We start from the raw sequence: 57,671 nt of genomic DNA, 5'->3' as shown, positions 1-57,671 counted from the left end.
AGTTTTTTTATTGTTGGTAAATTGAGTTATTTGGACTTTTGGGCACGTTATGAATAATGCAGAGCAAAATTGGACTGGGAATATACATTTAGGCGCGAAAGTCGATATTGATATCGTGCTAAGACAATTGGTCAATGCATTTAATGAATCGCCATTTTTTCAACACAATGGCATGAGCATGCGTGTGGTAGATGGTCAAATTGAAGCATATATTGAGATGCGACCGTATATGATAGGCAATGTGGCATTTCAAATTTTACATGGTGGCGTTGCTGCAACCATTTTGGATAGTGTGGGTGGTATTGTGGCGATGGGTGAGTTATATAAAAGTAGTAAACCTGATAATTTGCCCGACACCATAAAAAAAGTCACCCGTTTGGCTACAGTAGATATGCGGGTGGATTATTTAGCGCCGGGACGTGGCAAGTATTTTATTGCCCGTGCGGAAACTTTACGTTTAGGGCGTAAAGGTTGCACTATGCGTATGACGATGGTGAATGATGAAGATAAACCCATTGCAACGGCAATAGCGTCTTATGCCTATTAAAATCTAAGCTAGGGCGCAAACCATTGTATTTTAGCTAGGTGTTTATTCCCAGATTTAAATGCTGCCAGATAAGTCTATTCCATACGGTTCACTTGCTCAAAATACCTTTCTGTAAATGTCTTCACGCGGTTGATGGTCAAGGCACGCCAGTTGATTGAGAAGTTTTATACTGGTTTTAATTAAATAATACACTTCAAAATGTGACTTTATTTCTGAAAATTATTGCTGAAAAAGCTTTTACAAATAGGTACGTGCAACAAAGCCCTTTTAAACTCAATTATTTTCAGGAAGGTTAGCCTTTCGACTTAACCTTCTTTTAGATCAATCAGGACTTCATTTAATCTTGGCATTTTTTGGGAAATACTACCTAAATTTAAAGGTTGCCCGTAATACCGCTTGCCGAGATTCACCTTGAGACACCGCTAAATTATTTACACTGGCTGTGTAGTAGGTTTTGTCTGATCCTAGACAAAATAATGGACAGCACGTCCCTCTAAAGATAACGTAACTTTAATCTTTGGAGATTCAAGAAATGGCTAAACGTTTTAGTCCCGAATTTAAACAGCAAGCGATTGATTATGCACTTTCAAACTCACACGAGTCTGTAGCTGCAATCGCCCAGAAATTAGGTGTGGGTTATTCAACATTAGATAAATGGATTCGTGAAACCAATCCGGCAGGTTCAAGTAAACGTCAACTTTCACCAGAACAACAGCGGATCGTGGAATTAGAGAAAGAAGTCAAACAGCTCAANTGATCCTAGACAAAATAATGGACAGCACGTCCCTCTAAAGATAACGTAACTTTAATCTTTGGAGATTCAAGAAATGGCTAAACGTTTTAGTCCCGAATTTAAACAGCAAGCGATTGATTATGCACTTTCAAACTCACACGAGTCTGTAGCTGCAATCGCCCAGAAATTAGGTGTGGGTTATTCAACATTAGATAAATGGATTCGTGAAACCAATCCGGCAGGTTCAAGTAAACGTCAACTTTCACCAGAACAACAGCGGATCGTGGAATTAGAGAAAGAAGTCAAACAGCTCAAGGAAGCCAATGACATCTTAAAAAAAGCGCATGTGTACTTTCTAACAGATCATGCCAAGAAAAGTACACGGTAATTCAAGATCTAGATATGAATGAAGTCACCGTATCTTCTGCCTGTAAATACCTAGGTGTCAGCACTTCAGGCTATTATGCCTGGCGAAAACGTCAAGCCAATACGGCACAGAAATATAATGACTTAAAAGCCGTATATTGGCAGCATCATGCACGATTGGGTGCACCTTCATTAGTACATGACATGCATGATTTAGGTTACAACATGAGCGAACGTACTATTGGAAGGATGCTAAAAAAGCTTGGTTTACGTAGCAGGATTGCACGTAAATACAAGCATACGACTGATTCAACCCATCGTTTGCCTACAGCACCCAACTTGTTGGATCGCCAATTTACAGTTACTCAGCCTAATAAAGTCTGGACAACAGACATTACCTATATCCGCACTAAAGAAGGTTGGTTGTATTTATGTGTGATGCTAGATTTATTTAGCCGTCGTATCGTGGGGTGGCAAACCAGCCATCGAATAGACCGCCAGTTGGTGTGTGATACGTTTAACTATGCAATGGCTCGTCAGGGTTATCCAACTGGTGTTATGGTTCATTCGGACCAAGGCTCACAGTACTGTAGTCGTGATTTTAGAGCGCTGTTACTGAAAAATGATTGTACTCAGAGTATGTCTAGACGTGGAAACTGTTGGGATAATGCAGTGACTGAAAGCTTCTTTCATACATTAAAAGGTCATGTGGTACATGGCAGTGTGTTTTCGACTCGAAAAGAAGCGAATGCTGTCTTGTTTGACTATATTGAAATTTATTACAATCGAGTCAGAAGACATTCTGCAAACGGCTGGTTAAGTCCAGAAGCCTTTGAACAGAAATATATTAAAAGTTTAGAGGGGCTGGTTGTCCACGATACTGTCTAGGATCAAAGTAGGATATTTAATCAGTGCTAATTGGTTAGATTACTCGTTATTAGGACATACTGAGGTCAAGAGAATCTTAAGTCAGGAGTTTCATTATCGAAAAATAAAAATCAGCAAAAAAGTTGAGAAATTCCTTGAGGAAATCCTGTTCGAATTACTTATAAATATTATTTTTGAATTAAGCAATAAAATTAAAGAGGTACAGAAGTTCCAAGGAAGAAAGATAGATCTCCATGAAATATTTGCATCTAACATCTATCTAAAATTAGAAGATGATAAATGCATACTCGTAAATACTGTAGGATTGTCTACATCTGATAGAGTTACAAAATTAGTTAATTTTCAGTAACAAGTTTAATTAAATGAACGAAACCGGACATTTCTATTTTGGAGTTACACAAAAATTGCGTATAATCTATATTATGTTAAATAAATAACACCTGTCATTTTGTTCATTATTTCTGATGTGGCTTTGATGGCTTAAGTCGTAAAATTGAAATTAGATGTTTTTGTATAGATCCAAGTGTTAAGTCATCATTACGGTTTTTACGTACCACACCATTGGCACGTGAAAAAGTTGAAAGCTTATATTTGTATGTCTTCAAAAAGCCAAACAAAAATCGTAGCTATCAAAACTCAGCATAATATTTTCTACCAAACAGAAAACTAAACTTAGTGAATAGCCAATGATTTTGTAGATACCTTTCAATTAGTTAGTGGTAGACTGCCACCACTCTCCTGGCAAAATTTAGTCTATATCCCTATGGTTTATTTAAAAACTTATTTTCTATCTTTAAGGCTCTATGATCAAAATCATACTGGCACTCAACACTGTAAATTTGAGAATGAATCTGTACGTACAGACTCATTCTCTATCTATAAAGATATTAGAAATAGCTACATAGAGTTTATTTCTAGTTTATTCAAATTAGGCGTTACTACGGATGAACAATAATTTTTACAGCAGACTCATTATTATGAATCAATGTTTCAAAGCCTTTAGAAACAAGATCATCTAATGCAATCCGTTGGGTAATAAAAGGTTCTAGATTAATCTTACCTTGCTCAACCAAACGGATAGTTTCCTGATGATCATTTACATAAGCAATCGTGCCACGAATATCTAGCTCTTTCATCACCACACTATGCACATTAATTGTGGCAGGATGGCTCCAAATAGAAACGATAACGACTACACCAGTTGGTTTCATTGCTGCAACGAGTGTATCCATGACTTTATTGACACTACTACATTCAAAAGCGACATCTACACCGCGGTCTTCTGTAATTTTCATTACCTCAGCAACTACATCAACCTTAGATGGGTCTAGTACATAATCGGCAACACCCGCTTCTATCGCTTTTTCTTTACGTTTTGCACTCAGTTCAGTAATGATGACCGTGAGACCTTTAGCCTTTAAAATAGCAGATAAAAGTAAGCCTATTGGGCCTGCTCCACCAACCAGTGCGATATCGCCAGCTTTTGCGCCACTTCTGACATAGGCATGATGACCGACAGATAAAGGTTCTATCAATGCTGCTTGGTCTAAAGGAATATCATTTGAAATAGGATGCACCCAACGCCGCTGAACTGCAATTTTTTCAGAAAGACCACCACCGCGTCCGCCTAAACCAATAAAGTTCATATTTTTTGATAAATGATACTTATCATTGGGGCCAGTCGGGACATCATCCGCAATAATATAGGGTTCAACTACGACATGTTGCCCAATTTGGATATCGTCTACACCCTCACCAACTGCATAAACTACGCCTGAAAATTCATGTCCCATTGTTACAGGTGCAGATTCTCCCGAAATTGGATGTGGATGACCACAAGGTGGAATAAAAATAGGGCCTTCCATGAATTCATGTAAATCTGTACCGCAAATACCGCACCATGCAACTTGAATTCCAACTGTGCCTGGAAGTACTTTCGGTTCAGGGATATCTTCAATTCGAATATCCCCTCGGTCATAAAAACGAGCTGCTTTCATTGTGTATTCCTTATGTTGATATTAACGGTAAACCATTCCACCATCTGTCAAAATAGACTGACCTGTAATATAGTTTGCATCCTCGCTGGCTAAAAATGCAACTAATGCAGCCACGTCATCTGGTGTTTCAGCACGTCCTAAAGCAATACCATCTACATATTTTTTATACGTTTGACCAATTGGTGCACCTGTAATTTCAGAGAACCGCTGATCTATTTCGACCCACATGTCTGTACCAACAACACCCGGACAATAGCTGTTTACCGTAATTTTAGCACTGGCATATTCTTTAGCCGCAGCTTGCGTCAATGCACGAACTGCAAATTTAGTTGCCGAATAAACACCGAGTAAAGCAAAACCTTCATGACCTGCTATTGAGCATGCATTAATAATTTTTCCAGCCTGTTGGCGTTGTTTAAATTTATTTGCTGCGGCTTGAATCCCCCAAAGTACACCACCGACATTGATGTTCATAATTTGGGTAAATTCACTCGGCGTTACTTCTGCCAAAGCTTTGACTTGTGCAATACCTGCATTATTAATCATGATATCAAAACCATTAAGTGTCGATTCTGCATGATTAATAGCGTCACTGATTTGTATTGGATCTGAAATATCCGCAATAAATGTGGTGGCTTTTACGCCAAAGGCTTCAACCTCTTGTTGAACAGTATTTAACTTTTCTTGGGGAAGATCGACCAATCCAATATGAACACCTTCTTGTGCTAAACGTAAGGCAATACCGCGTCCAATACCTTGTGCCGCACCCGTAATTAATGCAACTTTATTGTTTAAACCTCTAGGCATGTTGCGACTCCTTAGATATGAATTGCACGTTGCATCGCAGACAAGACCGACTCATGCATCGCCTCAGATAAAGTAGGATGAGGGAAAATGACCTGTGCTAAGCTTTCATTGGTTGCTTCTAGATATTTTGCGATCGCAAAACCTTGGATGTGTTCGGTGACTTCATGCCCAACCATGTGAGCACCCAACAATTCACCTGTTTCCTGACTAAAAATGGTTTTAACAAATCCTGCGCTATCGCCCAAAGCCAATGCCTTACCATTGGCTTGCAAAGGAAACTTACCCACATTGATATTCAAGCCCGCAGCTTTCGCTTTCTGTTCTGTCAAACCAATACTGGCCACTTGCGGATGGGTAAAGATACAGCCCGGAATTTGTGAACGATCTAAAGCATGTACATGACTTAGGCCTGCAATTTTCTCCACACAAAGAATGGCTTCGTGACTGGCTTTGTGTGCCAAACACGGTGCGCCTGCGACATCACCAATTGCATAAATGCCCACTACATTGGTTTTACACCATGAGTCGACTTTAATAAAACCATTCTCAAATTCAATTCCCAAAGCTTCTAGGCCAAGATTTTCAGCATTTGGTTTCACGCCAATAGCTGAAAGCACCTTTTCAACAGTAATGATTTGTACACCTGTGGCAGTTTCAATATGACAATGTACTTGAGCCTGATCAGTTTCTATTTTTTTTACAGTCGCTTCGGTTAAAACCTGCATACCCTGCTGTTCAAATTGCTTTTGTACATACTTCGCAACTTCAATGTCTTCGCTAGGGAGAATCTGCTTTGCAATATCAACCAAGGTAACTTGGCAGCCTAAGTCTTGGTATAGGCTTGCAAACTCACTGCCTATAGCCCCCGAACCAATGACCAGTAAAGATTTTGGTAATTGTTCCGGAACTAAAGCCTCTTTATAACTCCAGACCTGATGGCCATCTACAGGAATATGAGGCAAATTGGCCGCACGTGCACCTGTTGCGACAATAATATGCGGTGCAGAAATCTGCTGTTTTTGACCATTCGCATCTGTAAGCTCTAATTGCTCTTTGGCAATAAACTGGGCAGCTGCGTTAAAAACAGTGATTTGATTTTTTTTCAATAATTGACCGATACCTTGCACGAGTTGCTCAGAAACCTGTCTGCTATGATGGACCAGTTTTTGAATGTCAAAATCAATCGCGTTAAGCGTAAAGCCAAACTGCCCTGCATGTTTGAACTGCTGTGCAAGCGCAGCCCCGCTCAATAATGCCTTGGTTGGAATGCATCCCCAATTAAGACACACTCCGCCTAAGTGTTGTTTTTCAACGATTGCAGTTTTTAATCCCAGTTGCGCTGCGCGAATCGCAGCGACATATCCTCCAGGACCAGCACCAATAACCACAAGATCAAATTGTGTATCTGACATGGCTATTCCTCCTACACCAAAATTAATGCAGGATTTTCGACAAACTGCTTCAATGCCGATAAGAATTGAGCACCCAACGCACCATCAATGACACGATGATCACAAGACAATGTTGCGGTCACCATTTCACGAACAACAATCTCATCATTTTCAACGACAGCACGTTTCTCTGCTGCACCTAAGGCTAGAATTGCACCTTGAGGCGGGTTAATAATGGCATCAAACTGTGGAATACCAAGCATGCCCAAATTGGAAATACTGAAACTGCCCCCTTGAAACTCATCAGGTGCCAATTTTCCAGTTTTGGCACGTGTCGCCAGATCACGCATATCATTGGAAATTTGCGCCAAAGATTTACGGTTCGCTGCTTTAATAATTGGCGTGATCAGTCCATTTTCGATGGCTACAGCAACCGAAATATCAGCCTGTTCAAACTGTAAAATCTGCTGATTCTCTTCATCAAACTGAACATTAACTTGTGGAACTTTAATCAGTGCAGCAGCAGCAGCTTTAATCAGCATATCGTTAATGGACAGTTTGACTTGCGGTACAGTACTGTTAATTTGCTGACGCAAAGCCTGAACAGACTCAACATTTAAGTCTATCGTTAAGCGAAAATGTGGTGCATTGCGTTTTGACGCTTGTAGCCGTGCAKCGATTGCTTTACGCATACCATTCATAGCTACGGTGGTGAATTTTGCAGACTCTGTTGGATGCGTATACTCAGTATGTTGAGCTTGTACAGGATTTTCCCGTTGATATACAGCTTCAACATCTTCCTTACAGACTCGTCCACGTGAACCTGATGCGCGACAATCATGCAAATTAATGCCCCATTGTTTTGCCAAACGGCGGGCAACAGGTGTCGCTAGAACATAACTGTCATCTGCTTTAGATTTCGCGGCTTTCGTGCTGGCTTGATGACGTACATCTGGCCAAGAACCACCAGCAGCTTGAACTGCGGCCTGAATATCTTGAACACTGATACGGCCTTCACGTCCAGAACCCGTAATCTGAGCCAAGTTTACATTATGCTTTTCAGCCAATTTCAAGGCATGTGGCGTTGCAAAAATATCATCGCTTTGTTGGTAGCCTTGTAACTCATCAGGAATAGAATATCCGCCCTGAGTCACCGCTTTTGATCCATTACCAACACTGTTCTGTTTAGGAGCAGCTTGTACTTTGGTTTCAACTTGAGCCACATCGACTTTTTCAGGAACCGCTGCTACCGCTTTATTTTCAGTTATAGCAGGTGTTCCACCTAAAGACTGTGCAAATGCTTCAACTTCTGCATCGGAAACTTGAGCGTCTGCACAAATTGCAATGATTCCACCTACGACCAGTGTGTCACCATCGTTAGCAATAATTTTTCGTAGCAGGCCATCAAAAGGTGCCTCCAATACATTGACGATTTTTGTGGTTTCAATTTCACAAATTTCCTGTCCTTTACTAAATTGGGTACCTTCCTGAATCAGCCATTGGGCAATCGTACCCTCTTCCATGGACAAACCCCATTTTGGGATTTCTAAAGTTTTAATTTCGCTCATCCTAAGCCTCCAACGTCTTGCGTACAGCCTGTGCGATGCGTTCTACACTAGGTAGCCATTCTTTTTCTAATACTGGTGAAAATGGTACGGGTGAGTGTGGTGGAGTGACTAATTCGATTGGTGCTTTAAGATAATGAAAGCCCTTCTGTGCAATGAGGGCAGCCACATCATGTCCGAAACCACAACGCGCTGCTGATTCATCCACAATAACTACGCGACCTGTTGAAGCCACTGACTCTAAAATGCCATCTTCGTCTAATGGAGAAATGGTTCGAGGGTCAACCACCTCAACCGAAATGCCTTCTTTTGCGAGCTTGTCAGCAACTTCATTGGCACGATGCACCATCAAACTTAAGGCTATAATGGTGATATCTGTGCCTTCACGGGTGTAATTTGCGACACCAAAGGGAATAGTGTAGGACTCATCTGGCACTTCGCCCTTAATGTCGTACAACAACTTGTGTTCACAAAAGACTACTGGGTCGTCATCTCGAATGGCTTGAATCAACAACCCTTTTACATCATAGGCACTTGAAGGCACCACCACTTTTAAACCAGGCACTGAGGCAAACACGTTATATGGCGACTGAGAATGTTGCGCTGCTGCGGAAAAACCTGCACCGATCATGCCTCGTACAACGAGTGGCGCTTTGGCTTTGCCACCAAACATATAGCGGAATTTAGCCGCTTGGTTATACAGCATGTCATAACACACGCCGTAAAAATCCATAAACATTAAATCTGCCACAGGTCTTAAACCCGTTGCAGCAGCACCTGCCGCCATACCAATAATCGCTGATTCTGTAATTGGCGTATCAATGACTCGTTCAGAACCAAATTCAGTCCATAAGCCTTTGGTTACACCAAGTACACCGCCAAAACCTTCCAGTTTATTGTCATCGGTATTTTTACCACCATGTCCACCACGAACATCTTCACCGACCACAATGACACTTGGGTCTCGGCGCATTTCTAATTCAATTGCTTCTTTAATCGCGTTTCGATAACTTTTATTTGGCATTTTTCTACTATTCCTTTAGTAAGAGACGTATACATCGGTAAGTAACTGAGAGGCTTCTGGGTACTTAGCTGCACGTGCCTTTGCAACGGCATCGTCTACATTGGCTTTAGACTGAGCGTCAATCGCATCGAGCTTGGCTTCGTCAATTTTGTCTTTGACTTTTTCGCGGAATATTTTCAATGGATCTTTATGTTCTTTGACATAATCCAGTTCTTCTTTAGAACGGATAAGCCCTGGATCACCTTCAAAATGTCCATAAAATCGGTTGGTTACCGTTTCAATCACACTCGGGCCTTCACCACGGCGGGCACGTTCAATGGCTTTTTGTGCAACTTCATACACAGCAAAAAAGTCTGTTCCATCTACTTTTTCAGCGGGTAAGCCAAAACCTGCTGCTCGGCCTGCAATGTCTTTACTGCCTACGGCATAATCATGTGCAGTACCTTCACCAAAACCGTTATTTTCAAAAACAAAAATCACAGGGAGCTTTAACACCACAGCCATATTCATTGCTTCAAAAGTTAAGCCCTGATTTGAACCACCATCACCGGTAAAAGATAGACCAATCCCACCATTTTTGAGTGTTTTAGCACTTAAAGCTGCCCCAATAGCCAAAGGTGGACCACCACCTACAATACCGTTTGCACCGAGCATGCCTTTATCTAAATCCGCAATGTGCATTGAGCCGCCTTTACCACGACACAAACCATCATCTTTGCCAAAAATTTCTAGCATCATGGCGTGAATGTCACAGCCCTTAGCAATACAATGTCCATGCCCACGGTGTGTTGATGTAATGAAGTCCTTATCTGTTAAATTTTCACAAATCCCTACTGCAACAGCTTCCTCACCGCTATAGAGATGGATGAAACCAGGAATATCACCTGTATTGTTTTCATCGTGAAGTCGATCCTCAAATTCACGAATGTCGCGCATTCTTTTGTATGCTGCTAGCAATTGCTCTTCCGTTAATTGCATATCTTTGTTCCTTATTCACTACGCTTAAAAGAAAATCCAAAATTGAATAATTGGATTTTTAAATCGTATATTTATATAAGAATATTTTTACTTAATTTCATATTAGACTAAAAAAATATAATGCATGAAAAGATGAGATAAATATTAAAAACAGAAGGTTATGAAATTAAAAATTTTTGTAAAATTTTACAATAGTTCAATTACATACAAAAACAAACCTTTAACCAACCTTTGTTTTATATGATAAGTTTTTTGCCCTGTTTTAATATTATCAATGCAGTTAAAGCAGCTTATTTAATATCAGGGTCTATATTAATTATTTTAAACGACGGAGTGTTTGAAATGGATTTAAATAACACAGTATTAACAGGAAAGAAGTTACGTGGCGCTGAAAAAATGGCGCGTATTCCAATTAAATTTGTTCCAACGGAAACGACATCGAAAAAGCCAGAATGGATTCGGACTAAAATTAGTCAACCTGAGGAAGTTCAAATCATTAAGGATTTATTACGACAACAGAAACTACATACCGTTTGTGAAGAAGCGGCCTGCCCTAATTTGCCTCAATGCTTTAGCGGTGGAACTGCAACGTTTATGATCATGGGAGATATTTGTACCCGACGCTGTCCATTCTGTGATGTCGCACATGGTCGTCCTAATATCCTAGATCCTAATGAGCCAAAGCATCTGGCTGAAACAGTCAAGAATCTAAACTTAAAGTATGTTGTGATTACTTCAGTTGACCGAGATGATTTAAAAGATGGCGGTGCACAGCATTTTGCAGATTGCATTCGAGAAATTCGTCAAACTAGTCCAGACACTTTGATTGAAGTTTTGGTTCCTGATTTTCGTGGTCGCGCAGATATTGCACTTAAAATTTTGAGCAAAAATCCACCTGATGTCTTTAATCACAATATTGAAACCGTGCCACGCCTGTATAAAGCCATGCGACCAGGCGCTGACTATCAGCATTCATTGAATTTACTTAAGAAATTTAAACACTACTGCCCTGATATCCCAACGAAATGTGGTTTGATGGTGGGTTTAGGAGAGATTGAAGCTGAGGTTATTGCGTTATTAAATGATTTGAAAGATTATCAAGTAGACTATGTCACAATTGGTCAATACTTACAGCCATCTAAGTCTCATGCGCCAATTCATCGTTTTGTTACGTTGCAAGAGTTTAATCATTATCAAACACATGGAGAGCGCTTAGCGTTTAAAAATATTTGGAGTGCGCCATTAGTGAGATCAAGTTATTTTGCTGACCGTCAGTATTATGGTGAGTCTGTACCTGCCCCATATATACGTGAATGACTTTTCATTATTTACATGCTTCATTGATAAATATGACAGTTACGTTTATTAACATTTCAGATGGAAATAGTCATTTTCAGCCCATAAGAACACTTTTAAAGTATTCTAAAGGTACAGAAAGTTAAATTGATATGGTTTAATAAACCAAAGAAAAACAATTTTAAGCCTGAGCAAGAAAATGGCATGAATGACTATCATCTGAAAACTGATTTATAACGTTTAAAAATATTACAGTCTCATCATAAAGGAATATGATATGAACCTGTTCAATACACCACCTGCAAAAAAGCTGCAAACAACCCATTTAATTAATCAAACTACTGTGCATGCTGCCCCTGTTTTAGCATTGCCTCAAGAAGATAAAACGTCTTTATTCCGCCGCTCTATTCAGCATAATTATGCAGATTTACTCAAAATAGCAAATGATTCAGATATGGCGATTGGTCTTACAGATCATCACGGGACTCTGTTATGGACATGGAGTAGTTCAGCGATGCTTTCTTCTGCTGAACAAGTTCATTTTATTGAGGGCGGACATTGGTCTACACAGGCAGTTGGAACCAATGCGATTGGTATGGCGTTAAACAGCCAAATATCAAGTTGCGTCTATTCTCATGAAAACCAAATGGACAGTGTTAGAGATTGGGTTTGTTATGCCGCACCGATTTGGGACCCAACATCGGGACAATTTCACGGCATTATTAACCTTTCTACAAAATATAAAAAACATACGCCTTTAGGGTTGCTCGCAGTTGAACGCTGTGCAGATTTAATACAGCGTGCCATAAAATTTGAGCAGCAAAATTTTTTGTACATTAAAGCGCTAGGTTCGCCTTGGGTTCAATTTAATGGGCAAACTTTAAACTTGAGTCACCGTCAAATTGAAATACTTTGCATTTTAGCTTTGCATCCCCATGGAATTGGCTTAGAAGAGTTACACTATGCCCTTTATGGTGAGCGTAGTGTCAGCCTAAAAACCCTAAAGGCTGAGCTTTCACAACTTCGTAGCCTATTACCTCATTCAATTGAGGCTCGCATTTATAGGCTTAGTTGTGAAGTCCAATGTGATTTTTTATGTGCTGAACAATCATTAAATGCAAATCTTATTTCCAGTACATTCTCACTATATAAAGGTAGCTTTCTCTCTAAATCAGAAAGCCCTTTACTCAGCACTTGGAGACATTGTTTTGATGCCCGTTTGAGCCAGTTGATCTATCAAATAAAGGATATCGATCAATTATTAAGAATTATTGGACAAACACATGACCGAATTGATGCGGTACAGCGTTTATTAGAGTTATTACCACAGGACAGTATCCACCGTAATTATTTTTCAAATATGATTTAGATTTGATCTGTTGCTTCAACTCTAAAGTTTTATTGTGAAACAGATTGAAAAGGAAGCTTGATTTTCATACTCCTTTAATGAGAATGTACGATCAAGTCTGAACTAATACAGAATATCGCTTATAAATAAGCTTTTAGTTGTTCAAACAAGTGAGACAACCTCTTTTTGAGTAAACTTTTCTTTATCAATTTTCAGCACGTAGCGAGTATTACGCCCACCACCTTCCAGTTTATACAGCACATCGTTTTCCAAAAGCTCGGTTAGGTGACGTGTTGCTGTAGCCTTACTTACTCCAGTGAGCTTTTGATACTGTGAAGCATTAATTCCTAGAGGGAAATCATTCTCTTCGCCATTGAGTAAGCGATTTAAAACTTTATTCTGGGCTTCATTGAATTCGATATGAGAATAAGTGCTCCAAAATTTCGCTTTAGTGATCGTTCGATCAAGTCGTAGTAAAGACCTATCGATACTTTTTTCTAAGGTGTTCAAAAACCAGACCAACCACTCATTAATTGTATAAGTATCATTCTGGCATTTCTCAAGAACCTCATAATAACTACTACGATTTTCATGAATGGCCACGGACATAGCATATAAACGGATACTTTGGTGATCCATTTGAGCTAATGCTAAATCTGTAATAACACGCGTAATACGACCATTACCATCTTCAAATGGATGTAATGTCACAAACCAAAAATGAGCAAGTGCAGCTCGCAATAACGGATCAAGCATTACATCTTCTCTAGAACTATTGAACCATTCTATAAATTCATTCATTAGTCCCTGTAAATGCTCTCCACCCTCAGGTGCTTCAAAGTAAACCTTGGTAGTAGTGCTATAAAGAGAACCACCAACAACCTGCATTGGTGCCTCGTTATCACGAATTTCTCCTACTTTGATTTTTTGCGCAGCATAATCAAAGCGTTCTATAGTTTGAAAAAGCCAGTTATGCCATTGTAATAAGCGCTCCATTGTTAATGGCGCATTATGATTGCTCACTGCATCCATCATGATATTGGCTAAACCTTCATTTTTATCTTGAATGGGTGCAGGATTTTCTTCTGTTATCCCTAAACGCCGAGCTAATGAGGATTTGAGTGAACGAACATTCAACTTCTCATCTTCAATGAGTGAGGATGCGACTAGATTTGTGAGCAGTGTATCTAATGGTAATGCCTCAGCTTCTGGTGATACTTTGCTCTCTCCGACTAATTGACCTATCTTCTTATGAATTAAACGTAATTTTACTGTGACAAGTGCTTCATCCCATTTAAATTTAGTCCAGTTTGCTTTTTGCCATACCCATTTTTTCATAAGCATTCCCCCTACTGCATGAGCCGATTGTAACACCTATTCGGCTCACTTAGTGAGCTATTAATTTAGTTATTCAGCTCATTTATGACGATTGACCTAATAAAACCTAGATTGTGAGCCGAATAATTGGCTTAAACAGCTCATATAGTGAGCCAAATATACAGGTTATTCGGCTCATTTACTTCTTTTAGCTATTAGGTTGGTTCTGTTAATTTTTTAATGCGATCAGGCTTTGTTGCACAAACCTATGTGTAAAGGCTTTTTCAGCGATATAATTTTCAAATGAAGAAGCCTACACCTAAAATCTATCGTACAACCAATTGGTCCTCGTATAACCAAGCTTTAATCAAGCGAGGAAATATTTCAATCTGGTTTGATCCTAAGACGCAATGGTATGCACAACCACAAGGCAAGCAAGGACGAAATCAAACTTATTCCGATACAGCGATTCAATGCTGTTTAATGATCAAATCTCTATTCCGTCTTTCTTTACGTATGGTTACTGGCTTTGTTCAAAGCCTGATTAAACTCTGTGGCTTGAATTGGACAGCGCCAGATTACTCCACCCTTTGTAGACGACAAAAGCATATTGATATTGCGATAAGCTATCAGAAAAGTCGTGATGGGTTACACCTACTCGTCGACTCTGCGGGTTTAAAATTTTTAGGTGAAGGCGAATGGAAGCGTAAAAAACATCAGCCTGAATACCGTCGGCAATGGCGTAAACTGCATATTGGTATAGATGTTGAAACACTGCAAATACGTGCCGTCAGCTTACGACAAATAATGTCAGTGATTCACAAGTACTAGGTGATTCACTGGATCAAATTCCACTAGATGAGCGAATAGATTCTGTCTATACCGATGGCGCGTACGACACGAAGTGCTGCAGACAAGTGATTTCAGATCGTCAAACACATGCAGTAATTCCACCCAGAAAGAATGCCAAGCCCTGGAAAGATTCTAAAATAAGTTCAATAGAACGAAATGAGTTACTTCAAACGGTTAAACATTTAGGCAGAACCCTATGGAAAAAATGGTCGGGTTATCACCGTCGTAGTTTGGTGGAAACCAAGATGCATTGCATCAAATTATTAGGAGATAAGCTGACGGCAAGACATTTTCAAAGTCAGGTCAATGAAATTCATGCGCGTGTGGCAGTTCTGAATAGATTTACGGAATTAGGTAGACCTCACACCCAAGTTATCTCTTGAATTTGAATGGATTGGGGAAAACTCAGCTTTTGAATGTTTATGCAACAAAGCCCAGTCAATCTCATAGTCTAGTTTGAATAAAAACTTATCTATGTACCTTCAATTTTAAGCATGGTTTGATTCTCTCTTTTCAAATAAATGGCCATGCAATACTCAGTAAAAATAATAGCCCTAATACGGTGCAACTAATTTGCCAAAAACGCAAAGGATCTCGTTCAATGATTGCTGGTGGTTTAGAGTTTAATAATTCTTTGGAAGGATGCATTAGATTATGAATGAGTTCAGATAAGGCCTCAAAACGATGTGTCGGTTCAATGCTCAGCGCTTGGCCTAAAATTTTATCTAACCATATAGGTAAATCAGGCCGATATTTCCTGATGGAATAGTATTGAACTTTTTTAAGCTGCTTTAAACTGTTACAGCGAGCTAAATCTGTCCCATAAGGTAATTGTTTGGTCAGTAAATAATAGGCCATTACCGCCAAAGAAAATTGGTCTGAATGTACAGATGGCGAATGATCAATAAAATACTCCGGTGCCATAAATGCTAAGGTTCCGAGTGGTCGATTCGCATTTTTAGGATTAATTTCGACCAGGCCTCTTACTGCTGTTGAACCATAATCAATCAGTTTAATTTTCATGGCACTTTCTGTATTTAAAACAATGATGTTTTTTGGCCGTATATCCTGATGCAGCATCTCCAGCCGGTGCATTGCATTTAAAGCCAAAGCTGTTTGTTGCAAAATTGGTAAAATCTCATCGAGATTTAAAGGCTTTTCCTGGCGATGCAGCCATTGAGCCAAAGTTTCACCCTGTAAATATTCATAACATTGGAATAAATATTTTTTCTCAGTGTTATGTGGATAACACTGCATCAGGTTGTCATGCTTCAGACGTTTTGATACCCAATCTTCGAGTTGAAATTGCTCTACGGCATACTTATCTTGCTGTAAATCTACCCCCAAAGTTTTTATAACTAAAGGCTGCTGCTGAGTATCGTGTGCCAAATACAGGCAACTGCGATGATTTTGGTGCAAAATCTGATCAATCACATAGCCTTCAAAAACTTCACCTTTACTGAGCTGTTGTGGAAATACATAATCCTGCTGAATATGAAACTGATTCAGTTCAGGCAACTGTTCTACACGGATCACCTGGAAACTTAAGTTATCATCACTGCCCTGTTCTAAAGCTTTTTCAACTAATCCTTTGGCAAGTTGATTTAAATCTGCATCTATTAAAGTTAAATCTAATAATTGTTGATCTGTGACAAATTCATAGACCCCATCGGTCATTAGTAAAAAAATATCTTTTTCTTTGAGTTCAATATTTCGATAATCAATTTCAATACGATAATCCGCACCTAAGGCTCGACTAAGATAATGCTCTTTGGAAGACAACCAGACACGATGATCATGGGTTAGTAATTCAATTTCATGATCGCGAATGCGGTAAATACGACTATCACCAACATGAAAAACATGGGCTTGTTGCTGTTTTAAAATCAGTGCAGATAAGGTACAGACATACCCTCGGTCTTTATCAAAACGTCCTTGACTTTGTTGAGTCTGTGCATAAAGCCATGAATTGGTCGCGCGGATCACTCGTTCTGCTGAAGTCTGTGTACTCCAGGCATCTGAAGTAGAATAATAGTCAGATAAAAAACTGCTGACTGCAGTTTCTGCTGCAATATGGCTGACATTGCTGCTACCGATTCCATCCGCTATAACACATGCAATACCTTTCTGTTTCAGCACATGTCCTTCGGGCAGATATACTCCATGGAAATCCTGGTTCTGTTGTTTAACTCCGGCAGTAGAATATTGCCCAATACTGACTTTTAATGTTTTTTTCATGCTGAAAGCTCAAAAAGGGATCTATATGATCCCTTTATAAAATGATGAATGTTAAAATTCTTTTTTAACACCAGTACGGACATGGGTGGTATAAAGTGCCAGACCTGTTAATGCCAAACCGCCCACCAGATTACCTAAAGCAACCGGCAGTTCATTCCATAGGAAGTAGTCAGCAATCGAGAAGTCACCGCCCATCATCATGGCAAATGGGAACAGGAACATGTTCACGACAGAGTGCTCAAAGCCCATGGCAAAGAACAGCATAATTGGCATCCACATGGCAATAAATTTGCCACTCACCGTAGTAGACATCATCGCGCCAATGACACCTAATGACACCATCCAGTTACACAGCATGCCACGGATAAAAATAGTCATCCAGCCGGCGAATCCGTATTCGGCATAACCTAATGTCCGCTCCTCGCCAATATGCGCAATTTTTACGCCGACAGGGTTTGGATCCGCTGCAAAACCCATGGTATAAACCGCTGCCATGAGCACCGCAACGACTAAACAGCCTGTAAAGTTCCCTACAAACACCAAGCCCCAGTTTTTTAGAATACGTCCCCATGTCACCCCTGGGCGTTTATCTAGCCATGCCAGCGGCGTAAGTACAAACACCCCAGTTAATAGGTCATAGCCCAATAAATACAACATACAAAAACCAACTGGAAACAGGAGCGCACCAATCAATGGTGATCCTGTTTGCACGGCTATGGTAATGGCAAATACCGCTGCCAAGGCCAGAATGGCCCCTGCCATAAAGGCACGAATCAATACATCACGGGTTGCCATATGCAATTTGGATTCACCCGCATCTACTACTTTTTTTGCAAACTCCGCAGGAGCAAGATATGCCATGTTGTCGTCCTCTTTTTCAATATACGGACCTGTTTTTCGAAAAAAAGACGCCTAAGATCATTGAAGACCTTAGGCGCCGTTGCCTTGAATATTAGAACAGGTAATGGTGAATGGCGTCGTTGCCATGTATATCGAAATATAAGCAAAAGCTATGCCACAAATAATTAACAATCACTTAAATATTCATTTTCTATTTAGCATGAACTCTAGAATGCTGTTGGCATGATATCTGCATTATGCGTTCTGCATACATTCATTTGAGAATAATTTGGAGAGGATTATGATTACCCATCGTCAACAAGTAACTGACATGATCATTTCAGCGAAAGTTTTAAAGTCAATTAAGTGGTCAGATGTTGCCAAAGAGATTGGTCTTTCTAAAGAATGGGTAACCGCTGCATGTTTAGGTCAGATGGCGTTTAATAAAGAGCAAGCAGAAAAGATTGGTCAGATTTTTGGCTTAAGTGATGAAGCCGTTGCATGGCTACAGATCGTGCCATATAAAGGTTCCCTGCCAACTAGCGTGCCGACAGATCCGCTGATTTATCGCTGGTATGAGGTTGTCAGCGTCTATGGCATGACTATTAAAGAACTGATCCATGAAGAATTTGGTGATGGAATTATGAGTGCAATTGATTTCAATATGGATATTCAACGTGAGAGTAATCCAAACGGAGATCGGGTGAATGTCGTATTATCCGGAAAGTTTTTACCTTATAAAACTTATTAATCCTCCACCATAAGCATAAAAGCCATTATTAAAATGGCTTTTATTTTATCTACACTTATTAAATTCATTTATTTTTTTAAAAATCATTATTAAAATATATATAATTTTTTCATCTCAAATTAAACATATAAACTATAAATGATTTTACTTTTATTCGATAAATTCAACCATTCTGTACTTTTTAAATAATATTTTCCTATCCTGAATATATAGCTCATCATTTTATTATTGCGTTAGCAAAAACAACAAAAAGGATATTGCTATCCTTTTTGTCAATTCATTTTATATCAGGGCGTGTTGTGTTATTGCTGTACTTCCGCCAGATGACGTTCAGTCACGGCCTGTTCATATAAACGCTGTTCTTTTTCTTTATGCTCGACAGAGAAACGGATCATCAACACACAACTTGCAGCAATCACCACCAAGCCACCCAGTACCATCAAAGTGGTTTGAATATCCAGCATGCCTTTTAACAGGAAACCCGCAGCCACCGCGCCGACATTGCCACCTGCTCCAATAATACCGGCCACACCGCCCAAGGCATCACGGTCGATAAAAGGCACCAGTGCATAGGTAGCGCCACATGCCATATGGGTAAACAAGGCAAAGATGGTCATAGCCATAATAGCCAAGGTCGCGCTGTTCATTTGCGAAAACAGAATAAGAAACAGACCTTCCAGCATGATCAAGGCAAACAGGACTTTGGTTCGACCATCCAGACCTTTTTGAATCGCAACTTTGTCTGAAACAATGCCACCCAAGGCACGGGCAAACAATGCCAGTAAACCAAAAATCCCGGCAGCCATGCCTGCTTCTTTTAGGCCAAACTGGAAGTTGTCGACAAAGTACAAAGCAATAATGTTATGGATGAAAATTTCAATACCAAAACAGGCTGCATAAGCGCCAAACAAAATCCACACACGGTAGTTACGTGCGGCATGCATTAAGATGGCAAGGCCGCCTTTTTTATCGCTACCAACAGAAATACCTTCAGCACGGAGTTCTTTAAAATTGCCTTGTGGACAGTCTTGGGTGAATTTCCAGTACAGTACACCGACAATGATCATCAGAATACCCGGAACCAGAAGTGCAATTCTCCATCCCATTGCCTGTTCTACACCGAACATCACCAAAGCAGCCAGCATTAAAGGCATCAGGGCTTGAGTCGCACCGCCACCGGCATTCCCCCAACCTGCTGTAGTTGCATTTGCCGTTCCCACCACATTTGGCGCAAACATGATACTGGTATGATATTGAGTAATCACGAAGCTGGCACCGATGGCGCCAATCAATAAACGGAAAAACAAGAAAGATTCATAACTGTTGGCCGACGCCACACCAAACACCGGAATACTGCCAATAATCAGTAAGGCGGTATAGGTTTTACGCGGACCGTATTTATCACACAACGGCCCCACGATCAGACGCACCAGAATTGTAATGGCGACTGCGGCAATATTGATATTGGCGATCTGCTCTTTGGTCAGGCTGAATTCACCGGCAATCACTGGCATTAACGGTGCACAGGCAAACCACGCAAAGAAACAGACAAAAAAAGCGAGCCAACTCATATGGAAGGCCCGCATCGCTGAACTACTGAAGTTAAATAGACTTATTTTTGTTGCTTTATTGAGACTTGTATTTGAAGACATAGCCATTTCCTTACCAGAACTGAACGTATTTAAGTCACTGTGATGCACCAGGCATGTCAGTAACGATCAGAACGGACGTCATTGGCCGTCATACAAATGTAGAGTCTTCTTTGACTTTAATCAGGTATATGCACAGGTCATGCCAGATTATTTTTAAAATAGAATAAGATATTGTTTTATATAAACTAATTTATATTCAGGATTTTAACTTAGATGTTTCTTTTTTAAAAATAGAGAGAAAGATAGATATCTTCTGAGGCATTGTTAGAAAAACAGCGAGAGGATGACCTGCTCGGAGTCATTGCTGGTTTAAATCGGTGCAGGGCTGGATCAAATAATTTTTCCCTTTTCAAAATGCAGCACCTGCGCCTGTAAATACGCCACTTCATCTACATGATGGGTCACATAAATCATGGGTAAATCTGTTTGATGAATCACAATTTTCAGAAAGGGTAAAATCTGGTTTTTCAGCTTTTGATCCAGCCCATTTAAAGGTTCATCCAAAAGTAATAGATCGGGAGAAGATAAAAGTGCACGACCGATAGAAACGCGCTGTGCCTGTCCACCAGAAAGCTGATGCGCCCGATGCCGAAGCAGTGGCTTTAATTCAAGTAGCTCAACGATATCTTCGAAAAGAAATTTTTGCTGACCTTTATTTTTTATGTTTAGCTGTTCTGCATATTTTAAATTCTGCATGACATTCAGATGCGGAAACAGTAGGGCTTGCTGAAAAATCAGGGCAATTTTTCTCTGATGAACAGGAATATTCAGTTTCTGCTGATGATCAAATAATATTTTTTGCTGAAAATGAATAAAGCCTTGTGATGGTTTTAATAGCCCTGCAATGTTTTTTAAAAAAGTGCTTTTTCCACTTCCCGAGGCTCCCACAATACCAATCAATTGTGTCTGCATATCCAGATTGGCCTGTAGCTGGAAATTTGCGTAATTAAACTGAAAATCACACTTCAGCATCTTAAGCCTCCAATTTACGTTGATACTTCTGCATGATCCAGTAATTTGCAATCAAGGCTGAAAAAGCCAGAATCAGAGATAAAATGACCAGACGCATGGCCATGCTTTCTCCATCAGGCTGTTGTAACAGGCTATAAATGGCGATGGGAATGGTACGGGTTTCTTCTGGAATATTGCCAACGAAGGTAATCGTGGCACCAAATTCTCCCAGACTGCGGCTGAAACATAAAATGCTGCCGATTAAAATTCCAGGCAAAGCCAGAGGCAGGCTAATGCTACAGAATACTCGCCATGGTGTGGCGCCCAAAGATCCTGCCACCTGTTCTAACTGCCGGTTGATCATTTGAAAAGACAAGCGAATTGGTTGAACCATTAAAGGAAATGCCACAATCATTGCTGCCAGTACCGCACCTTTCCAGTTAAATATCAGCTGAATTCCCCATTTATGTAGATATTGCCCCAGCATACCCTGATGACCAAATAGCAGGAGCAGAAGATAGCCCAATACTACCGGCGGTAGCACCATAGGCATCTGCAATATTGCCTCTACGAGAAATTTGGCCCTGAATTCATAACGCGCCAGTAACCATGCTACGGCGATAGCAAATGGCAGACACACCGCTGTGGCAAAGCCCGCTACTTTGGCTGAAAGCATCAAGGCACTCAGTTCTTCTGGTGTAAGCATGAGCAGTTAGCCTACCTTAAGCTTAAAACCATATTTCTGGAAAATCTGCCTGGCCCTTGGACTCGTCTGGATAAATTTAGAAAATTGGACTGCTGCCTGATTTTTCTGGCCCTGCTGGGTTAAAGCAATCGGATACACAATCGGACGATGTGTTCTGGCTGGAAACACCCCCGAAATTTTAACTTTTTTACTCATCAAGGCATCAGTTCTATACACAATACCGACCTGACATTCGCCACGTTCTACAAATGCGAGAGTTGAACGGACGCTATCCGTACCGACAATTCTGCCTCGAAGCTGATTCAACCAGCCCAGCCCGGTTAAGCTTTGTTTGGCATATTTTCCAGCAGGCACCGATTCCATTTGTCCGGTACATAAATAACCCTGAAAGGCTTTAGCAAAATTAAAGTCAGCTGACATTTTATAATGATTTTTTTGCTGAATAGAACTAATCAATACGAGTTCATTCAAAAGCATAGGTCGAATCTGACCGATCTGAATTTTTTGTTTCTTGATCAGATCATTCATCCAGTCCAGGTCTGCAGAGAAAAATAGATCACTGCTCGCTCCCGCCGCAATTTGTTTCGCCAATACCGAAGACGCAGCAAAAACCGGAACGATTTGGATATCCCGATGCTGTTGCTCATACAGCTTGGAAATATCAGTAATCGCATTGGTGAGGCTGGCTGCGGCATAGATTTTAACTGTCTCGGCATGCAGCATGGGGCTAGTCAACAGCATGCCAGTGAGTAGAACTTTGATTAAATCCATCTTTCTTATTCTATGTGGTTCGAATATTAACAATTGATACAGGCATTTCAAATCAGCAAACCCTGTACCACATGCCCAGCCTGGATTTCTGTTCCGGCCGGAATACGTACCAGACAATTGGCCTGCATCAGATTACTCAACATATGCGACTGTTGTTTTGCCAGGCTCTTGAGTTGTAAGTTGCCCTGACCAAATTCGGCAGCCATTCTTAAAAATCGCTCGCGTGCATCCGCTTTCAAATCATGCGTCATTACCGCACTAAGCCATGCAGGTGACTCCTTTTGTCCTTGTAAGGCATTCAGTAAAGTTGCCGTATAGATTTGCATCCCGACATACACGGCAGCCGGATTTCCCGGTAAACCCAGAAGGTAACAGCAATTTTTATCGCCTCGTTGATACTTGGCAAATAACATCGGTTTTCCGGGCTTCTGCTTCACTTTCCAGAAAATCTGCTCAAAACCTTGATCTAGGGCAACCGGGCGAATAAAATCATAATCGCCCACTGACACTCCGCCGGTGGTCAAGATGACATCGTATTGGTTTTTAAGACGATGCATTAATGCTTGCAACTCAGACTCATGATCTGAAACATGCAGAATATCTACGTTTTGACCCTGTGATTGAAACCAGGCCTGAATCAGTGGAGCATTGGCGTCAAAGATTTTTCCGGAATTCAGGTCTTCAATGCTCGAAGCGACTTCATCTCCAGTAATCACAACAGCAATTTTAGGATAACGATAGACTGAAACCTGCTTTACGCCTGCCATGCTCAAAGCTGCAATTGCACCTACATGCAGTTTTTGACCTGCATCTGCCAGACGCTGCCCTTGTGCGATTTCCTCGCCTGCATCACGTATATCCGTATGAGGCTTTAGGTCTGTTGTAATAATGATTTGATTGGCATGGCATTTGACAATTTCCTGACGGGCGACCGTTGTAGTTCCTGCTGGAATCCTGGCACCGGTAAAAATCCGGACCGCCTGACCTGGCCGCAGTTCAATTTCAGTACTTTGCCCTGCCCGAATCTCTCCAATGAGTTCAAAAGTGCTGTGTGCACTAATATTTTCTGGACTGCAGAGCGCATAGCCATCTACAGCACTTTGTGAAAACAGCGGCAATGGAATGGCCGAATCAATCGCTTCTGCCAGATAATGATTCAGAGCCTGAGCAAGCGGCAGGCTTTCAGTTGCCAAGACATTCGTCTGCTCAAGTATCATCTGTAGTGCCTGATCAACAGAAATCAGTCCCGGCTCAGCACCGCAGGCTGAATGCGATATTGCCTGATTCATTGATAGCCCCCCGCATGTGGGATATTTTTTTGCACATCAAACAAGTGCACCAAAGCCGGAAGTACCGCGATCAGAGATTCTTTCGCACCCTGACGACTTCCCGGTAGGGTCATCACCAGACTGTTCTCAATATAGCCAGCCACGCCACGACTTAATGCTGCATAAGGGGTACGTTTTTGCCCAAAACTACGTGAAGCTTCCATTAAACCGGGAATTTCCCTTTGCAGCAAAGGTTGTAGGGTTTCGACGGTCAGGTCTTTAGGACCTAAGCCAGTACCGCCCACAGTTAGAATCAGCGGATACTGATTTTTCTGCTGTTCAATCAGGGTCAAGAGCTGTTCTGGGCTATCGGGAATAACCTGATAACTAATAGAATCAAAATTGGCTTCTTTTAAAATTTCCATTACGTTTTGTCCGGCAGTGTCCGGCTTTTTGCCTGCTGCAACCGTATCGGACAGCACAATAACCGAAGCGGACAGACTCTCTTTAAGTACGCGGGTAAAATGTGATTTTCCGCCTTTTTTCTGCTGCAACCTGCATTGATCCAGCGACAAATCTTCCGGTTCACAATGCGGCTTCAGCATGTCATACAAGGTCAGACCTGCCAGACTGACCGCTGTCAAAGCTTCCATTTCCACACCAGTTGGTCCAATGGTTTCAACGGTAGCAATAATTTCGACATGTGCATCACACAGTTCATATTCCACATCGGCACGATAAATCGGTAATGGATGGCACAATGGAATCAGCTCATCGGTCCGTTTGGCACCTAGAATGCCGGCAATGCGTGCTGTTTTCAGGGCATCACCTTTTTCAGTATTGCCATTACGTAGCAGCTCAATGCAATGTGGCGGTGCATGCAGGATTCCAGTGGCAATTGCTGTACGGTAACTTTCTGCTTTCATCCCTACATTTTTCATGATTCATCCCAGGCTAATTTTTAAAATCTGTTTTAAAGTGATTCATCTTATGCATCCTCATTGGACGCATTTAATTAGATGGTGATTGGCAAGCGTGTTCTGCTACATGGTGATGGTGACAATGCGCTTCTTCTGCATGATGAGAGTGATTAGTTTCAGGTCCATGATCTTTTCGAATACAACAGCCTTCCACATACTGGCTGCTACCATCCAGATAAAACTCTTCTTTCCAGACCGGAACCTCATGCTTCACCCGTTCCACAGCTTCCTCACAGGCAGCGAAGGCCTCACGACGATGGGCCGCATAAGCCATAGCAATAATGGCTGTTTCCCCAACCTCCAGCTCACCAATACGGTGCACTACCCGCACATAAGACACCTGGTATTTGATCTGGATCTGCTGTTCAATTTCACGAATCATTTTTTCAGCCACAGGCGCATAGGCGGTATATTTCAGGGCACGCACAGCTTTCCCCTGATGATGGTTACGTACTGTTCCGACAAAGATGCCGATTCCACCACATTCCGGAAAATKCTGGATACCATCAAAATCCTCCAGACTAAAAGCAGTCTGCTGGATTCGGGCAAATTGTTTTAGTGACTTGAGTTGCATCTCAGCCTCCTGCTACCGGCGATAACAGCACCAGCGTACTGTCACGATTTAAAACATTCTGTCTGGAAATAATGTCTTCACCGATTGCACAGGCGCAGCGTTCCAGCATGGTCTGTATATCAGGATAAATGGATAGCAACTGGTTCAGGACTTCAGAAACCTGAATTTCAGACTCGCATTGCAAACTCAAATCTGCAGGAATTTGTCGTTCAATCGCACCGAAGGCTTCTATTTTGATATGAATTAATTTTTGCTGAGTGAGTGACATATTTATCCTCCAATGCTGTGCATACTGATTTTTCGGATCGGCTTTTGTATTGGTGATTGCTGGATCGCATGGAAGCCGGCTTCTTTATGCCAGATATAAGCGTGAAGCTTGTGCTGGAATGTCTGTGTGGCGAAATGATCCAGCGCCAGTTGTTCGATATCTGCCTTAAGGTTCAGGCCTTGTCTGGCAAATAAACAGTTATAAAATTCGCCTTGGGCATTGAGGCGTAGACGATCACAATCACCGCAAAATGAATGGGTAATGGTGGAAATAATCCCCAAAGGCTGCCCATTGACCAGATAACAGCGTGCCGGATTAGCACCTTGACCTTGAGATACCCGGACATCAAATTCGGTTTTCAGTTGATCCAAAATATCTTGCTCACTGATGACATCAGACGGATTCCATTTCTGATCGCCATCGAGGGGCATAAACTCAATAAAACGCAGTTCTACAGCCTGATGCTGTGCCCATTTCACCAAAGGAATAATCTGATTGTCATTGATGCCTTTGATCAGCACACTATTGATCTTGACGGACAACCCTGCCTGCTGCGCAGCAGAAATTCCTTGAAGTACAGGCTGTAACTGTTTTTGGGTCAGTTGCTGAAACTGCTTTGGATCAAGACTGTCCAGACTGATATTCAGGTCGTCCAGTCCTGCCTGTTTAAGCGCCTGAGCATAATCTTTTAAATAATGGCCATTGCTGGTCATGGAAATACGTTTCAGGCCAAAGGCTTWCAATGTCTGTAAGCGGGCAATAAAATGAACRATGCCTTGACGCATCAACGGTTCGCCACCCGTCACCCGGATCTGCTCAATCCCGTGTCGCACCATAAACTCGCAAAAAGCATACAGGGCTTCAAAACTGAGCAAATCTTTTTTATTCATCCATTCCGGATGTTCAGGCATGCAATAGCTGCATTTGAAATTACAACGGTCAGTCACCGAGATCCGCAACTTACGTTTCTGGCGTCCAAACTGATCCTGAAAGATACTGCGAGGTGCTAAAGCTGTCATGCTGTTCATTGCTGCGGTCCATGATGAGATCTGCACGGTTATTTAACAGTCTTGATTTACTACCCTATTTCTTCACAATGAATGAGCAATAAGTGTTCCAACTTTGCACAAATTTATGTTTAATGAATATTAATGGGTAATATTTGTTCTTTTTTAGTCCAAAAGTTCGCTCGAAAAATAAAAAAAGCAATATTTTGGTGAACCAGAATATGATAATTCGACTTTTAGCATTTTAAACGCTAGAGAAAGTTAAGCTGTTGATGCTGCTGTAGCTCGTCAAATGAATTAATACTGTGAAAAAACAGGGCACGATTTTTAAAACTTGCCCGCTGCATGTGCATGTCAGCAAAACAGAGTTTTAAACTGTGCTGATCATTTTCAAGGTGTTGGATAAGCGTGGGGAAGCTGCTGCGTTTCATCAGGCAGAATGGAAACAATGCYTTTTCATTGATTTCAACTACCGCCACTTCAGATAAAGGATGTCGTTGCAAGGCCTGATGTAAACGTGAAATGACCTTTTTGGGGATATAGGTCACGTCACAAGGCACGAACAGCACATAATCAGATTCCACATGTGACCAGGCACTCTTCATGCCCATCAATGGTCCCTGAAAGCCGGGTTCATCGTCCTGATAAAAATCAATCGAAGGAATCATCCGTTTATAAATAGAGTGATCCCGATGGCTATTGACCCAGACTTTGCTTGCCCGGGACTTCAGTTGCTGATGGATTTTAATCAGCTGGATTTCATCATCAAATTTGTGCAGCAATTTATTGATGCCATTCATGCGCCGCGCTAAACCTCCGGCCAGAATCACCACGTCGGTTTCCGGATAAGACACCGTCTTCATCACTCTTCTTTTCATTCTATGCACTCCGTCTGGCAGGCCTTAATCAGGCCTCTAATTTCTGGCAAACACGAACCGCAATTTCCTCCGGCTTTTAGACATGCAGTCACCTGTTTTTCATGCGTGATATTTTTATCTTTAATGGTTTGAATAATTCGATTCTTGCCGACCTTAAAACAGCTACAGACCAATGCTCCTTCACTATTTCCCATCGACATGGCCTGACCTGCCAGCAATGCTTTACGATGTAATGCACTCAGACGTTCACGTCTAAACAGGCCAGCCACCCAGTCACGATCTGGCAATAATGCCGCCGGTGCGATATAAAAACTGGCAATTAACTGGCCATCCTGAAGCACCACACTATGACTGATATGCGCCGTTTGATCTTCGAGATTCAGCCATTCAAAGCTTTCATCATCAAAGGCTAACAGGCTCTTGATCTGCCCGGTGATGTCAGAAAAACGGCGACGGTCTGCCAATTCATAACGGATGGCCTGAGTGGTTTGAATTTTGCTCCACCACACCGTATTTTCAATCATGGTCTGAATCTGCTGTTCAAAGCCTTCCCGTACATACAACACGCCCTGCCACTGGGTATAAAACGGCTGGATCATCACCGGAGTATGCTTAAATTCTGGCTCGCCAGAAATCGGGTCAACCACCGGATTCACCACTTTTCCAATCCGCGCATCGGACGCAAACTGGTCGTTCCAGTGAATCGGTGCAAAAATCTGGCCACGTCGCATATTTTGTGAAAATTGCACACGGAGTACACAACTTCCCCAAGCGGATTTCACCTCGACCAGCTCGGCATCTTTCAGGCCATACTTCAGCGCATCTTGCGGATGCAGCTCACAATAAGGCTCGGCACGATGCTGGGACAAACTGGCAGATAATCCGGTACGGCTCATGGTGTGCCATTGATCGCGAATGCGTCCGGTATTCAGGATCAGCGGATATTCAGTAGAAATAGCATGTACCGGATCGGCTGCAACTGTTGGCACCAATCTGGCTTTGCCATCTGCATGGCTAAACTGGCCTTGACTAAATAGTTGACCAACCTGATGAACTTCTTGCTTATCCCAGACTGGCCACTGGATCGGTGCCAGATTATGATATTCTGCAAAACTGAGATGAGTTAAACCTTGCAGGTTGAAATAGCGGAAATTTGGCGCATCTGCGCGTTGCGAAAGTGAACCATTCTGATAGGCAGATAAACGGGCATGTTCCAGAAAAATGTCATGGCTATTGTTAAAGTCAAAACCGCGAAAACCTAAAGCTTTAGCCACCCGGGAAATGGCCCACCAGTCTGCTTTGGCTTCACCCGGAGCCGGCAAAAAGGCCTTTTGCCGTGAAATACGGCGCTCCGAATTGGTGACTGTGCCATCTTTTTCGCCCCAACCCAGTGCCGGTAACAGTACATCGGCATATTGCGTGGTATCAGTGTCGAGACAAATATCGGAAACCACCACAAATTCACATTTCTCCAGAGCGCGTTTAACCTGATCTGCATCGGGCAAACTCACGATCGGATTGGTGGCCATAATCCAGATGGCTTTGATTTTCCCGCTTTCCACTGCTTGAAATAAATCTACTGCTTTTAATCCGGGCTGCCGCGCGATAACCGGGCTTTGCCAGAAATCCTGCACCAGTTGCTGATGCTGCGGATTATCCAAATCCAGATGGCTGGCCAGCATATTGGCCAGCCCCCCGACTTCCCGTCCACCCATGGCATTCGGCTGTCCGGTCATGGAAAAAGGTGCTGAACCGGGTTGGCCTATTTTTCCTGTCAATAAATGACAGTTGATAATGCTATTGGCCTTGTCTACCCCTTGAGAGGATTGGTTTACGCCCATGGAAAACAGGCTCATAATTTTATCAGTCTGGGCAAATTTCTGAAAAAATAAGGTTAATTTTTCAATAGTAATCCCGGTTCGTTGAACCACGCTTTCAATCGATGACTCTGTCGAGCTGCTGGCAAGCGCCTGCTCCAGACCTTGAGTATGTTGGGTAACAAAATCCAGATCGGCATGACCATTTTGCTGAAGATACTGCAACAAACCATTAAACAGCGCGACATCCTGACCCGGTAAAATCGGCAAGTGTAAGTCTGCCGCTTCACAGGTTGCAGTAAAGCGCGGGTCAATCACCACCACAAATAAATCCCGCTCTTCTTTGGCTTTCATGATGCGCTGATAAAGTACCGGATGGCACCAGGCGGTATTGGAACCCACCAAGACCACCATTTCTGTCTGCTCAAAATCTGTGTAGCTGGCCGGTACCAAGTCTTCGCCGAAAGCCCGTTTATGTGCCGCCACAGCAGAAGACATACACAGTCTTGAATTGGTATCAATATTGGCAGTACCCAGATAGCCTTTTACAAACTTGTTCACCACATAATAGTCTTCAGTCAAAAGCTGGCCGGAGACATAAAAGGCGATGCTGTCACGTCCATACTGATCAATACATTGCTGAAATTTATTGGCAATACTTGAAATGGCATGATCCCAAGTGCTTATTTGCCGCTGCTCTTTTCGACCTGTCATCGGATGCAGAAGCCGGGTTTTTAAGCCAAGTGTATCGGCAAGATGACTGCCTTTAATACACAACTTGCCTAAGTTCGCAGGATGCTGAACATCGCCTTCAATCTGAACCTTTTCACCCATCGAGGTTTGGCTTACGTGCGCGATGACACCACAGCCTACTCCACAATAAGGACAGGTCGTCTGAGTGGTTTTTATTTGGGATTCAGTAGAGCTATGTAGTTCCATAACCGGAATACTATTCATTGCTGCTGCGCTCCTTAATCATCCAAATTCACTTGTTTCACCAAATCTCTGATATCTAGCTTTTACAGGTTTGATTTAAATTTTTTCTATGTCTCAAAAGTTTTAATCCTCACCAACCCTCCTTTAATAAAGGAGAGAGGTTCCCCTCTTGTTTAAAGAGGGGTTGGGAGATTGATCCGATTACCCTGCCTTTTTTAATGCAAAATCCCGACCAAAAAGCAGTTTGCTGCGGATATTACTAATCGGTGTCTGATCTGCAATCAGTTCTGCATACCAAGCTCCATCTTCGGTATCGCCAAATAGCACCGCACCAATGACCTTGTCCTGCTGGATAATGATCCGTTTATAGATTTGACGTTTTTCATCATTCAGCACGATATCTTCAAAATCATCCTGAGGTTCAAAATTTCCGGCTGAGAAGACATCACATCCGCTAACCTTGAGTTGGGTCGGAACAGTCGGTGCCTTAAAGGTCAGTCGGCCATGTTCAGCCAGATGCGTCGCGCAGATAAAGGCCTGTCCCCATAATGGCTCAACCAGTCCAAAGGTCTGGCCACGATGCTCAATGCATTCACCCACTGCATAAATACTCGGGTCATAGGTTTGCATGGTGTCATTCACCAGCACCCCACGATTGCAGCGCAGACCAGCCTGTTCAGCCAGGGTTTTATTTGGTCGAATCCCGACGGCGAAGACCACCAAATCGGCATCCAGCATTGTCCCGTCTTTTAGTCGCAGTTGAGTCACGTGACCATCAATACCGAGCAGCTCTTCGGTGTTGGCTTCAGTGATGATTCGGATGCCTTTATCTTCAATTGATTTTTTCAGCATTTGACTGGCTTTCATATCCAGTTGACGATCCATAATACGGTCCATCAGATGCAGCACAGTCACATTCATACCTTGCTGTTTCAGGCCATACGCCGCTTCAAGCCCGAGCAGACCTCCACCAATGACGACGGCATTTTGCTTGGTTTTGCAGTAGTCCAGCATATTGTTCACGTCATAAATATCGCGGAAACTTAATACGCCTTTTAAATCACTGCCCGGAATTGGTGGAACAAAGGGTTTAGAACCGGTTGCCAGAATCAGACGGTCATAACTGACGACTTCACCCTTTTCGGTATAGACATGCTTACGAGGACGGTCGATACGAACAGCCGGATCACCGGCAATCAAACGAATCCCTTTATCGGCATACCAGGCATGCGGATGCAGCATGATGTCATCAATGGTTTTCTCACCCGATAAGACTGGTGACAACATGATACGGTTGTAGTTGCCCCATGGTTCTTCACCAATCACGGTAATGTCATAACGTTCTGGTGCCATATCCAGCAGGTCTTCCAGACAGCGCATACCTGCCAGTCCATTCCCCACCAGTACCAGTTTTAAACGTTCAGTATTTAGACCATTACTGGAAATATAAGTCTTTTGTGCAGTTGGGCTGACATAGACTGTGCCATCTTCAATACGCGTTGGAAATACCAATAGTTTCTGGTCTTGTTCTTCCAGACAACGTCCAGTCACCAGACTGAAATGCTGTTTGTAAATGGGTGATGCTACGACGCGCTCACCTTGCAGATCACCCAGAATGCCACGTGCCATGACATTGGCCAGACTAAATGGATCTTGATTGCTGAGTGCATACACCCGCTGTTCCTGACCCACGCGAAAAATTGCAATCTGCTGATCTTCAATCAGGGCTGCCACACCGGTATTCGGAGTGATCTCATCCAGATTGCAGACTTCGTACCAGTTCAGTTCGTTCATGTCTTTTAAAATTGTCATTTTCATTCTCCCTGACTGTGGTATTTAGGCTTCAACCACTGGAATACGGTTTAAATCACGTTCAGCTTCTGTCTTTGGACGAATCTGGCCACGTACAGGCGTAAACTGAATATTCGGGTCATTCTGCTCAGCTGCTTTGGCATTGATAAAAGTCTTAAAGCGTTTGCGTACTTCAGGATCTTCAATCGCGGTGCGCCATTCATCCTGATACGTACCGATCACGTGTTGCATACGGCGTTCCAGCTCAGCTGCAATACCGAGTGAATCATGCACAATGACATCTTTCAGATAGTCTAGACCGCCTTCCATATTGTCACGCCATACGCTGGTGCGCTGCAGACGGTCCGCCGTCTGGATATAGAACATAAAGAAACGGTCGATGTATTTGATGAGCGTTCCCGTATCCAGATCTGAGGCCAGCAGTTCTGCATGGCGTGGTTTCATGCCACCATTACCGCAGACATATAAGTTCCAGCCTTTTTCAGTAGCAATCACACCGACATCTTTACTTTGTGCTTCGGCACATTCACGGGTACAACCTGAGACCGCCATTTTGGTTTTATGCGGTGAGCGTAATCCCTTGTAACGGTTTTCCAGGAAAATCGCCAAGCCCACCGAATCATCGACGCCATAACGGCACCATGTGCTACCCACACAAGATTTCACGGTACGTAAGGATTTACCGTAAGCATGCCCCGATTCAAAACCGGCATTGATCAGTTTTTCCCAGATTTCAGGCAATTGATGCACTTGTGCACCAAACATATCGACACGCTGACCACCGGTCAGTTTGGTATACAAGCCATATTCTTTGGCAATCTGACCAATCGCAATCAGGCCATCTGGTGTAACTTCACCTCCTGCCATACGCGGTACAATCGAATAAGAACCATCTTTCTGGATATTGCCGAGATAGTAGTCGTTGCTATCCTGCAAACCGGCATGGCTAGGTTTTAGGACAAAGTCATTCCAACAGGATGCCAGAATATTGGCTACAGTCGGTTTGCAGATATCACAGCCCATGCCGTGCCCATGTTGCTGAATCAGGTCAAAGAATGTCTTGATCTCATGCACGCGTACCAGGTGATACATTTCCTGACGTGAATAGGCAAAGTGTTCACACAGATGGTTATTCACTGTGACACCCTGACGCTGTAATTCAGATTTTAAAACCTGAGTGACCAGCGGTGCACACCCCCCACAGGCAGTTGCAGCTTGTGTGCATTTTTTCAGTGCACCCAATGAAGTTGCACCACCTTCAATCGCAGAACAGATATCTGCTTTAGACACGTTATTGCATGAACAGATGGTTGCGCTGTCAGGCAACAGATCGACACCACTGCCACCTGATTTGGAAGTTGCCTGATCAAAGCCCGGCATGATCAGGCTTTCCGGTTGCTCCGGTACCGTCAGACCATTCAGCATCATCTGTAGAAGATCGCTATATTCTTTGGCACAGCCCACCAGCACCGCGCCCAGCAGCTTGGTCTTGTCTGCTGACACCACGATTTTTTTATAAACCTGCGCGGCTTCATCAGCATAGAAATAGCTCAAGGCACCTGGGGACATGGCGTGTGCATCACCAATAGAGGCAACATCCACCCCCATCAGTTTAAGTTTGGTGCTCATGTCTGCACCAGCGAATTCATGACTTTCTTGTCCTAGTACGTGTTTCGCCGCGATACGGGCCATGTCATAGCCCGGTGCAACCAGACCATAAATTTTATTATCCCAAAGTGCACATTCACCAATGGCATAAATGTCCGGATGTGAGGTCTGACAATAATCATTAATGATGATGCCGCCACGCTCACCAATCAGCAAGCCGCTCTGGCGCGCCAGTTCATCACGCGGACGAATCCCAGCCGAGAACAGGATGATATCGGTTTCAAGTACCGAACCATCTCCGAACTTCATTACATGCTGAGTGCTGTCACCATCTTCAATACTCGACGTGGCCTTTTGAGTATGCACCTTGACACCCAGGTCTTCAATTTTAGAGCACAGTACCCGGCCGCCCAGATCATCAATCTGAACCGCCATCAGACGCGGAGCAAATTCTACGACATGGGTTTCCAGATTCAGATCTCGCAGTGCTTTTGCTGCTTCCAGCCCTAGCAAGCCGCCACCAATCACCACGCCTGTTTTTGCATTCAGGCTGGCCGCACGAATGGCATCCAGGTCTTCAATGGTGCGGTAAACAAAACAGTTCTGACGGTCGTTGCCCGGAATCGGTGGAACAAAAGCATAAGAACCGGTAGCGAGAATCAGCTTGTCAAAACTCAGTACATCGCCGTGGTTGGTTGTGACCGTTTTATTCAGCTGATCCAGCTCAATTGCGCGGGTATTCAAACGTAAGTCAATGCCATAAGCATCGGCAAAATCACTACGACAAAGACTGAGGTCTTTAACCGTCTTGCCGCTAAAGTATTCAGTTAAATGTACCCGGTCATAAGCCAAATGCGGCTCTTCCGCCAAAATGGTCAACTCGACGTCATCACCGGCCTGTTCAAGTACAGATTCGATGAATTTATGCCCCACCATGCCATGCCCAATCATGAGAATTTTCATATCTGCACTCCAATTACTGTTTTTTTAAAGATGATAAAAAGCCACATATCACGTCTAGGCATTGATATGTCTGCTGATTGAATATGTTGTAAAGACCGCGTCCTGGCTGCTTGTCTTGCTGGACGAAAGATTGTAACGCTGATGCGTTTTGTATTGCTGAACAACTGACCATGTCATTTATCCTGTGCTGAACGAAACTTCAATCACACTCCTTGAGAGTGCGATTACGATCAGAACGGACATCGTTGGCCGTTGTTAGTATTGAAAGTCATCTTTGACGATTTAATAAAAGCATAAATCGTGCCAACTTTTATTAAAGTAGAAACGCCTAATTAACGACAAATCATCCAGCCAGATGCTTCATTTTGAGCACTTGACGGCTGTTGCACCTTAAGTTGTGCACTAAATTGAATACATCAGCGGACTTTTATGCACCAAATTAATGGCATGTTTTTTGCTTGATTGGTGCTTGAATATTCCTTAGGCCTTACTTGAAAATATTCCATGTCCAAATTACGAATAGCTCTTATTGATGATGATCTGGAGCGCGCTCAATTTATCCAGGAATCCCTGCTTTTACATGATTTTCAGGTGGTGGCCTGCTTAATCCTGAATGACCTGAATATGGTGCATGTCAAAGGCATTCATGCAGATGTGATCCTGTTGAATATGGATCATCCGCATCGGGATATTATTGAAAGTTGTGTCAGCCAATATGAACTCCCGACCGTGCTGTTTACCCAGAACTCCAATAAAGACACCATCAAGAGTGCGATTGATGCCGGAATCACGGCTTATATTGTCGATGGTATTGATCCCACCAAACTAGAAAGCATTCTGGAAATTTCAATTGAACAGTTTCGCAAGCATAAAAAGCTGCTGAATGATTTAAAAGAAACCCAGGACAAACTGATTGACCGTAAAGATATCGATAAAGCCAAAGCGTTGCTCATCCAGCTGCATGCATTAACGGAAGAGCAAGCTTTTGCTTTATTGCGTAAAAATGCCATGAGTCACCGGATTACCATTGGTGAAATGGCCAGACGCTTACTGGATGCACAGAAGCTGTTATTGGGCCAATAAGGAAAAGCATATGTCCACATTAGAAAAAACTGAACTCAATATTGGCTATATTCCTTTACTTGATTGTGTTGCCATTCTCTGGGCCGAAAAACAGGGGTATTTTGCTGAGCAAGGATTAACCATCAATTTAATCCGTGAAGCCTCCTGGTCTAGTTTGCGTGACCGTCTGGCCTATGGCTTTCTGGATGCTGCACATTGCTTGTCTGCCATGCTGCCCGCTGCTGCCCTGGGTACAGACCAGTTACAGGTGGCTTTGCAAACCCCTCTAGTACTGAGCGTGAATCAGGCTTTTATTAGCCTGCGCCAGGATTTGTGCTATGAACTCGGCATCCAGCCTGGGGATGATGAACAGAATACCTCAAAGAAACTGGTACAGGCTTTACAACAGAATCATTCCATCAATCTGGCCTATGTTTATAAATATTCGATTCACCATTACTGTTTAAAAGAATGGCTGGCGCTGACTGATCCACAACTGGCCAAGAATATCCAGCTGATGACCTCTCCACCGCCTTCCATGGTAAAAGGAATCGCAGAACAGGTATTTGATGGCTTTTGCGTGGGAGAACCCTGGAATATTCAGGCCAAACTTGAAGGCTATAGTTTTATCGTCGCGGCAAGCCAGAATGTCATTCCAAAAGTTGCCGATAAAGTCTTGGCCATGACCCAGGAATGGGCAGAACAGCATCCATTTACTGTAGAGGCAGTGGTCAAGGCAGTACAAAAAGCGCAGGATGATTTAAAGCAGCGCAGTGATTTATCAGAAGTATGGGACATGCTGGTAGACTATCAGATTATTCAGTTTGAATGTTCCGCCCAGCGGCATGTCTATGACTTTTACAAGATCAAGAATATCATCCGGAATTTTGTTGGGGAAAGTGCCGAACCGAAAGTCGATGATTTTATCTGGCTCCTGCAGCAGATGGATAAATGGGAAAATATTGAAATGACCGCAGCCAAAAAAAAACAGATTGCGCAATCCTGTATTTATCAGCAAGAAGTGACCGTTGTTTAAAATATTATCTATTCTCATAAAAAAAGACCCAGAAAAATTTTGGGTCTTTTAGATTTAACGTTTTATTTAGCTGAATGCCTGTTGTAAATCCAGTTGAACCGTACCGGGTTTGTCGGAGAGTCAATATTCTGAGAGACTATCCGACAAACCCAGTACGGTTCAGTTAGCATTAACACGTAGGTTGTCAGTGAATTGATGTTGTGTAATAGCCCCCAATTAAAACGGACACTTCTCAATTAAGACCTAGTCAATTGTGCTTGAACTGTGTAATCGCTTGAGATGAAGAATGACGTTCATCCTGCTTTTCAGCAGTTATAGTGATGATTGGCAGTTGAAATATTTCTAAATGTACTCCTGTTCCAGCAGCAGAGCTATGTTGTACATTCAAACCATAAATTAAATTGATCGACAATCGCATCTGCAGTAATAACAGAAATAGAGGCAGGCGCTTTTTGTAAACAATCTGTACGCAAACCCTCAGTCTTTACTGTAAAACTAAAATACGGCGTGGTTTCATTGGCTGTGATGACAATCGTATCAAATTATTGAATACCATTTTCTGCATCAACCTAAGGTACCCAACACAGCGGTGACAGAATGAAGATTTTTAAAGGCGTGGTGAGTATATTCTGTTAGAATTTACAATTGTACATACAAAATCTTGCATAAAAAAAGTAGTGATGCTTGAGGCATTTAGCTGTGCAGATTATGACAATTCGCGTTGAAGTAATCGAGTAAAAGTCTGGGTAAATTGCTGTCCTTGCTCTGTAAAAAACCAATTTACATGTCCAACAATCCAATCATAATAAGCAGCATCGGCATGTTTCAGGTTTTGGGTAATCCCGACAAAATATTCAAGTTCTGAAAATGCGAAATCCAAATGCACAATTTTTAGCAGTTCTGGCAAAATACTAAAGTCTTGTTGTGGGTATATTTCTGCAAAATACGCTTGTAAAAACGCGCTTAAACCCGCTTCATCAACACTAATTTGTGACGTATGTTCTAAAGCCAGCCAATCTATAAAGTTACGCTCAATCGTTATCGCAAGGTCGTATAGCGCTGAATTTCGATCCGATAAGCCAAAATCAATCACCGCTGTAATATTGGCATCGGCACTTTGCGTAGACCAAAACAAATTGGAAGCATGCAAATCATTATGCGTCCAAATTTTAGTCACTTGCTGCAATACATGCTTAATTTTACGATGCGTCTGAAATATGCGCTCTAAAAAAACGGCATCTAAGTTTTTATCGGCAAAATAACGACTCAATTCAGGGCTATTATCAATACGTTGCTGAATAGCCATTACAATATTTTCACTTTCTAAAAGCTGCTGATTCGAGACCAAATAACGAGCCGATCTGCCGTGTAACTCAGGAAAATCCTGCATGGCGGTATGCAGTTTAGCAAGTAAACTACCCACTTTAGCGGCATGTTCCGTATAGAAAAAAGGCGTCCACGATTGCTGATCGACATATAGATCAAAGCCAGCTGCTTTTTCATAAACCTCATAAGTCCAATCACCCAGTTCTAAAGCGGTTTGTCCGCAATTAGAGCTAATTAATGTCGCAACAGGAATGTTTTTACTGGCTAAATGTTGTAAAACAGCATGCTCTTGTAAAATATCTTGGGCGCGACGAAATGAACGATGGCTACGCTTAATAAAATATGAGTGAAAATTTGTTTGGCCTGTACTGGCTAAAGCCTGCATGACTTCAACCAACACTGCCGAAGAAAATGGGCGTGGACTACACCACAGAATCTGAACACTCCCTTGCAAACATGGATAATAAGGTTGCAGGTGGTGTAATTCTGGAACTGTAATATGAACCCAATCTTTATTTTCCCAGTCATTGCCCATGCCATGACCTAAATTAGGTGTGATTGTGGTCATTTGCAATATTCCTTAACCTAATCAGCATTGTGTAGTCGTATATTCCCCGTCATCCACGTCCAACAATCATTTTTAGATGGATGCAGAGCTATTTAATTAACGGTAGACCAGACCTGATGTTTAATGAAATCCTGCATCAAAAACTCAGGTTCAAATTCTGAATTGATTAATCCCAACAGCAAAGATTCAACTTCTTCATTCGTTAAATAAATGTCTTCAACAATATGCACGCCAATCTCTAAATATGCTGCTGTGATAGAAAAATCCTAATGGAAAGGCTTGTGTTTGTATAGCTATGCAATCGTAGAGCCTTATCTATATCTAACAATCAACCATACAGGTAGATTGAATCTTAATCACATTTTCAGCTATGCTATCAACAGATCAAATTTCACTTCAAACACGCCTCGTTGCGTAGGAGTAATCTCATGTCTAAGAAGTTACCTATTTACTTCTCTGATGGTGCTTGGGCGTCATTACAAAAAATCATGGGTATGGATGGTAAGCCTAGCCCAACCTTGAATGCCATTCTAGAACAGATAGAATTGCTGAAAGAATATGACTTTCAGCCTGTTTGCAAACGTACCGTTTTACCGCTTCCAGTTGCTGTCGAATCCATTCCTGCAGGTTTTCCTTCACCTGCTCAAGACTATATTGATAAAAATATTGATTTGAATGACTATCTCATTTCCAATGAAAATGCGACCTTTTTAAATGTGGTACGCACTACCTCTATGGTGAATGCAGGGCTTGAATACGGCGATATTGTATTGGTAGATCGTAGCAAAGAAGCCAAACACCGCAGCATTGTGGTTGCATTAATCGACCAAAAAGACCTGACTATTAAACGCCTGATGATTACAGCCAAAATGTCCAAAAGTGAATTGGCTGAACATTTTGGTGAAGACTACGACCCTGCCACTTTGCCTGAAGCTTGGCTCAAAGCAGAAAGCCCCGACTATGACAGCATTTACATGAAAGATGGGCAAACGTTTGAAGTCTTTGCGGTGGTGACGTGGAACTTAAAAAACTTGATGGCTTAAACCAGCACACCCTAATAAAAGCCAAATAAGCAGAATAACATGAAACCTTTAAAGCAAATTTTTGCGCTAATTGACATCAATAATTGTTATGTGAGCTGTGAGCGGCTGTTTCAACCACATTTGAATCATCGTCCTGTGGTGGTGCTCTCCAATAACGATGGTTGCGTGGTATCACGTTCCGAAGAAGCCAAACAACTTGGTATTAAAATGGCTGTGCCCTTTTACCAAGTTCAAGAATTGATTCAACAACATGATGTTGCTGTCTTTTCAAGTAACTATGCCCTCTATGCGGAAATGTCCAGACGTTTTAATAATACGATTCAACAATTTGTTAGTGCCAAAGACATTGAAATTTATTCAATTGATGAAACCTTTATTGAACTGAGTTCATATTCTCAGACCGACTTAAATGAATGGGCACAAGAAATTAAAGCAACTTTATGGCAATGGCTGGCTCTGCCTGTCTGTGTCGGTATCGGTCACAGTAAAACTGAAGCCAAACTGGCCAATCATCTCGCCAAGAAAAATAGCTATTTCAACGGCGTGTGTAATTTACTCCATATGGACTTATGTAGCAAAGAAGCCTTATTTCAACACATTGATGTCGCTGAAGTCTGGGGTGTGGGCCGAAAACTTGCAAAAAAATTGCACGCTTTAAAAATTCATTCTGTATTTGATTTAGCGATCAGTGATCCTGAGCAAATGCAACGTAAATTTTCAATTTTAATGAAAAAAACCATATTGGAGCTAACAGGTACGCCGTGTATTGAACTAGAACAAACCAGAGCCAGTAAACATCGAATCATCAGCTCACGTTCTTTTGGACAACGAGTCACCGACATTCATGCACTTTCGGAAGCACTGAGCGATTATTTACAATCTGCAGTGCAGAGGCTTAGAAAAGAAAAAAGTTTATGTTCCTGTATGATTGTTTTTGCGCAATCCAGTCGTTTTGATCAGCGCCAAGCTTTTTACAATCAATCGGTGACTATTGCCTTTAATGAACCAACAGATTCTGCCTTAATCATGAACAAAGCCATCATGAAGCATATCTCTACCCTATTTCAAGAAGGCATTGTCTTTAAAAAATGTGGTGTGATTTTAACAGGACTTGAGCCAAAGCAAGGCTATATTCCCGACCTACTTGCAGATACGCACGTCATTGAAAAACAGGAACAATTACAGCAAGTATTAGATAGCGTGAAAAATAAATATGGTATGCAAAAACTTGCTATTGGCGCATGTAAATTACAAGACCGCACCTGGGCAATGCAGCGCAGCCATTTAAGCCCTAATTATTTTAGCTGGGAAGGCTTATTGGCACTTGGCGATTAGTGTTTTTTCAGTTGTGATCTGGTTCGTCTTTGATTGCGCTTCTATATACTTCAGTTACGTCAAGAAAGGATATTTATAAAACCGTTCATCCAAACAACCATCTTCTTGCCATGATTATTTGGATGAACATGATCTGATTTAAGCAATATCAACCTTCATTTAGTCCGACAAACTTAGCACGTGCTTTATGTAGTTTTTTGTAGCTGTCGATTAAACGTAAATGACGATCTAAACCCTCAAGCTGCATATTGGTTTCGGTGAGACCATAGAAACGTACGTTGCCTTCAACAGAACCCATAACTGCATCCATCCGTTCATTGCCAAACATACGGCGGAAATTGACTGCATAATCGGCAATATCCATTTCATCATCTAAAATAACTTCAAGCACAACATTCATACACTGATAGAACAAGCCACGCTCTACGGTATTAGTGTTGTATTGTAAGAATGCTTCGACTAAATCTTTAGCTTCTTCAAACTGTTCTAATGCCAAATAAATCAACAATTTTAATTCAAGGATGGTGAGTTGTCCCCAAACGGTATTGTCATCAAACTCAATACCAATCAGGGTTTTAATTTCGGTATAGTCATCTAGCTCACATTCTTCCAAGCGCTCAACCAAAGCTTCAAGTTGGGCGTCATCCAAACGGTGTAAATTCAAAATATCTTCACGGTAAAGCAAGGCTTTATTGGTATTATCCCAAATCAAGTCCTCCACCAAATACACTTCTGAATAATCGGGCACTAAAATTCGGCAAGCAGTTGCACCTAAGTGTTCATATACCGCCATATAGGATTCTTTGCCCAAATCTTCCAGAATCGTAAATAAAGCCTCGGCTTCTTCTACATTGCTATATTGACCATTGTTGGTGAAATCCCACTCTACAAACTCAAAATCTGCCTGCGCACTAAAGAAACGCCAAGACACTACACCACTAGAATCAATGAAATGTTCAACGTAGTTATTTGGCTCTGTAACTGCATTGCTGCTAAACGTTGGTTGTGGCAAGTCATTCAGACCTTCAAAACTGCGCCCTTGCAATAACTCGGTCAAGCTACGCTCTAAAGCCACTTTAAAATTAGGATGTGCACCAAACGAAGCAAATACACCGCCTGTACGTGGGTTCATTAAGGTCACACACATGACAGGGAATTGACCGCCTAAAGATGCGTCTTTCACCAATACGGGGAAGCCTTGCTCTTCTAAAGCCTGAATACCTGCCACAATACTTGGATATTTCGCCAAAACTTCTTGCGGCACATCAGGTAGGCAGATTTCTTCCTGAATAATTTCGCGCTTGACTGCACGTTCAAAAATTTCAGATAAACACTGCACTTGAGCTTCTGCAAGCGTGTTGCCTGCACTCATCCCATTACTTAAATATAAATTTTCAATTAAATTTGATGGAAAATATACCGTTTCACCATCGGATTGACGTACAAATGGCAATGAACAAATACCACGCTCAGTATTGCCTGAGTTAGTGTCATATAGATGTGTACCAAGCAATTCATCTTCAGGGTCATAAATTTCTAGGCAATATTCATCTAAAATTTCTTTAGGCAATTCACCATTTAGGCCAGGCTTAAACCATTTTTCATTTGGATAATGCACAAACTCGGCATTGGCAATTTCTTCGCCCCAAAACTGATCGTTATAGAAGAAGTTACAGTTCAAACGCTCAATGAATTCACCTAAAGCAGATGCCAACGCACTTTCTTTGGTCGCACCTTTACCATTGGTAAAACACATTGGCGATTGCGCATCACGAATATGCAATGACCAGACATTTGGTACGATATTACGCCATGAGGCAATCTCAATTTTCATGCCCAAATCTGCCAAAATACCCGACATATTGGCAATGGTTTCTTCAAGCGGTAAATCTTTACCCTCAATAAAAGTCGCATGAGATGAAGTCAAGTTTGGCATCAGCAAAGCTTGCGCATCGGCATCAATACTTTCGACTTGCTCAATCACAAACTCAGGGCCAGTCTGTACCACTTTTTTAACAGTACAACGATCAATGGAACGTAAAATACCCTGACGGTCTTTTTCAGAAATATCTGCAGGTAATTCCACCTGAATTTTAAAAATTTGTTTATAACGGTTTTCAGGATCGACAATATTGTTTTGTGATAAACGAATGTTATCAGTCGGAATATCACGTGACTGGCAATAAACCTTCACGAAATATGCAGCACACAATGCTGATGACGCCAGGAAATAATCAAATGGGCCTGGTGCAGAGCCATCACCTTTATAACGGATGGGCTGATCGGCAATGACAGTAAAATCGTCAAATTTAGCTTCAAGACGCAAGTTGTCTAAATAATTGACTTTAATTTCCATGTAGGCACCTATTGTCTGTGCCTACTCAGACACAAAAAATTAGAATATTGATTTATAAGCCGAATCAAGGAGGAGAATTAGACTTAAAAAATAAGGTTTGAAGTTAGCGCAGCAGTAATAACAGCGACTCCAGAATATGCGACAACATTATAAAGTGATTTAGATGAATTGATAATGCTATAAATACAGTTTTACTGAGTTTGAGCAAAGTTACCTAATTAATATACAAAAATACAATATACCATTATGTAAAGTATTGCCTTCAGGTTGTAATCTGCGTGATGGTGAAACAACATGAAATATACCGCACTCTTTGCGGCGCATGAACTGCACACGCCGTTGATGGCGATTAAAACGCATCTGCAACGGAGTCAATTGATATTGAATCAAAACACATCTACCCAAGATACAGCCGAGAAACAACAGACTGACTAAGCTTTTGCGAGCGTTAATAGCAATTCAGGCGAGTTTCAGAACAAGATCACATAACTTTTGCCAATACCGAACATAGGGTTCAACTTTACAATAACGATATTTTTAAGAGGTTTTTTGAAATAAAAGGTCAATGCGTTCTAAAATTTTATCCATGATGTAAATGCTGCGGGCTATTGAGCAGAAGAACATTGGCTAGAAAAAATAGCTGAAACTTTCATCACCTTTTTTGTTCAATTCCACTTCATATTTTTAAATGAGGTAGATATCCGTGCAGATCGTGCTAATGCTAGGTCTTGTGATCAACTTACAACTTAATTGAAGCGTTTATAAAACCAACTGCGCCACACTCAAAATCTAATACACAGCGCAAGTACCCATGACAGCCTAAAATATAGATAAATACATCAATCAAAATATTCAACTTAAACTTATGTTTTATTTAAATAAAGTCAGATTTTTAAAATATCTTGTTGTTGCTATAAGCTTTCTATCGAATCCATTTCCGCTTGAACGATGATTATAAAACATATCAACTGATCTACTGCGGTTTATGTGGTCATCAACTTTGCATGAACTGAAAAAAATGGAGAAAGTATTTTTTATAAACKACAATGAAATATCATGCTATAAAGAAATGTGAAATTGATGTTGATTATTTGCTGGCTTTGGCATTCCGAATCAAACCTCTTTAAGTTAGTCGCTTGCTCAGTCGTTACAGAAAACAAATGAATAGATTTGGTCAGTTGTTTTAGAATATAAATATTAGCAAAAAAAACTAAAAATGTAATTTTTTAACATTGCGAATTCCCTGCAAAGTTTTCATTATAGAGCCTCATTTTGGCACACGCTTTCTACGTCAAATTAAACAAATTACAAAAAAAATGTGGAATTTTATGCCATAATTAGCAAACTTTGCAGACATCTTGCAAAGTATTATTGCAATTATTTATTGGAGCAAGCGGAATGAGTTCGACCATTTTGGTTATTCATGGACCGAATCTAAATTTGCTAGGAAAGCGTGAACCCGAAGTTTATGGTTACCTCACTCTTGAGGATATAAATCAACAGCTCATTTCTCAAGCACAAAAAGCATCAATTTCTATAGATACTTTCCAAAGTAATTGGGAAGGCGCAATTGTAGACCGAATTCATCAAGCCGCGTTAGATGGCACACAATATATCATTATTAACCCTGCTGCATTGACACATACCTCTGTTGCGGTACGTGACGCTTTGTTAGGGGTCGCTATTCCATTTATTGAAGTCCATTTGTCGAATGTGCATGCACGTGAGGCGTTTAGACATCATTCATATTTATCAGACAAAGCCGTTGGTGTAATTTGCGGCTTAGGTGCAAAAGGCTATGCCGCAGCACTCGACTTTGTTCTTGAAAAAATTCAATCTACTACACAATCTTAAACTAGGGATACTGTCCATGGATATTCGTAAAATCAAGAAACTCATCGATTTGATGATTGAATCTGACTTACAAGCGATTGAAGTTAAAGAAGGCGATCAGTCGATTGCATTAACTCGTCGAAATCCAGTAGTGGCGGCAGCAGTTCCTGCAATGCCTACACCTTCTGCAGAAGTACCATCTGCACCTAAATCTTCACCACGTGGTGCAGTTGAAACTTCTCCAATGGTTGGCGTGTTCTATGCAGCACCAAGCCCAGGTGAAGCACCATTCATTAAAGTGGGTCAAACTGTTTCTGCTGGTGAAACGCTTGGTATTATCGAAGCAATGAAAATCATGAACCCAATTGAAGCAACTCAAAGTGGCGTGATTGAAGAAATTCTAGTTAAAAATGGCGAAGTGATTCAATTTGGTCAACCACTCTTCCGTTACCGCGCTTAAGACCTCGGGGATTCACAATGTTGCAAAAAGTTTTAATTGCAAACCGTGGTGAGATTGCCCTGCGCATCACCCGAGCTTGCAAAACTTTAGGGATCAAAACCGTGGGTATCTATTCAGATGCCGATAAAGACCTGATGCACTTACGCTTTTGTGATGAAGCTGTATGTATTGGTCCGGGTGCGAGCAGCGAAAGTTACCTAAATATTCCTGCAATTATTACTGCAGCAGAAATTACAGGTGCAGATGCCATTCACCCTGGTTATGGTTTCCTTGCTGAAAATGCCGAATTTGCTGAAATTGTAGAAAGTTCGGGTTTCATTTTCATTGGTCCACGCCCTGAGCATATTCGCTTAATGGGTAACAAAGTTTCTGCAATTACTGCAATGCGTAAAGCTGGCGTACCGACTGTACCAGGTTCAGCACATGCCGTTACACCACACAATGCTTTAGCTGAAGCCAAAGAAATTGGTTTCCCGCTCATTGTAAAAGCTGCGGCTGGTGGTGGTGGTCGTGGTATGCGTATTGTAGAACGCGTAGACACCTTGCTTGAATCTGTTCAGGCGGCTCAACGTGATGCAGAAATGTGGTTTGGTGATGACACGGTCTATATGGAACGTTTTTTACAAAAGCCACGCCACGTAGAAGTACAAGTATTGGCTGATGGTAACGGTCACGCGATTCACCTTTATGACCGCGACTGTTCTTTACAACGCCGTCACCAAAAAGTACTTGAAGAAGCGCCAGCGCCTAACTTACCAGAGCAAGCACGTGCCGATATTTTAGAAGCGTGTGTTAATGCATGTAAGTTAATGCAATACCGTGGTGCAGGTACTTTCGAATTCTTATTTGAAGATGATGAATACTTCTTCATTGAAATGAATACACGTGTTCAAGTTGAGCACCCTGTAACTGAAATGGTGACAGGTATTGATATCATTGAACAACAATTGCGTATTGCTGCAGGTCTAGGTTTAGACATTGAGCAAGATCAGGTTGAAATTCGTGGTCACGCAATCGAATGTCGTATTAACGCAGAAGACCCTATCACTTTCTTACCTTCACCGGGTAAAATTGAACACTTCTATGCCCCAGGTGGTGCAGGTGTTCGTGTAGATTCACACATCTACCAAGGTTATAGCATTCCGCCGTATTACGACTCAATGATTGCTAAACTGATTGTACATGGTAAAGATCGTGAAACCAGTATTGCGCGCATGCGTCAAGCCTTGGATGAAACCATCTTAACAGGAATTAAAACCAATATTCCTTTACACAAGGACTTGATTCTGCAAGATAAAAACTTCTGCAAACAAGCGATGGATATTCACTATCTTGAAAAGCATTTGCTGAAGCAACTTGCTGGCAATGAAGAAGAAAAAGCATAAGCAATTTAAGTTTGCTCATGTTTAAAATGAAGAGCTGATGATTCAACATCAGCTCTTTTTTATTGCTCAAGATAAAAGCTAAACCATTAATCTATGCAAATTAGTCCGAATAAAAACCAATACTCCAAATGTAGTATTGGCTTAAAAATTGAATTAAAAATAGGGATCACTTTAGATCATTGAGTACTACAAACTGTGCGACAAGATTAATCTAAAAACTCAGTCATTAATACCAAAACTTCTGCAGTTTTTTCAGCATGTAACCAATGCCCTGCATGCGCGACAGTTTCAACTTTTGCATGAGGAAACTGTACTTGAATGGCAGCATAATGCTCAGGCTTCTCAATATAAGGCGAATTACCACCACGAATAAATAAAGTATCGACATCACTATGCACCGTCTGCCATGACAAAATTTCTGCATAATGCTCATGTAACGCATTTAAGTTAAATAACCATCGCCCTTTGCTAAATGACTTCATTAAAAATTGTACGACCATTTCTTCTTGAAGATGCTCACGCATAATTTCCATCGCCGCTTGGCGGCCTTCAACTTGTGCGTCCTGCACAGCAAATAAAGCGGTAAAAATTTGATCGTGACGATTTTCAGGATAAGCAAAAGGACAAATGTCCAATAAAACCAATTGTTGTAAACGCTCTGCTGCTAGAGGTGCTAAAGTCATTGCAACCTTGCCCCCCATTGAATGCCCAACTACAGAAAAATGTTCAATATTCAAACTATTCAGCGTTTCTAAAACATCGTGTGCCATTACTGCATAATTCATGTCATCACGGTGTGCAGACTTACCATGATTGCGTACATCTAATTGAATTACGGTACGCTGTTCTTGAAATGCACGTGCGAGCATGCCTAAATTACTCAAACTACCAAATAAACCATGAATAAAAACCAAAGGTGGCAACGTAGATTCAGGCTGATTTTGCGTGATTTGATAATTTAACAACATAAAATAAACTCTAAACTTGAATACAAATGATTGATCTATTTAATGAGTTTTGAGTTTATAAATCAAATTTTATATGTGCCTTTTATAGATAAACCTATAATATTGCTTAGGCTATTTGTATAAGTCAAAGCAATAGTATAACAAGATGAGCTTTTCTTAAAATTTTATTTAAAGTAATTCAAAGGCAACTTCAAATAACGAATGCCGTTGGCCTCAGGTTGTGGAAACTTACCTGCATCCATATTGATTTGAATAGATGGCAAAATCAATTTAGGCATCGTTAAAGTGGCATCACGCTGGGTTCGCATCTCAATGAATTCAGCTTTGCTTACCCCTGTATGAATGTGAATATTCTGCTCTTTTTGAGTTTTGAGCAGTGTTTCATGTTCATATTGTTCACGTGATTCTGGTAAATAGTCATGGCATAAAAACACACGCGTTTCTTCAGGCAACTCATATAATGTTTGCACAGAATCAAACAATTGCCCTGCACTGCCTTTCGGGAAATCACAACGTGCCGTACCAAAATCAGGCATAAACAAGGTATCACCTACAAATACAGCATCACCGATCACATAGCTTAAACAAGCAGGCGTATGTCCTGGTGTAGGGATGTTATAGGCTTGTAATTCACCAATTGTAAAAGCTTCATGATCTGCAAACAGATAATCAAACGATTGATGTGAATTGAAATATTTAATATCCAAGTTATAGATGGCACTAAATGTTTCTTGCACAATCGAGATTTTATGGCTCATGGCAATTTTACCACCCAACTGCTCTTTTAAATATTGAGAAGCTGTCAGGTGGTCGGCATGCACATGCGTTTCTAAAATCCATTCAACCGTTAATTTATTATTATGGATGTAAGCAATGATTTCATCCGCATGAGTAGTTGTAGTTGTCGCAGATGCAGGATCATAATCCAACACGCTGTCAATGATGGCACATTGGCGTGTCACAGGATCACTCACCACATAACTGAATGTATTGGTATTTTCATCAAAAAAATGCTGAATCTCTGCGTGCATCTTATGCTCCTGCAACCTTACGATGAATGAGAATCCCCACCAACATCGCAACAATAAAATAGATTGCTTGATAATAACCTAAACCAATCAAGGTCAGACTTGGCGCAGGACAAATTCCTGCAATCCCCCAACCGATACCAAAAATAAAACTACCAGTGATCAATTTAGAATCAATTTGAGTTTGTTTAGGCAAATCAATTGGTTCATTTAGAATGGTTTTTGGTTCAGCTTTACGTATAACTCGTTGAAATGGAATAAATGCAACCGCAATTGCACCCACAATTACAAACGCCAGACTTGCATCCCATGTACCGAAAAGATCGAGAAAGTTTAGAACTTTTTCAGGATTCGACATACCAGAAAGAATCAATCCAACTGAAAAAATACCACCAAAAATAAAGGCTAAGAAATTTTTCATTTAAAATGCACCTGTGATGTGTCGGATAACATAAACGGTAATAAAGCCAGCTAACATAAAGGTACCTGTTGCTGCAATTGAGCGCTTAGATAAACGACTCATGCCACATATACCATGACCACTTGTACAACCCGAGCCTAAACGAGTACCGAAACCCACCAATAATCCTGCCACAATCATCATCAATGGGCTTGCATTCAATTCAACTTTAGGTAGAGCCACAATGCCGTAGAAAAAAGGCACAATGAAAATACCTAACACAAACCACAATGCAGGCGTTTTGAATAGCGTGTGCGGATTTAATACTTGTGCCAATAAACCACTAATGCCTGCGATACGACCATGAACATATAAGTAACCCACGACGGCAAGACCAAGTAATCCACCACCGATTAATGCCAGCAGATAATCATGCATGTTTAACACCCAAACAATATATTTTTTTATAATATATTATTATAAATATTATTCAACTATATCTATTGTAATTTTTTTAATTTTCTCATCTGATATATTGTATTTTAAATTTGCGTGAGTTAGGGCAAATCAATATACAGCAACAACAAAAGTTAATTTTATTAGATTCATTTATAAGCAAGCACAGTAAGTTCTTTTTTGTGTCAACGAATTACACGCTTAGCGGCTTCTAACACGATGCGCTTGTTTGCTGGATTCAGCATCTACAATCGCAATGAGTAGAGCTGGATACGCTGGACGAGCTTATTTATTGCTTAGAGATCAGATTAAATTTTTTAGTTGTTAACTGCCAGGTGCGGAACAAAATAAGTATCTTTATGCTTTCTTTGGCTCCCCACAATATAATTTCAATTTATTATACATCTACGATATCGACAAAACTGGCATTTAAAACTTTTGCCAAATCGCTTGGCGCTAAACCAATATCCAATCCACGCTTCCCTCCACTCACATACATAGTTGTAAGCTGTTGAGCGGATCTATCAATCACCGTTTTCAGTTGTTTCTTCTGCCCGATTGGACTTATGCCTCCCACCAAATAACCTGTCAAACGTTCAGCATCTTTAGGATCAGCCATGTGTACTTTTTTACACAGAAAAGCAGCCGCAACTTTTTTTAGATTTAATTGGTGATGGACAGGTAATATCGCGACAAAGAAATGTTTATCATCATGGATCAATAACGTTTTAAATACTTCTTTGACATCTAAGCCTAGCTTTTCTGCAGCTTCCAAACCAAAACTTTTAGCATTATGATCATGTTCATATTCATGTGTAGAAAATTGAATTTTCTTGGCTTTTAAAAGTTTAGTTGCTGGTGTCATGTAAAAAAATATTGAAAAAAACGATGCCAAAATTATACACTTGATTAAGATTAAAAGTGAATTTACTTAGGCTATTTCTTGGATTTTAAAGCAACCTTCAAAACAAAAGCCCAAAATAATTAACTTGATTTACGTGAATTCTCGACCAACACGTTGGCTAAGCGCTGTGCATGCGCAATCACGCGATCCAACCAACGCTGCGCTGCTAACAATTCTAAACCTGTCGCAGCATTGAGTTGATTCACAGCAGTATACTGCAACACTTTTTCACGGTTTTCGGCACGTTGATCTTCTGTCCATTTTTTCAAATTAGACAGTTCAGTATGTAGACTTAGTACGTGTTTATACACATCAAAATCATCCACTTCTTTTAAATGTTCATCGAGAATTTGCACAAAATCTAAACCAACTTGGTAAATTGCGGGTTGGGTGCGTATCTCCTTAGCCAACGTAATATTTTCCAAATCACTTCGTAAAACACGTAAATAAACCATCAAACGAAGCATCGCCATTAAACGCTGTTGATCGGCCTCATTTTCTGAAATTGACATTTCTTCCAAATAACGTTGGACTTGAATGAGTACTTCATCGAGCTGCAATAAACGTACTTTTGATGGCAATCTTCCCTCTTGGATAGCCAGTTTCAGCATCACTAAAACGTCATACAAACTATGGTAAATCACTTTTGAAGCAGCATGAATAGCCAAGGCTGGCACAGATAAACTTGCTTGATCGAGATAACATAAAACCGATTGAGTTTGATCTGGGATGATTTTAATAATCAGTTTTTCAAACTGACGGATAAATGGCAAAATAATCAAAGTACCGCAAATACTGAATGCTGTATGGAATGCAGCAACAATCACCACATTGTCCCAGGTTGCCATAAGACGTTGATTCTGAGTCAATTCAAGAAATAGCGGTTTTAAAATAATAAAAGCAAAAATGGCTGAAATGATATTAAAAAACACATGAACTGCAGAAGTACGTTTGGCATTCGCAGTTGAACCAATCGCAGCAATAATTGCTGTTGCTACCGTACCAACATTCTGTCCAATCACTAAACCTAAGGCTTGTTGCAAATCAATCGCACCACTTGCCAATGCTGCTAAGGTCGCGGTAATTGCAGCACTTGAAGATTGCAACAGAATAGTCATGATAATACCGACCAAAACCAAACTGAGTTGCGCAATCAGAGATCGACTTGAAAATACGGATAAATCGACACGTTCTGCAAAACCTGACATAGCAACTTGCAACATATCAATACCAAGAAAAATCAGGCTAAAACCTGCCAGTGTCATTCCAAATAGTGCAACTCGCCCCTGACTAAATAATTTGAGCATTGCACCCAAACCCAGCAAAGGTAATGCAAAACTGGTAATGGAAAATTTAACACCTAAAAATGCCACCATCCACCCCGTACTGGTTGTGCCAATATTCGCACCAATAATGACACCAATTGCTTGGGCAAAAGTAAGAATCCCTGCACTTACAAAACCGATCGTGGCTAAAGTCGTTGCTGTAGAAGACTGTACAATTAAGGTTAAACCAATGCCTGAAAGCACAGCTTTGATGGGTGAGCCTGTAAATTTAGACAACCAGACACGCAGCGTTTCGCCTGCCATTTTTTTCAGACTGTCTGTCATCATGGTCATACCAATCAAAAATAGACCAATACCACCACATAATTGTACTAAGACGTCTAGCACACTTTCTCCCTATGCAATCCGCAATTTCTAGGTACTGAAAAGCAGATATTGTACGTACTCTTAATTAATCTTAGAATTGCAGTTTATTTCTTCTTTTCCAAAAGTTTATATAAATAAAAAACTTGTCATCAATTTGACACATTATTAAAATCCCAGGTTATATCCGACACCATTGGTTTATCCAATCGCCCTATAAAAACAAAATTATATCGCTGAATTATGCCACCAGTATACAATTCAAATCTTCAGATAACTTGACTGAGTCAAGCGCTCGTATCAAAATCAGCATATATGCACATACGCTAGAATGAATAGACATAGTTTTAATATGATTTTTAATGCCTTTAGAAAATACTCATCTATAAAAATATTCAGTATTGGTTGTACTGTTTTAACGCTAGCAGCTTGCTCTCCACTGGGCGGTGGCTCTCTTGCAAAACGTTCAGCTAAACTTTCTACAGGGATTCAAAAGGCCTATGCTGTGCATCCTGATACAGCTAATCGTGTAGCACCAATCATTGTACAAAGTGCTAAACAACATAATGTTGACCCTCTGCTTGTTGCTGCAGTTATTAGACAAGAATCGAACTATCATGGTTATGCTGTTTCACCTTCAGGCGCAGTTGGATTTACACAAATTATTCCACGTTATTGGCAGCAGACTTGTCCTGGCGATTTATTCCACGAACATACCAATATCAACTGTGGTACATATATTTTAAATCATTATAAAAATCAGTCTGGTAAATGGCCTAAAGCTTTAGCCTATTACAATGTAGGGCCTACTGGCTACAATAATAATAGAAAAATGAAAAAACAAGGTAAACGCTATGCGAAACAAGTCAAACACCACCAAAAAAATTTAAAAGATGCACTTTAATGTTGACTTGTCAGATTAATATAGTAGCCAATTCGAGTTGAGTTAAAATCATCCTCAGATGGTTTTATTTTGCCTTCTTTTTTAATATTTCCCTTTCTTTTTCTACTTTTCTTTCCCACATAAAAAAACACCCTCAACGTTAGTTGAGGGTGTTTGAATAATGAGCTGGCGATGACTTACTCTCACATGGGTAACCCCACACTACCATCAGCGCGAAGAGGTTTCACTTCTGAGTTCGGGAAGGGATCAGGTGGTTCACTCTTGCTATTGTCGCCAGCACAACTGTTATGGACTTGTTCGGGTCTTAGTTACAWCAACTGTTTGGGTGTTGTATAGTCAAGCCTCACGAGCAATTAGTATTGGTCAGCTTCACATATCGCTATGCTTCCACATCCAACCTATCAACGTCGTAGTCTTCAACGGCTCTTTAGGAGGCATAAAGCCTCGGGGAAATCTTATCTTGAGGTAGGCTTCCCGCTTAGATGCTTTCAGCGGTTATCCCTTCCGAACATAGCTACCCGGCGATGCGACTGGCGTCACAACCGGTACACCAGAGGTTCGTCCACTCTGGTCCTCTCGTACTAGGAGCAGATCCTCTCAAATTTCCAGCGCCCACGGTAGATAGGGACCGAACTGTCTCACGACGTTCTAAACCCAGCTCGCGTACCTCTTTAAATGGCGAACAGCCATACCCTTGGGACCTGCTTCAGCCCCAGGATGAGATGAGCCGACATCGAGGTGCCAAACACCGCCGTCGATATGAACTCTTGGGCGGTATCAGCCTGTTATCCCCAGAGTACCTTTTATCCGTTGAGCGATGGCCCTTCCATACAGAACCACCGGATCACTAAGACCTACTTTCGTACCTGCTCGACTTGTGGGTCTCGCAGTTAAGCGCGCTTTTGCCTTTATACTCTACGCGTGATTTCCGACCACGCTGAGCGCACCTTCGTACTCCTCCGTTACTCTTTAGGAGGAGACCGCCCCAGTCAAACTACCCACCAGACATGGTCCTCGTCCCGGATAACGGGACAGAGTTAGAACCTCAACATTACCAGGGTGGTATTTCAAGGACGGCTCCACTCGGACTAGCGTCCAAGTTTCAAAGCCTCCCACCTATCCTACACAAGTAAGGTCAAAGTTCAATGTCAAGCTGCAGTAAAGGTTCACGGGGTCTTTCCGTCTAGCCGCGGGTACACCGCATCTTCACGGCGAATTCGATTTCACTGAGCCTCTGCTGGAGACAGCGCCGCCATCATTATGCCATTCGTGCAGGTCGGAACTTACCCGACAAGGAATTTCGCTACCTTAGGACCGTTATAGTTACGGCCGCCGTTTACTGGGGCTTCGATCAAGAGCTTCGCTTACGCTAACCCCATCAATTAACCTTCCAGCACCGGGCAGGCATCACACCCTATACGTCCACTTTCGTGTTTGCAGAGTGCTATGTTTTTAATAAACAGTTGCAGCGGCCTGGTTTCTGAGGCTGTCAACCGCTCAGGGAGCAAGTCCCATCACCGTCAACAGCGTACCTTCTCCCGAAGTTACGGTACCATTTTGCCTAGTTCCTTCAGCAGAGTTCTCTCAAGCGCTTTGGTCTACTCGACCTGACCACCTGTGTCGGTTTCGGGTACGATTCCAGTGTAACTGAAGCTTAGAGACTTTTCCTGGAAGCAGGGTATCAGCCACTTCACTGTACAAGTACAGCTTGCTATCAGATCTCAGCATAGAGCACCCCGGATTTGCCTAAGATGCATGCCTACTTCCTTTCACCTGGACTACCAACGCCAGGCTGACTTAACCTTCTCCGTCCTCTCATCGCATTACACTGAAGTATTGGAATATTAACCAATTTCCCATCGACTACGCCTCTCGGCCTCGCCTTAGGGGTCGACTCACCCAGCCCCGATTAACGTTGGACTGGAACCCTTGGTCTTTCAGCGAACGGGTTTTTCACCCGTTTTGTCGTTACTCACGTCAGCATTCGCACTTCTGATACCTCCAGCATACTTCTCAATACACCTTCTTCGGCTTACAGAACGCTCCCCTACCACGCATAATAAATTATGCATCCGCAGCTTCGGCACATAGTTTTAGCCCCGTTACATCTTCCGCGCAGGCCGACTCGACTAGTGAGCTATTACGCTTTCTTTAAAGGGTGGCTGCTTCTAAGCCAACCTCCTAGCTGTCTATGCCTTCCCACATCGTTTCCCACTTAACTATGATTTTGGGGCCTTAGCTGGCGGTCTGGATTGTTTTCCTCTTGACTACGGACGTTAGCACCCGCAGTCTGTCTCCCGGATAGTACTCATTGGTATTCGGAGTTTGCATCGGTTTGGTAAGTCGGGATGACCCCCTAGCCGAAACAGTGCTCTACCCCCAATGGTATTCGTCCGAGGCGCTACCTAAATAGCTTTCGGGGAGAACCAGCTATCACCGAGTTTGATTAGCCTTTCACCCCTATCCACAAGTCATCCCCTGGCTTTTCAACGACAGTGGGTTCGGTCCTCCAGTTAGTGTTACCCAACCTTCAAGTTCTTTTCGCCTTTCCCTCACGGTACTGGTTCACTATCGGTCAGTCAGGAGTATTTAGCCTTGGAGGATGGTCCCCCCATATTCAGACAAGGTTTCACGTGCCTCGCCCTACTCGTCATCATTATGTGTGCCCTTTCGTGTACAGGACTATCACCCACTATGGTTGCACTTCCCAGAGCATTCCACTAAAACACACATAACTTAATGGGCTTTTCCCCTTTCGCTCGCCGCTACTGAGGGAATCTCAATTGATTTCTTTTCCTAAGGGTACTGAGATGTTTCACTTCCCCTCGTTCGCCTTGCAACACTATGTATTCATGTTGCAATACCTACCTTAAGGTAGGTGGGTTCCCCCATTCAGATATCTCCGGATCAAAGGATATTTGCCGCCTCCCCGGAGCTTTTCGCAGGCTATCACGTCTTTCTTCGCCTCTGACTGCCAAGGCATCCACCACATGCACTTAATTACTTGACTATACAACCCCAAACAGTCGACGTTACCTACAAGTTAGTAACTTCAACATTTCAGTTTAGAGCACTGTGCACTTAAGCACCGTACAGCTTCAATCTAAATTCATATACCAAAACGCTTGATTCAGTTAATTTGCTAGTGCTCATTTCAATTCGTAATTAAATCGTAACACCAAAGCATTACTGTCAATCCTATATGAAATGAGTTGAACAATTTATTTCAGACTCAATTTTTGCCAATCTGTTAATGATTCACTGCATCCTCGTCGGACTGCAGTCAACTGTGATAAATCACAGAACTTAATAAACCACCAAATTTATTCATTCGATCTTTTATTAAGTTCTGCAATCTTTAGCTTATACCCGCACTTAATAAGTACGTGGTGGAGACTAGGAGAGTCGAACTCCTGACCTCCTGCGTGCAAAGCAGGCGCTCTACCAACTAAGCTAAGTCCCCAGCTTATCATCTGTGATTCGATGTATCTTCAATTCCTGTAACTTGATTGATTCAATCTAGGTCAAAGTCATGGTGGGTCTGACAAGACTTGAACTTGTGACCCCACGCTTATCAAGCGTGTGCTCTAACCAACTGAGCTACAGACCCTGAGAAAAATCAAAGCATCACTTTGTATTTTTCGCAAGACAAACGCAGTGCGTAGTATCTGCTACTCAATCCAATTCGAAAACCTCGAATTATCTTTTAAGACACATCGTCATGAAGAACAACTTGTTGTGGATTCTTACCAATCGTCAATCTTTCGTTAAGGAGGTGATCCAGCCGCAGGTTCCCCTACGGCTACCTTGTTACGACTTCACCCCAGTC

At 41.7% G+C, this 57,671-nt stretch carries 45 protein-coding genes, 2 tRNA genes, 3 rRNA genes and 3 pseudogenes; 17 read left to right on the top strand and 36 right to left on the bottom strand.

Going from position 1 to position 57,671, the window contains the following annotated elements; translation table 11 throughout:
- Positions 1-49 precede the first annotated feature (49 nt).
- From BJN41_RS07285 to BJN41_RS14765, 4 genes and pseudogenes are all read left to right on the top strand, one after another.
- Complete coding sequence (locus BJN41_RS07285; protein WP_019838301.1) at positions 50-547, top strand: thioesterase family protein; 498 nt, start codon at positions 50-52, stop codon at positions 545-547.
- Positions 548-1,079: 532 nt separating this feature from the next.
- Positions 1,080-1,298: pseudogene (locus BJN41_RS07280) on the top strand (transposase); the annotation flags it as partial.
- A 76-nt stretch (positions 1,299-1,374) separates the two neighbouring features.
- Positions 1,375-2,534 (top strand): IS3 family transposase gene (locus BJN41_RS07270; RefSeq protein WP_087514482.1). Its coding sequence is split into 2 segments (ribosomal slippage): positions 1,375-1,609 and positions 1,609-2,534, totalling 1,161 coding nucleotides; the frame shifts between segments, so codons are not numbered across the junction.
- Between the two features lie 468 nt (positions 2,535-3,002).
- Positions 3,003-3,179 (top strand): annotated as a pseudogene (locus BJN41_RS14765) (VF530 family DNA-binding protein); the annotation flags it as partial.
- Positions 3,180-3,472: 293 nt separating this feature from the next.
- Here the strand turns inward: BJN41_RS14765 and BJN41_RS07260 are convergent.
- Genes BJN41_RS07260 through BJN41_RS07235 form a run of 6 tightly spaced genes read right to left on the bottom strand, consistent with a single transcriptional unit; the run spans position 3,473 to position 10,296 of the window.
- Positions 3,473-4,531: a 2,3-butanediol dehydrogenase gene (locus tag BJN41_RS07260; protein ID WP_004281883.1), complete on the bottom strand. Its 1,059-nt coding sequence runs from the start codon at positions 4,529-4,531 to the stop codon at positions 3,473-3,475.
- 21 nt (positions 4,532-4,552) lie between these two features.
- Positions 4,553-5,338 (bottom strand): acetoin reductase, encoded by a 786-nt coding sequence (locus tag BJN41_RS07255; protein WP_070154261.1) that lies wholly within the window; start codon positions 5,336-5,338, stop codon positions 4,553-4,555.
- 11 nt (positions 5,339-5,349) lie between these two features.
- Entirely contained in the window at positions 5,350-6,750 is a 1,401-nt protein-coding gene (gene lpdA, locus BJN41_RS07250; protein WP_070154259.1) for a dihydrolipoyl dehydrogenase, read from the bottom strand.
- 11 nt (positions 6,751-6,761) lie between these two features.
- Positions 6,762-8,297, bottom strand: a complete 1,536-nt coding sequence (locus BJN41_RS07245; protein ID WP_070154257.1) for a 2-oxo acid dehydrogenase subunit E2 — start codon at positions 8,295-8,297, stop codon at positions 6,762-6,764.
- A 1-nt stretch (position 8,298) separates the two neighbouring features.
- Positions 8,299-9,318, bottom strand: coding sequence for an alpha-ketoacid dehydrogenase subunit beta (locus BJN41_RS07240; RefSeq protein WP_070154255.1), 1,020 nt, complete (start codon positions 9,316-9,318; stop codon positions 8,299-8,301).
- A gap of 15 nt (positions 9,319-9,333) precedes the next feature.
- Entirely contained in the window at positions 9,334-10,296 is a 963-nt protein-coding gene (locus BJN41_RS07235) for a thiamine pyrophosphate-dependent dehydrogenase E1 component subunit alpha (RefSeq protein WP_070154253.1), read from the bottom strand.
- A 342-nt stretch (positions 10,297-10,638) separates the two neighbouring features.
- On the opposite strand from BJN41_RS07235, the gene lipA reads away from it, so the two are divergent.
- Both lipA and BJN41_RS07225 read left to right on the top strand, forming a co-directional pair.
- Positions 10,639-11,613: a lipoyl synthase gene (gene lipA, locus BJN41_RS07230; RefSeq protein WP_070154252.1), complete on the top strand. Its 975-nt coding sequence runs from the start codon at positions 10,639-10,641 to the stop codon at positions 11,611-11,613.
- 256 nt (positions 11,614-11,869) lie between these two features.
- On the top strand, positions 11,870-12,961 hold the full coding sequence (locus tag BJN41_RS07225; protein WP_070154250.1) for a transcriptional regulator: 1,092 nt from the start codon (positions 11,870-11,872) through the stop codon (positions 12,959-12,961).
- A gap of 141 nt (positions 12,962-13,102) precedes the next feature.
- Here BJN41_RS07225 and BJN41_RS07220 read toward each other — a convergent pair whose 3' ends face one another.
- Positions 13,103-14,278: a Fic family protein gene (locus BJN41_RS07220; RefSeq protein WP_070154248.1), complete on the bottom strand. Its 1,176-nt coding sequence runs from the start codon at positions 14,276-14,278 to the stop codon at positions 13,103-13,105.
- Positions 14,279-14,560: 282 nt separating this feature from the next.
- Here BJN41_RS07220 and BJN41_RS07215 point away from each other — a divergent pair.
- Positions 14,561-15,492, top strand: a pseudogene (locus BJN41_RS07215) (IS5 family transposase).
- Positions 15,493-15,622: 130 nt separating this feature from the next.
- Here BJN41_RS07215 and BJN41_RS07210 read toward each other — a convergent pair.
- Positions 15,623-17,347 (bottom strand): bifunctional protein-serine/threonine kinase/phosphatase, encoded by a 1,725-nt coding sequence (locus BJN41_RS07210; RefSeq protein WP_070154246.1) that lies wholly within the window; start codon positions 17,345-17,347, stop codon positions 15,623-15,625.
- Positions 17,348-17,398: 51 nt separating this feature from the next.
- Entirely contained in the window at positions 17,399-18,208 is an 810-nt protein-coding gene (locus BJN41_RS07205) for a formate/nitrite transporter family protein (protein WP_008303564.1), read from the bottom strand.
- Between the two features lie 280 nt (positions 18,209-18,488).
- On the opposite strand from BJN41_RS07205, the gene cynS reads away from it, so the two are divergent.
- The gene (gene cynS, locus BJN41_RS07200; RefSeq protein ID WP_026438093.1) at positions 18,489-18,938 is read left to right on the top strand and encodes a cyanase; all 450 of its coding nucleotides are present in this window, start codon (positions 18,489-18,491) and stop codon (positions 18,936-18,938) included.
- Positions 18,939-19,240: 302 nt separating this feature from the next.
- Here cynS and BJN41_RS07195 read toward each other — a convergent pair whose 3' ends face one another.
- The 13 genes from BJN41_RS07195 to nirB all read right to left on the bottom strand — a co-directional run bounded on the left by BJN41_RS07195 (position 19,241) and on the right by nirB (position 35,129).
- Positions 19,241-20,590 (bottom strand): MFS transporter, encoded by a 1,350-nt coding sequence (locus tag BJN41_RS07195; RefSeq protein ID WP_005170866.1) that lies wholly within the window; start codon positions 20,588-20,590, stop codon positions 19,241-19,243.
- Between the two features lie 330 nt (positions 20,591-20,920).
- Positions 20,921-21,562, bottom strand: coding sequence for an ATP-binding cassette domain-containing protein (locus tag BJN41_RS07190; RefSeq protein WP_070154241.1), 642 nt, complete (start codon positions 21,560-21,562; stop codon positions 20,921-20,923).
- 1 nt (position 21,563) lies between these two features.
- On the bottom strand, positions 21,564-22,247 hold the full coding sequence (modB, locus tag BJN41_RS07185; RefSeq protein WP_026438092.1) for a molybdate ABC transporter permease subunit: 684 nt from the start codon (positions 22,245-22,247) through the stop codon (positions 21,564-21,566).
- Positions 22,248-22,253: 6 nt separating this feature from the next.
- A complete protein-coding gene (gene modA / locus BJN41_RS07180; RefSeq protein ID WP_070154239.1) occupies positions 22,254-23,018 on the bottom strand; it encodes a molybdate ABC transporter substrate-binding protein in 765 nt (254 codons plus the stop codon).
- Between the two features lie 47 nt (positions 23,019-23,065).
- Positions 23,066-24,307 (bottom strand): molybdopterin molybdotransferase MoeA, encoded by a 1,242-nt coding sequence (locus BJN41_RS07175; RefSeq protein ID WP_070154237.1) that lies wholly within the window; start codon positions 24,305-24,307, stop codon positions 23,066-23,068.
- Positions 24,304-25,227, bottom strand: coding sequence for a bifunctional molybdenum cofactor biosynthesis protein MoaC/MoaB (moaCB, locus tag BJN41_RS07170; protein WP_004646996.1), 924 nt, complete (start codon positions 25,225-25,227; stop codon positions 24,304-24,306). Before moaCB ends, BJN41_RS07175 begins: the two co-directional genes overlap by 4 nt.
- Positions 25,228-25,297: 70 nt before the next feature.
- The gene (locus BJN41_RS07165) at positions 25,298-25,840 is read right to left on the bottom strand and encodes a molybdenum cofactor biosynthesis protein MoaE (RefSeq protein WP_070154235.1); all 543 of its coding nucleotides are present in this window, start codon (positions 25,838-25,840) and stop codon (positions 25,298-25,300) included.
- 1 nt (position 25,841) lies between these two features.
- Entirely contained in the window at positions 25,842-26,108 is a 267-nt protein-coding gene (locus BJN41_RS07160) for a MoaD/ThiS family protein (RefSeq protein WP_070154234.1), read from the bottom strand.
- A gap of 2 nt (positions 26,109-26,110) precedes the next feature.
- Complete coding sequence (gene moaA, locus BJN41_RS07155; protein WP_070154233.1) at positions 26,111-27,136, bottom strand: GTP 3',8-cyclase MoaA; 1,026 nt, start codon at positions 27,134-27,136, stop codon at positions 26,111-26,113.
- A gap of 230 nt (positions 27,137-27,366) precedes the next feature.
- Positions 27,367-27,993: a molybdenum cofactor guanylyltransferase gene (locus tag BJN41_RS07150; RefSeq protein ID WP_070154228.1), complete on the bottom strand. Its 627-nt coding sequence runs from the start codon at positions 27,991-27,993 to the stop codon at positions 27,367-27,369.
- Entirely contained in the window at positions 27,990-30,767 is a 2,778-nt protein-coding gene (locus BJN41_RS07145; protein WP_070154226.1) for a nitrate reductase, read from the bottom strand. Before BJN41_RS07145 ends, BJN41_RS07150 begins: the two co-directional genes overlap by 4 nt.
- A gap of 180 nt (positions 30,768-30,947) precedes the next feature.
- A complete protein-coding gene (gene nirD, locus BJN41_RS07140; protein ID WP_070154224.1) occupies positions 30,948-32,558 on the bottom strand; it encodes a nitrite reductase small subunit NirD in 1,611 nt (536 codons plus the stop codon).
- A gap of 24 nt (positions 32,559-32,582) precedes the next feature.
- Entirely contained in the window at positions 32,583-35,129 is a 2,547-nt protein-coding gene (nirB, locus tag BJN41_RS07135) for a nitrite reductase large subunit NirB (protein ID WP_070154222.1), read from the bottom strand.
- Between the two features lie 504 nt (positions 35,130-35,633).
- Between nirB and BJN41_RS07130 the strand changes: the two genes are divergently transcribed.
- A complete protein-coding gene (locus BJN41_RS07130; RefSeq protein WP_070154220.1) occupies positions 35,634-36,212 on the top strand; it encodes an ANTAR domain-containing response regulator in 579 nt (192 codons plus the stop codon).
- Positions 36,213-36,222: 10 nt separating this feature from the next.
- A complete protein-coding gene (locus tag BJN41_RS07125; protein WP_070154218.1) occupies positions 36,223-37,227 on the top strand; it encodes a CmpA/NrtA family ABC transporter substrate-binding protein in 1,005 nt (334 codons plus the stop codon).
- A gap of 247 nt (positions 37,228-37,474) precedes the next feature.
- On the opposite strand, the gene BJN41_RS15545 is transcribed toward BJN41_RS07125, so the two are convergent.
- Together BJN41_RS15545 and BJN41_RS07120 are read right to left on the bottom strand one after the other, a co-directional pair.
- A complete protein-coding gene (locus BJN41_RS15545; protein ID WP_158006186.1) occupies positions 37,475-37,639 on the bottom strand; it encodes a hypothetical protein in 165 nt (54 codons plus the stop codon).
- A 294-nt stretch (positions 37,640-37,933) separates the two neighbouring features.
- Positions 37,934-39,121 carry a phosphotransferase enzyme family protein gene (locus tag BJN41_RS07120; protein ID WP_070154216.1) on the bottom strand — a complete coding sequence of 396 codons (1,188 nt, stop codon included), beginning with the start codon at positions 39,119-39,121 and terminating at the stop codon, positions 37,934-37,936.
- A 428-nt stretch (positions 39,122-39,549) separates the two neighbouring features.
- On the opposite strand from BJN41_RS07120, the gene BJN41_RS07115 reads away from it, so the two are divergent.
- The gene (locus tag BJN41_RS07115; protein ID WP_070154214.1) at positions 39,550-40,164 is read left to right on the top strand and encodes a LexA family protein; all 615 of its coding nucleotides are present in this window, start codon (positions 39,550-39,552) and stop codon (positions 40,162-40,164) included.
- A 39-nt stretch (positions 40,165-40,203) separates the two neighbouring features.
- Positions 40,204-41,499, top strand: a complete 1,296-nt coding sequence (locus BJN41_RS07110) for a Y-family DNA polymerase (RefSeq protein WP_070154212.1) — start codon at positions 40,204-40,206, stop codon at positions 41,497-41,499.
- A 148-nt stretch (positions 41,500-41,647) separates the two neighbouring features.
- Here the strand turns inward: BJN41_RS07110 and BJN41_RS07105 are convergent, their stop codons facing one another.
- The gene (locus BJN41_RS07105; RefSeq protein WP_070154211.1) at positions 41,648-43,855 is read right to left on the bottom strand and encodes an OsmC domain/YcaO domain-containing protein; all 2,208 of its coding nucleotides are present in this window, start codon (positions 43,853-43,855) and stop codon (positions 41,648-41,650) included.
- 294 nt (positions 43,856-44,149) lie between these two features.
- On the opposite strand from BJN41_RS07105, the gene BJN41_RS15540 reads away from it, so the two are divergent.
- From BJN41_RS15540 to accC, 4 genes are all read left to right on the top strand, one after another.
- The gene (locus BJN41_RS15540; protein WP_019836990.1) at positions 44,150-44,290 is read left to right on the top strand and encodes a hypothetical protein; all 141 of its coding nucleotides are present in this window, start codon (positions 44,150-44,152) and stop codon (positions 44,288-44,290) included.
- 963 nt (positions 44,291-45,253) lie between these two features.
- Positions 45,254-45,709, top strand: coding sequence for a type II 3-dehydroquinate dehydratase (gene aroQ, locus BJN41_RS07100; RefSeq protein WP_070154210.1), 456 nt, complete (start codon positions 45,254-45,256; stop codon positions 45,707-45,709).
- A 16-nt stretch (positions 45,710-45,725) separates the two neighbouring features.
- Positions 45,726-46,148, top strand: coding sequence for an acetyl-CoA carboxylase biotin carboxyl carrier protein (gene accB, locus BJN41_RS07095; RefSeq protein WP_070154208.1), 423 nt, complete (start codon positions 45,726-45,728; stop codon positions 46,146-46,148).
- 17 nt (positions 46,149-46,165) lie between these two features.
- Positions 46,166-47,533, top strand: coding sequence for an acetyl-CoA carboxylase biotin carboxylase subunit (gene accC, locus BJN41_RS07090; RefSeq protein ID WP_019836987.1), 1,368 nt, complete (start codon positions 46,166-46,168; stop codon positions 47,531-47,533).
- A 206-nt stretch (positions 47,534-47,739) separates the two neighbouring features.
- Here the strand turns inward: accC and BJN41_RS07085 are convergent, their stop codons facing one another.
- The 6 genes from BJN41_RS07085 to BJN41_RS07060 form a co-directional block, all read right to left on the bottom strand.
- On the bottom strand, positions 47,740-48,501 hold the full coding sequence (locus BJN41_RS07085; RefSeq protein WP_070154206.1) for an alpha/beta fold hydrolase: 762 nt from the start codon (positions 48,499-48,501) through the stop codon (positions 47,740-47,742).
- 164 nt (positions 48,502-48,665) lie between these two features.
- Positions 48,666-49,532, bottom strand: coding sequence for an MBL fold metallo-hydrolase (locus tag BJN41_RS07080; protein ID WP_070154204.1), 867 nt, complete (start codon positions 49,530-49,532; stop codon positions 48,666-48,668).
- Between the two features lies 1 nt (position 49,533).
- Entirely contained in the window at positions 49,534-49,950 is a 417-nt protein-coding gene (locus BJN41_RS07075; RefSeq protein WP_070154202.1) for a DUF6691 family protein, read from the bottom strand.
- On the bottom strand, positions 49,951-50,367 hold the full coding sequence (locus tag BJN41_RS07070; RefSeq protein WP_019836983.1) for a YeeE/YedE family protein: 417 nt from the start codon (positions 50,365-50,367) through the stop codon (positions 49,951-49,953).
- A 415-nt stretch (positions 50,368-50,782) separates the two neighbouring features.
- Complete coding sequence (gene ybaK / locus BJN41_RS07065; protein ID WP_019836982.1) at positions 50,783-51,250, bottom strand: Cys-tRNA(Pro) deacylase; 468 nt, start codon at positions 51,248-51,250, stop codon at positions 50,783-50,785.
- A gap of 119 nt (positions 51,251-51,369) precedes the next feature.
- Complete coding sequence (locus tag BJN41_RS07060) at positions 51,370-52,962, bottom strand: Na/Pi cotransporter family protein (RefSeq protein ID WP_019836981.1); 1,593 nt, start codon at positions 52,960-52,962, stop codon at positions 51,370-51,372.
- A 328-nt stretch (positions 52,963-53,290) separates the two neighbouring features.
- On the opposite strand from BJN41_RS07060, the gene BJN41_RS07055 reads away from it, so the two are divergent.
- Positions 53,291-53,842: a lytic transglycosylase domain-containing protein gene (locus BJN41_RS07055; protein WP_019836980.1), complete on the top strand. Its 552-nt coding sequence runs from the start codon at positions 53,291-53,293 to the stop codon at positions 53,840-53,842.
- 163 nt (positions 53,843-54,005) lie between these two features.
- Here BJN41_RS07055 and rrf read toward each other — a convergent pair.
- From rrf to BJN41_RS07030, 5 genes are all read right to left on the bottom strand, one after another.
- A 5S ribosomal RNA gene (gene rrf / locus BJN41_RS07050) occupies positions 54,006-54,120 on the bottom strand.
- A 54-nt stretch (positions 54,121-54,174) separates the two neighbouring features.
- Positions 54,175-56,852, bottom strand: a 23S ribosomal RNA gene (locus tag BJN41_RS07045).
- Positions 56,853-57,229: 377 nt separating this feature from the next.
- A tRNA-Ala gene (locus BJN41_RS07040) sits at positions 57,230-57,305 on the bottom strand.
- Between the two features lie 70 nt (positions 57,306-57,375).
- Positions 57,376-57,452: transfer RNA gene (locus tag BJN41_RS07035), tRNA-Ile, on the bottom strand.
- A 158-nt stretch (positions 57,453-57,610) separates the two neighbouring features.
- Positions 57,611-57,671, bottom strand: a 16S ribosomal RNA gene (locus tag BJN41_RS07030); the annotation flags it as partial.

Source organism: Acinetobacter towneri (assembly GCF_001758345.1).
Classification (GTDB): domain Bacteria; phylum Pseudomonadota; class Gammaproteobacteria; order Pseudomonadales; family Moraxellaceae; genus Acinetobacter; species Acinetobacter towneri_A.
Note: the sequence above shows the minus strand (reverse complement) of the source record. Positions and strands in the feature narration are given on the sequence as shown.

What these genes read in the sequence shown, in the direction of transcription:
- ybaK (WP_019836982.1), bottom strand. Translation starts at nt 51,250, where the DNA reads ATGACACCAGCAACTAAACTTTTAAAAGCCAAGAAAATTCAATTTTCT.
- accC (WP_019836987.1), top strand. Translation starts at nt 46,166, where the DNA reads ATGTTGCAAAAAGTTTTAATTGCAAACCGTGGTGAGATTGCCCTGCGC.
- modB (WP_026438092.1), bottom strand. Translation starts at nt 22,247, where the DNA reads ATGCTTACACCAGAAGAACTGAGTGCCTTGATGCTTTCAGCCAAAGTA.
- modA (WP_070154239.1), bottom strand. Translation starts at nt 23,018, where the DNA reads ATGGATTTAATCAAAGTTCTACTCACTGGCATGCTGTTGACTAGCCCC.
- BJN41_RS07070 (WP_019836983.1), bottom strand. Translation starts at nt 50,367, where the DNA reads ATGCATGATTATCTGCTGGCATTAATCGGTGGTGGATTACTTGGTCTT.
- BJN41_RS07205 (WP_008303564.1), bottom strand. Translation starts at nt 18,208, where the DNA reads ATGGCATATCTTGCTCCTGCGGAGTTTGCAAAAAAAGTAGTAGATGCG.
- lpdA (WP_070154259.1), bottom strand. Translation starts at nt 6,750, where the DNA reads ATGTCAGATACACAATTTGATCTTGTGGTTATTGGTGCTGGTCCTGGA.
- accB (WP_070154208.1), top strand. Translation starts at nt 45,726, where the DNA reads ATGGATATTCGTAAAATCAAGAAACTCATCGATTTGATGATTGAATCT.
- BJN41_RS07240 (WP_070154255.1), bottom strand. Translation starts at nt 9,318, where the DNA reads ATGCCAAATAAAAGTTATCGAAACGCGATTAAAGAAGCAATTGAATTA.
- BJN41_RS07225 (WP_070154250.1), top strand. Translation starts at nt 11,870, where the DNA reads ATGAACCTGTTCAATACACCACCTGCAAAAAAGCTGCAAACAACCCAT.
- nirB (WP_070154222.1), bottom strand. Translation starts at nt 35,129, where the DNA reads ATGAAAATTCTCATGATTGGGCATGGCATGGTGGGGCATAAATTCATC.
- BJN41_RS07085 (WP_070154206.1), bottom strand. Translation starts at nt 48,501, where the DNA reads ATGTTGTTAAATTATCAAATCACGCAAAATCAGCCTGAATCTACGTTG.
- moaCB (WP_004646996.1), bottom strand. Translation starts at nt 25,227, where the DNA reads ATGAAAAATGTAGGGATGAAAGCAGAAAGTTACCGTACAGCAATTGCC.
- BJN41_RS07285 (WP_019838301.1), top strand. Translation starts at nt 50, where the DNA reads ATGAATAATGCAGAGCAAAATTGGACTGGGAATATACATTTAGGCGCG.
- BJN41_RS07120 (WP_070154216.1), bottom strand. Translation starts at nt 39,121, where the DNA reads ATGACCACAATCACACCTAATTTAGGTCATGGCATGGGCAATGACTGG.
- aroQ (WP_070154210.1), top strand. Translation starts at nt 45,254, where the DNA reads ATGAGTTCGACCATTTTGGTTATTCATGGACCGAATCTAAATTTGCTA.
- BJN41_RS07195 (WP_005170866.1), bottom strand. Translation starts at nt 20,590, where the DNA reads ATGTCTTCAAATACAAGTCTCAATAAAGCAACAAAAATAAGTCTATTT.
- BJN41_RS15540 (WP_019836990.1), top strand. Translation starts at nt 44,150, where the DNA reads ATGAAATATACCGCACTCTTTGCGGCGCATGAACTGCACACGCCGTTG.
- BJN41_RS07235 (WP_070154253.1), bottom strand. Translation starts at nt 10,296, where the DNA reads ATGCAATTAACGGAAGAGCAATTGCTAGCAGCATACAAAAGAATGCGC.
- BJN41_RS07255 (WP_070154261.1), bottom strand. Translation starts at nt 5,338, where the DNA reads ATGCCTAGAGGTTTAAACAATAAAGTTGCATTAATTACGGGTGCGGCA.
- BJN41_RS07125 (WP_070154218.1), top strand. Translation starts at nt 36,223, where the DNA reads ATGTCCACATTAGAAAAAACTGAACTCAATATTGGCTATATTCCTTTA.
- BJN41_RS07220 (WP_070154248.1), bottom strand. Translation starts at nt 14,278, where the DNA reads ATGAAAAAATGGGTATGGCAAAAAGCAAACTGGACTAAATTTAAATGG.
- BJN41_RS07130 (WP_070154220.1), top strand. Translation starts at nt 35,634, where the DNA reads ATGTCCAAATTACGAATAGCTCTTATTGATGATGATCTGGAGCGCGCT.
- lipA (WP_070154252.1), top strand. Translation starts at nt 10,639, where the DNA reads ATGGATTTAAATAACACAGTATTAACAGGAAAGAAGTTACGTGGCGCT.
- BJN41_RS07075 (WP_070154202.1), bottom strand. Translation starts at nt 49,950, where the DNA reads ATGAAAAATTTCTTAGCCTTTATTTTTGGTGGTATTTTTTCAGTTGGA.
- BJN41_RS07190 (WP_070154241.1), bottom strand. Translation starts at nt 21,562, where the DNA reads ATGCTGAAGTGTGATTTTCAGTTTAATTACGCAAATTTCCAGCTACAG.
- cynS (WP_026438093.1), top strand. Translation starts at nt 18,489, where the DNA reads ATGATTACCCATCGTCAACAAGTAACTGACATGATCATTTCAGCGAAA.
- BJN41_RS07105 (WP_070154211.1), bottom strand. Translation starts at nt 43,855, where the DNA reads ATGGAAATTAAAGTCAATTATTTAGACAACTTGCGTCTTGAAGCTAAA.
- BJN41_RS07210 (WP_070154246.1), bottom strand. Translation starts at nt 17,347, where the DNA reads ATGAAAAAAACATTAAAAGTCAGTATTGGGCAATATTCTACTGCCGGA.
- nirD (WP_070154224.1), bottom strand. Translation starts at nt 32,558, where the DNA reads ATGACAATTTTAAAAGACATGAACGAACTGAACTGGTACGAAGTCTGC.
- BJN41_RS07160 (WP_070154234.1), bottom strand. Translation starts at nt 26,108, where the DNA reads ATGTCACTCACTCAGCAAAAATTAATTCATATCAAAATAGAAGCCTTC.
- BJN41_RS07260 (WP_004281883.1), bottom strand. Translation starts at nt 4,531, where the DNA reads ATGAAAGCAGCTCGTTTTTATGACCGAGGGGATATTCGAATTGAAGAT.
- BJN41_RS07055 (WP_019836980.1), top strand. Translation starts at nt 53,291, where the DNA reads ATGATTTTTAATGCCTTTAGAAAATACTCATCTATAAAAATATTCAGT.
- BJN41_RS07175 (WP_070154237.1), bottom strand. Translation starts at nt 24,307, where the DNA reads ATGAATCAGGCAATATCGCATTCAGCCTGCGGTGCTGAGCCGGGACTG.
- BJN41_RS07145 (WP_070154226.1), bottom strand. Translation starts at nt 30,767, where the DNA reads ATGAATAGTATTCCGGTTATGGAACTACATAGCTCTACTGAATCCCAA.
- BJN41_RS07115 (WP_070154214.1), top strand. Translation starts at nt 39,550, where the DNA reads ATGTCTAAGAAGTTACCTATTTACTTCTCTGATGGTGCTTGGGCGTCA.
- BJN41_RS07080 (WP_070154204.1), bottom strand. Translation starts at nt 49,532, where the DNA reads ATGCACGCAGAGATTCAGCATTTTTTTGATGAAAATACCAATACATTC.
- BJN41_RS07110 (WP_070154212.1), top strand. Translation starts at nt 40,204, where the DNA reads ATGAAACCTTTAAAGCAAATTTTTGCGCTAATTGACATCAATAATTGT.